Below are 57,671 nucleotides of genomic sequence, written 5' to 3' on the forward strand. Positions count from 1 at the left end.
TGACGTCTCTTTCAGATAATGAAAAGAAGAGTGTCGACTGAGTCAACACTCTACGCGACTGCCCGTCGCACAAAAAGCTGACCTAATGTCAGCTAATCTCTAAATTATTCAATACTGCAAAAGATGGCAGGGCAGTTTTCGCAGCCGATTTGTTGTTTAAGAAATGGGAGATCGTGGACGGTAATTTTCTTTTTTTCAATCGAAATAATGCCTTCCTCTTTTAATTCTTTCAGTAAATGGTTAATGCTTTCCCTTGTCGTTCCGCAAAAATTGGCCAATTCCTGATTCGTCAAGGGAAGATTAATAAGGATGCCATCGTTCCTGTTAACCCCGTAGCTATTGGTCATCCGAATCAGCGTGGAATATAAAGCGCCTTTTTTCCCATAAAGAATCAGGTCGCGAAACTTCATTTGTGTTTTTCGCAGGTGATCGCTCAGCCATTTTATGAATTCAAAGGCTAACGCACTGTCTTGAAACAGCTTCTTTTCGATCATTTCTTTTTTTACAACGGCGATTTCTCCATCCTCCAGCATTAACGCACTAAGCAGATATTTGGGGGATTGGGTAAATAAGGTCAGTTCACCGCAGATTTCATTCTCGCTGCAAATTCTTAAAGAAAGTTCACGGCCTTCAGGGCTCAGTTTGCTAATCTGGACTTTGCCAGAAAGTATTAAGAACATCTCTCCTGCATTCTGACCCTCTTGAAATAGATATTGTCCTTTTTCCAGCTGGATCGTACGGTCTGCTATATGTAACAATTCCTTGATTTCAATTGACTTGGTCGGTTTTAGTGTGCCAGGCATTGGAATCCTCCTTGACATTCAGTCGTATTTCTAAGTTTACCACATGAATAAAGTGTTTTTCCGCCTTAACTGCGGCAAATTTGAACAGTTTGTGAACAATCGTACTGGTGTGAACTACTTCACAGTGGGGAAGGCAAAGAATTTTTTAAGATGTTACTAAAGTTAAAGGAGAAAAGGAAATTTCCTTGTAGAGACTTTGAAAAAAGAGGAGTGTGCTTCAAATGAAACATAAAGGCTTACAATTGCCATTACAAACATTCAGTTTAATTGCCGGATTTATGGTCTGGGTCATTTTGTCATCGTTAATGCCATTCATTAAAGAAGAAATCAGCCTGACAAGCAATCAATTAACCCTGGTAACCGCCATACCGGTCGTCTTGGGTTCGGTGCTGAGAATTCCGATTGGTTACTGGACCAATCGTTTTGGCGCCCGGAAACTGTTTTCGATTAGTTTCTTGCTTTTGATCTTCCCGATTTTTTATATTAGTAAAGCGAATTCCTTGGCAGATCTAGTCCTTGGCGGCCTTTTCTTAGGGATCAGCGGGGCCGTATTTTCAGTAGGGGTCACCTCGCTGCCAAAGTATTATCCAAAGGAACGCCACGGCCTAATTAATGGAATCTATGGGGCCGGCAATATTGGTACGGCGATTACGACGTTCGCAGCACCTGTGATAGCCACAAAATTGGGATGGGAAACAACGGTACAGTTTTATCTCATTCTTGTTTTAGCAGTATCATTATTAAACTTTTTATTGGGTGATAAAAAGGAACCCAAAGTGGTCACCCCTTTATCAGAACAAATTAAAGGGGTCTATAAAAATGAGAAGCTTTGGTTTTTAAGCGTGTTTTATTTCTTGACCTTTGGATCGTTCGTGGCGTTTACCGTCTATTTGCCAAACTTCCTTGTGGCCCAGTTTGATTTGTCTAAAATTGATGCAGGAATGAGAACCGCTGGATTTATTGCTCTAGCGACTGTTTTCCGCCCTGTTGGCGGCTGGCTTGGCGACAGGTTTAATACCTTTAAAATTTTGATGGTCGTGTTTGCCGGACTAACTCTATCAGGTATATTGCTTGCGTTTAACCCATCCCTAATGCTGTATTCTGCAGGGTGTTTGGCAGTGGCATTCTTTGCCGGCATTGGCAATGGAGCTGTCTTCAAATTGCTGCCGTTGTATTTTTCCAAACAAGCTGGCATTGCCAATGGAATTGTTTCTGCCATGGGCGGATTGGGCGGATTTTTTCCGCCGCTGATCCTGACCTTCCTATTTAATTTAACTGGCCATTATGCGATCGGATTTATGGCTCTGTCACAGGTGGCAAGTGCCTGCTTGATCCTTGCCATATGGATGTATTTTCAGGAAAAATTAGCAAGGACAAACCAGGGCATTAAAAATGCTGATCAAACGATGTTGGTTATGGAATAAATCAATAAAACATTTTAACGGTGCACTTATGGAGGTGCACCGTTTTTTGTTTCTTGTCCTTAGTAGTCGTTAAATCGATTCTGCCAATAAGTGGCAAGGTTTTTATGGACGGTTGCGGTTACAAAACCCTTATGGTATTCTATTTCTCTATTAAACTAGTAAGATTTTTTGACACAAGGGGAATTGAACGTGATAAAAAAACTAATCATAACGGGCGCTGTGATTGTTTTGCTGCTGGCTATCGGCCTTGGAATCGGCAGCAGCTATTTCTATAATATCGCTATCAAACGCAGCGCGGACGCACCTGACTTGCATGGGGGCGGCAGCAGTGAGGCAGCTGCCAGTATAGAAGAAACACCAGAACAGCAAGCGAAAATGGCGGAACTTATGCAATGGACCGAGAAGCAGGAGTTTGAAATCGTCCAAATCCAATCCTTTGACGGGTTAACATTAAAGGCGCGGTTTTTGAAAAATCCCAACTCGAACGGAAAAGCGGTTATTTTGGCTCATGGCTATCGGGGCAGCGGCGAACAAATGCAAGGAATTACCAAATATTATTATGATTTGGGCTATGATATTTTAAAACCAGACGCCAGAGGCCATGGCATGAGTGAGGGCGATTATATCGGCTATGGCTGGCATGAACGGAAGGATTACGTGGATTGGGTAAATTTTTTAATAAAGGAACAGCAAGAGGATAAAATCTTCCTTCACGGATTTTCAATGGGAGCGGCAACCGTCCTAATGACTTCAGGGGAAAAGCTTCCTAAAGAAGTCAAAGGAATTATCGAAGACAGCGGTTATACAACCGTCATGGATGAATTGTCCCACCAATTAAAATATTTATACCACTTGCCGGCATTTCCGATCATGGATGTGACGAGTGCCATCACGAAAATGAGAGCTGGATACTCGTTTAAAGAGGCCTCGGCGCTTGAAAGCGTCAAGAAAAATAAACTGCCTCTGCTCATCATTCATGGAGACAAGGATGAGCTGGTTCCGACTGAAATGGCCGAAGAAATTTACGAAGCAGCTGCAGCCGGTAATAAAGAGCTATGGATTGTGCCTGGTGCTGGGCATACCGAAGCTTACACCATTGCTGAAGCGGAATATCAGCAGCGGCTAGAAGCATTTTTAGAAAGCGCTCTTGGATTACAGTGATAAAAATAAAGAAAGGTGTACAGTTATTGTGCATCTTTTTTTCATGGATATGATTTAATAATGATAGAACAATTTATAAATAATAAGGTTAGGCAGGAATAACGGAATCCTGCAAGAGAAGGAGAGAGCAGTTTGGAGAAGGATTCTAATTTTGAAAATGGCTATAAAAAATACGAGTCAAAAGCCGGAGAATACATCCATGATAAAGAAAAGGCGGATGGCTTGCTGAAAGAGGCCATCAAAAAAGCGAATGATAAAAAGGGAGCATTGAGCGGCGTCTGGGAGAAGCTCCAGCTATTGCTCGAATTTTTTAAGGCTTGGAATAAAGGGGAATACAAGGAAGTTCCCACCCGCTCGCTTGTCATGATTATAGCGGGTATTTTATACTTTGTTTCTCCTATTGATCTGGTACCGGATTTTATTGTGGGATTAGGGCTGGTCGATGATGCGGCCGTGATTGGATTTGTCCTGAAGCAAATTTCGAATGATCTGGAAAAATTTAAAGCATGGAAAGAGAGAAAGGAATAGATTTATCGTTAAAGGCGCAGAAAGCGTCTTTTTTTTGTCAATCTGCCTCCGAAAAACTGTCTGCGATTTCAGGAGATTTTAGGACTTAAGTAACATAGAACAAAAATATTAGGCAAAAATGTATATGAAACGGTCATTAATCGAATGAGGTGACAGCATGAATCCCTACATAGAGGTCAAAGGTGTCTCAAAAATTTTTGGCAATAATCCGAAAGCGGCAATTGAGTTACTAAAGCAAGGAAAACCCAAGAGGGAAATATTAAAAGCGACGGGACAGACCGTTGGGGTCAAGAATGTTTCCTTTGAAATATATCCAGGTGAGATCTTTGTCATTATGGGCTTATCTGGAAGCGGAAAATCAACCTTAATCCGGATGTTTAACCGGCTGATAAAGCCAACCATCGGAGAAATCCTAATTGAAAACGAGGATATCGTCAAAATGAGCGAAGCACGCTTGAGGGAAGTTAGGCAGAAAAAAATCAGCATGGTGTTTCAGAACTTTGCCCTGTTTCCACATCGAACCATCCTTGAAAATACAGAATATGGGCTTGAAATTCAGAAGGTCCCAGCTGAAGAGCGTCAGGACCGAGCCAAAAAAGCATTGGAGGTTGTCGGATTAAAAGGGTATGAAAACCAGCTGCCGAAACAACTGAGCGGCGGCATGCAGCAACGGGTCGGATTGGCCCGGGCGCTTGCCAGCAATACCGCGGTCATCTTAATGGACGAGGCCTTCAGTGCGCTGGATCCATTAATCCGGAAGGATATGCAGGATGAATTATTGGAAATTCAGGAGAAATATAAGAAAACCATCATTTTTATTACCCATGATTTAGATGAGGCCCTGCGCATCGGCGACCGAATTGCCTTGATGAAAGACGGAAGCTTGATTCAGCTTGGAACTCCCGAAGAGATTTTGATGAACCCTGCCAATGAATTCGTTGAAAAGTTTGTGGAAGATGTTGATTTATCCAAAGTATTGACGGCTTCCCACGTGATGAAACCGGCAGAAAGGGTTGCGGTCGACCGGGGACCTCGGGTAGCTTTGGAAATTATGCGGAAGCAAGGATATTCCAGCATATTTGTTGTGGATCGGCATCGGAAATTATTGGGTGCCATTACGGCTGAACAAGCTAGGCAAGCCATTGCCATGAACCAATCGATTGCGGAAGTCATGACAACGGATATTCCAACGGTTTCTGGAGATACCATTCTGGCCGATTTAATGGACGTGATCGCTACATCGAGTTTACCAATCTCCGTTATTGATGAAGGACACAGGTTAAGAGGAGTTGTCATCCGCGGTGCGGTTATCGGAGCGTTGGCGGGAAATAAAGATTCCTTGAACGATTTGGAGAGTGAATGATATGAACTTGCCAAAAATCCCATTAGGAGATTGGGTAGATGAACTGGTCAAATGGGTCACTGTTGCCTTTGCTGGATTCTTCAGCTTTGTCACCACTGTAATTGAAGGCTTATTAGACCTTGTCGTCGATGTATTGAGTGCAGGACCGCCCATCATTTTAATAATCGTCTTAACACTCCTCGTTATTTATACGAGCAGATGGCCGCTGGGAATATTTGCACTCTTGAGTTTGCTCCTGATCGACAATCTTGGTTATTGGGAATCCAGTATCCAAACGATTGCCATTGTTTTATTATCAGGTTTACTTACGATCATTGTTGGGATCCCGGTTGGAATTTGGTGTGCCCAAAGGAAAACGGTGCACCGAATTGTCACGCCATTGTTAGATTTTATGCAGACTATGCCGGCATTTGTCTATTTGATCCCATCGATTTTATTTTTTGGCATTGGGGTGGTGCCTGGAATTATTGCTTCCTTCATTTTTGCGATTGCCCCAACGATTCGGATGACAAATTTGGGGATTCAGGAGGTTCCGAAGGATTTAATTGAGGCTGCTGACGCCTTTGGGTCGAGCAACAGCCAGAAATTATTTAAGGTTCAGCTGCCGATTGCCACGCCAACAATCATGGCAGGGGTAAACCAAAGCATAATGCTAGCCTTGTCGATGGTTGTAACTGCCTCACTTGTGGGAGCGCCAGGGCTGGGAGCAGACGTTTACCGGGCTGTGAGCCAAATTGATGTGGGCCGAGGGTTTGAAGCGGGATTATCGATTGTGTTCATTGCCGTCATTCTGGACCGGATTACTCAAAACCTGCGTAAACCGGCATATGAAACAGTCATTAAGAAAAAAATCGTCTTTTTGATCTTGGCGGTTCTTGTCATTGTGACAGCTGTGGTGACAGGAATGACGAAAGAGACTACTAAGGATAAAGGAGGAAACCGCATTGGGGCCGAAACCGATTTTCAGATTATCGGGATTGAACCTGGTGCAGGCATCATGGCTCAGACACATCAGGCTATGAAAGATTATCAATTAGATGATTGGCAGCTGCAGGAAGGTTCATCAGCTGCGATGGCAGCCGAAATGAAGAAGGCTTATAATCAGAAAAAACCAATCATTGTCACCGGATGGGCGCCGCATTGGATGTTCTCCACCTACGATTTAAAATTTCTTGAAGACCCTAATCAATCCTTTGGAGAAGTAGAAGATATTCATACCATTGTTAGAAAAGGGCTGGAACAAGATGCACCTGGTGCATATACGATTCTTGACCAGTTCACCTGGAAGCCGGAGGATATCGAAAAAATGATGGTAGATATCAAAGGCGGAACGGATCCGTCACAAGCAGCGGACCAATGGATTAAAGCCAACACTGATAAAGTGGCGCAGTGGATCAAGGGGGCGCCATCAGGCAGCGGGCAAACCATCAATCTGGTCTATGTGGCATGGGATACAGAAATAGCCAGTACCAATGTGATTGCCAAGGTTTTGGAGCAAAATGGCTTTAAGGTGAAATTGAGCCAAGTAGAGGTCGGTCCTATGTTTGCAGGTGTGGCCAACGGAAGCGTCGATGGAATGGTCGCTGGCTGGCTGCCAAGTACACATAAGGAATATTACGACCAATACAAGGAAGATTTTGTGGATTTAGGGCCAAACCTTCATGGAACAAGAAATGGCCTGGTTGTGCCAAGCTATATGGATATTCATTCAATTGAAGACTTGAAGTAATGTGTGAGGACTGTCCTGATGGGATGGTCCTTTTTGAAGTAACTTCTTTAAATCAATTTTGTGCATGATTATTCATTATAATTTGTGAAGTGTTCCTTAGTTTGTAGAAATTAATGAAAACGCTTACCTCATAAACAGAATAAATATTCAAAAAATAATCAAAAAAGGATTGTCAAACCTTTCAATTTTATCTATAATCAATCTATCAGATGTAACAAAATATAACATGGAATTGGAAGGTAACGTGACATGAGCGAAACAGTAACTTCAAATTTATCAGCAGCTACTTTGGAACAAATTAAAGCAACCATCAATGAAAAAAGTGTCGAATTACTGCACTTGCAGTTTGTCGACATTGAAGGAATCTTGAAGCACGTAACCGTTACTAGTGAACAGCTTGAAGATGTAGTGGAAGGCAGAATCATGTTTGACGGTTCTTCCATAAAAGGTTTTTCACCAATCAACAATTCGGATCTATACTTACAGCCGGACCTGGCTACTTTCGCCGTACTTCCTTGGACGGAGGAACAAGGCTATTCTGAAGCTAGATTCTTATGTTCTGTTACTAAACCGGACGGAACCCTTTTTGAGGGAGATACAAGAAACGTCCTAAAGAAAACGGTAGAGCGCGCAGCAGACAAAGGTTATACCATTTCAGTAGGGCCTGAGCTGGAATTCTTCCTTTTCAAAACGGACGATAATGGCTATGCTACACAAGAGATCAGTGATAAGGGCGGCTATTTCGAGCCATCTCCACATGACCTTGGCGAGCGGGTGCGTTTGGAAATCTACCGTGCCTTAAAAGCGATGGGCTTTACTATTGAAGCTTCTCACCATGAAGTAGCAGAAGGACAGCATGAAATTAATTTTAAATATGCAGATGTTTTAACCGCTGCAGACCTTGCAACCACTTATAAATGGGTTGTAAAAACGGTTGCCAAGAAGTTTGGCTTGCATGCAACCTTCATGCCAAAACCAGTATTCGGCATCAATGGTTCAGGAATGCATGTCAACATGTCTTTCTTTAAAGGTAGCGAGAATGCCTTCTTTGATCCAGAAGATACACTGCAGCTTTCAGAAAAGGCTTATCAATTTATTGCCGGCGTTCTAGAGAACGTCAAGAGCTTTGCGGCTGTAACCAATCCGCTGGTAAACTCCTATAAGCGTTTGGTGCCTGGTTATGAAGCGCCTTGCTATATCGCATGGTCTGCATCCAACCGTTCAGCGTTGATCCGTATTCCTGCCAAAAAAGGCTTGGCAACACGTGTTGAATTACGTTGTCCAGATCCATCTTCTAACCCTTACTTAACGTTTGCGGTGATTGCATCTGCAGGGCTGGATGGAATTGAAAAAGAATTGGAAGCACCAGCACCAATCAATGAAGATATTTTCCATATGTCTGAAGAAGAAAGAGCCTTCCGAGGCATTGACAGCCTGCCAGGCAGCTTAGCTGAGGCTGTAAAGGAATTAGAAGCAGGTGAAATTGCTGCTAAAACCCTTGGTGAGCATGTTTACGGTGAGTATGTTTCTATGAAAAAAGCTGAATGGGACAGTTATAGAACTGCAGTTCATGCATGGGAAACTGAAAACTATCAATCTAAATTTTAATCGACAAGTGGGGATGGGCTGTTTATCAACAGCGCCTGTCCCCGCTTTTTTTGTGCTGCTTTTCTTTGCAAGGGGGTTGTCCAAAAAGCAAGAAGTCAGACCTCTTGTTTTTTGGACAGCCCTTTTGTCTTTTTAACTGCATTTTACAGGTTTATTTCAAAATGAAAAATACGAACAATATAAAAAACTGCAGGCATTGAAGGAAGCTGGGATGGATATGAAGAGCAGTATAGAACTGTAGACGCATAATGGCTAGTTTCAAAACAGGACTTAAATTAACGCCCGGATTCACTTGAATCCGAGTTATTTAAATTCTATCTCGACACTTGTAACAATCACTGAAATTCACAATCAGACTTCTTGACAAACGGAAACATCTCCACTTACTATAGGTGAGATAGTTCTCCATTTCATCATATAGAACAGAAAAGGAAAACTTAAAAATAGGCTAATCAATTTTATGCCATGATCATTATTTATTGAGGGGTAAAGAAAATGTCAAAGAGAACTACCAATCGAAAGATGGTAACTGTAGCTATGCTTGTTGCCATTCTTCTCGTCGCTATTGATGTCACTGTCGTCAGTACGGCCACGCCGAAAATTGTCGCTGACCTTAGCGGACTAAATTTAATCAGCTGGGTATTTGCTATCTATACTCTTACCACTTCCGTAACAACGCCGATTTATGGAAAGTTAGCCGATTTATTCGGCCGAAAGAAAGTTTTTATCACTGGGGTTATCTTGTTTGTAATCGGCTCGATGCTATCTGGTGCGGCCCAAACGATGCACCAATTAATCTGGTTCCGGGCGGTTCAAGGGATCGGCGCTGGTGCGGTGATGCCGCTCACCTTTACCATTATTGGAGATCTCTTTCCTGGTGAGCAGCGGGCAAAAATGCAAGGGGTATTCAGTTCAGTATGGGGAATCGCGGGACTCCTTGGCCCATTAGTTGGCGGCTTTTTTGTCGACCAAGTTAGCTGGCGCTGGATTTTCTTTATTAACTTGCCAATTGGAATTGTCTCGCTTGTCTTAATTACTGTGTTTTTCCATGAAACATTACAAGAGAAACAAAGCCGCAAAATTGACTATCTTGGAGCGGTTACTTTTACGATTGGTATCTCGTCCCTATTGTACGCGCTCTTAAATGCGGGGGAAGGGCAGAAATATGCCTGGAACTCTGCGCCAATCTATCTATTGATTGCTGTTGCGGTCATTTTTATTGCGCTCTTTGGTTACATTGAATCAAAGGTGGAGGAGCCGATGCTTCCGCCATCGTTATTCAGGATTCCAGTCATCTTGGTTTCCAATTTGGTTAGTTTCCTATCGAGTTCTGTTGTTATAGCGGTAAACGTTTATTTGCCAATGTGGATTCAATCTATTCTTGGACACAGTGCGACAAGCTCCGGCTTTACTTTAATGCCAATGTCAATCGCCTGGCCGCTGGGGGCAACATTTGCAGGACGTTATATGTATAAAATCGGGTCTAAACTGACGGCTGTAGCAGGTGCGATTTTTATTGCCCTCGGGTCAACTTGGTTATTGGCCCTGGAACTTGATTCGCCTTATTGGTATTTTGTTGGAATCATGATCGTGATTGGACTTGGAATGGGTTATGCAACAACGCCGACGACCGTATTAGTTCAATCAGCTGTTGGCTGGCAAATGCGCGGGGCTGCTACCGCTTCCAACACCTTTACCCGGTCAATTGGCCAAACAGTTGGGATTGCGGTGTTTGGGACCATCTTTAACAACGCACTCATCACATATGGAAAAGGCGATGTGGCCGGCGTAAGCAATGCCGCTCTTGCCCATGGGATGCATCTGGTGTTTGTTTTGGTATTTTTCATTGGAATTGCCACTCTAATCGCCATTCTATTCCTGCCTTCTCATAAAAAGGTATTGGAGCAGCAAAAGCAGGTCCAACAGTAAATGGACCGATTTAGCTGCTGATTGGGGCGGCTTCAGATAATAGACAAATAGGGTTTTAGAACTTGCCCCTAAGTTCTGAAACCCTATTTTGCATTCGTTTTATGTGTCAGGAATAGACTTGGGATGAAGATTGCTGCAAGGAAAATGGCGGATGCTAAGAATCCGGCATGATAACCTTCTAAACTATTGGAGATTGTTGGCTGCAATCCTTGTATGACAATTGCAGCAACCGTCGCGATGACAGCTGAACCAAAGCTTGAGCCAAGGTTTTCAATGATCGTAATACCGACACCTGCCTCGGGAAGTTGTTTGCTGTCTAGTCCTGTATAAGCGTCAGCCGTCAACGGAAGCATAATGCCGCCAAAACTGGTGCCTCGGATGAACAATACGATGGAAATCCAAGTCATACTTGTTTGATCGGTGATAAAGATTAGCGGAATTGATCCGATCAGTGAAAGAATCAGGCTGACCATGACCACGTATTTCGCACCAATCGTATCAATCATTTTTCCGATCATGGGCCGGGTAATAAGCATGCCAACTCCTTGCGGGATTAACGCAAGTGCTGCTTGAATGGCCGTGAAATGGCGGAAGGCTTGGAAAAACAATGGAAGAAGTAGCATAGGTCCCATGATGGCCATATTCGCTAAGAATAAACCGATACTGGAGGCTAAGAAGCTCATATGTGCAAACAAATTCATCGGAAGCACGGTTTGATTTTTTCTGAATCGATTATATCCGAGGTACATTACTGCTAAAACAAGGCCAATACCCACCCAAAGGCTGGTTTCACTATTGTTAAAGGATGAATGGTCCGCTGCTTTCGTAATACCGTAAATCAATGCAGCACTCATTAAGGACAAAGCGATCATCCCAAAAACATCGAGCTTACTGTCTTTGTTGAATGGTTCAAAGTCAGGAATGGTTTTCATCATTAGTGGTGCAGCTATCAAAATGATGAAAATGTTGATGAAGAATATCCAATGCCATGATGCACCTTGAACGATGAAGCCCCCGATAACAGGTCCTAAGATAGGGCCGAAGATCATAGGTGTGCTGACGATGGCCATCACTTTTCCAAGATTTTCTGGTCCTGCGGTTTTAACCAGGAGTGTTGACATGAGCGGTGTAATAATCCCAGCGCTAAATCCTTGAAGCAACCGAAAGAAGATAAAGCTGGAAATGTCCCAGCTAATTCCAGCAAAAACAGAAATGACACCAAAGGCGATGACGGCGCCGACGAAGATTTTCTTACCGTTAAATTGGTTCATAAGCCAGCCGGATACTGGGACTGCCATCGCAAGGGCTAAAACATAACCTGTAATAGACCATTGAATGATATTCAATGACGTGCTGAAGTCCTTCATTAGTTGGTCGATGGCGATGTTCACCATAGTTGAGTCAAGCATTGGAGCAATGGCTCCAAGTGCAATAGCCCAAGCCGCCGTGAGAATTTCTTTTGGTAATCCTGGTTCTTTAACTAAATCCTCTGACATAGGATTCTCCTCTCAGAAGTTATTATTGTTTCCTTGTCAACAAAATATATCACCATTTTGTTTCCTTGTCAACTAAATGTCAGAAAAAAAAAGCACCCCGCTCTCAATCGAATTAGGCTGCCTGAAGCTACATTTATTTAACTTTTTCTGAATTAATGAATCGTAATTCCTTGTTTCTTTATTTCTTCATCCAAATGCCTGCTATACTTTTCCACGAAGCTCAGCATCCAGTCAAATTGCTCCCCGGTTACTTGTTCAAATATGGCTTTGTCCCGTTCTTGAAACTCTTTATGCAGTTCCTCATGGATTTTATAAATGACTTTCCCTTGGTCCGTCAGCCTGAAATAGATTTCTTTCTGGTTATCAGGCTTTTGGTAGCTATCAATCAGGCCTTTTTTTATCAGCTTCTTCGTTAATTTGCTAATGGCCCCTCTCGTCATATAAAGGGACTCCGCAAGTTTTGTTACGTTGGCATCTCGATTTTTTTCAATAGATTCGATACAATGCACTTCAGAAGGCGTATAGCCCTTAAGTCTGTCTTCCATCTTACTCTTATTAAGCCAAACCATCTTGTCAAATAAGTCTCTGAAATTCATGATGAGCTGTTCCTCTTTGTTCATGGCCTTTCCTCCCTCTCGTTGGTCCATTATCCATATTATATATTAAATTTCTGTTTCCATTTCAACAATATTTTGGGTTGTGGTAAAAGGTCTGAAAAATGGCTGCTACAATCAAATTTTTTTACTAATAGTAAAAAAAGCCTTATAGTAAAAAATATTGCTATACCGAATTCATATACGTTTCAAAAGAGGAAAGAACATGAAAGTATTTGAAGGAGTTATTCTCATTCATCGCATAAAGGGCACAGAGGTCGTGCTGCTTGATGACGAACCTGTGTCAAAAATTTTTAGCGTCCTCAATGATAAAGAAGTCATGCTAAAAATAAATGCAGGCCCAGAGCTTTCTTATACATTTGAAGGAATTGCGGAGGTATTTTATTTTGAAGGGATCCAAAAGTCCCATTCCGGAATAAAGTACGTTAACGATTTTTATATCGATGAAGCCGATATGATCGAAATTTTAAAAAAGCATGAAGGCAAGAAAATTGAACTTATGGTGTTGGAGAGGGATTACAGTGGAAATCATTGAGGTTACGAAACAACCCCCTTATGATACTGCTCCGTTAACTTTAGTGATTGGAAAATTTGATGGAGTGCATTTGGGGCATCAAGCTATTTTACAAACGGCTAATGAGGTGAAGGGGGAAGGCGAATCACTAGCAGTGTTTAGCTTTTCAGATCACCCCTTATGGATTCTAAGAAAAGATGCAGAATACCAGCCAAAGCTTACGCCAGGTCAGGAAAAAATGCATATCCTGAAACAGTTTGATGTCAGCAGGTATTATCGGGTCCAATTTACGGAAGAGTATGCAAAAATTACGGCGGGTGAATTCGTTTTAGAGCACCTCTCAAGGTTGAATGTGAAAAGAATTGTCGTCGGAGAAGGCTTCCGTTTTGGCAAGGGAGGAGACGGCTCGGTAGAAGGGCTCATCGAACTTTGCTCGCAAATCGATGTATCGGTCACCGTCGTTCCACTAATGAAAGAACATGGAAGAAAAATCAGCAGCACCCATATTCGTTCTCTCATTAAAGGGGGGAATATGGAGGCCGTGCAGGCACTGCTGGGAAGACCTTATTCCATTACTGGCGAGGTTGTCCATGGCGAGGCCTTAGGGAGAACCCTTGGGTTTCCGACAATCAATTTAGGGGGAATAGAGTCTTATGTGGAACCAAAAACCGGGGTCTATTTAGGGGCTGTGGAAATCCATCACGAGGAAGGCGCAAATGAAATATGGAACGTCTTGATCAGTGCCGGTTACCGTCCTACTGTCAATGGGCAAGGCTATTTGGTTGAAGCTTATTTAATTGATTATGCAGGCGATCTATACGGGAAAACGGTCACCGTTTCCTTCTTGCGGTATATGAGAGGGGAAATCAAATTTACGGGGCTCGACGCACTCATTGAGCAGATGGAAATGGATAAGAAAGAAGCAAAAGCGCTGCTGGGGATGGACTAAATCCCGTCATTTTAAGGGTGTGAAAAAACTTAATTATTTGTTGTAGGAGGGATTCAAATGCTTCACATTGAAATGTGGACTGATTTCGCTTGACCGTTTTGCTATATTGGCAAAAGGCGTCTGGAGGATGCCATTAAACAGGTTGATTACCCAATTGAAGTGACTTACCGATGCTTTGAATTGGATCCGGCAAGCGGAACTGATATTAAAGAAAACATTTATGAATCGTTAGCGAAAAAATTCGGCATGAGCATTGCTCAGGCCAAGGCAAATACCCAGCACATGGTGCAAATGGCGAAGGAAGCTGGCTTGAATTATCAGATGGATACCCTTATCCTGACGAACACCTTCGATGCACATCGTTTAACCATGTTCGCCAAAAAACACGGTTTGATGAAGGAGATGGCGGAGCGCATCTTGCGAGCCCATTTTATTGAATCCAAACATATTGGCCATCATGAAACGTTAGCGGAATTAGCTGCAGAAGTGGGACTAAACAAGGAAGCCGTTGAAAAAATGCTGGCAAGTGATGAGATGGCAGACGAGGTCCGTGCAGATGAGCGGACAGCACAGCAATACCGGATTACTGGTGTCCCATTCTTTCTGATCAATAAAAAGTACGCTCTAACAGGGGCACAGCCTACTGAAGTGTTTGTGCAGGCGTTGAGAAAAGTCATCTCAGAGGAAATCGTCGTATTAAACAACGATGACGGAATGTCCTGTGATGAAAATGGATGCGAAATTCCTAAAAAGTAAGGCGATCGAGAAAGGAATAAACCATATAAAGATAGTATTGATGAAATTTAAAATCGTCCTTTGAAGGACGATTTTTTTTGCAATTATGGACAAGGAATCTTCGCACTTAAGTTTTTTCCTTAGGTGCTTTCTTGTTTTCTAATGAATGTAAAAAAATCTAACCAAATAACGAACATTAATTTGAATTGACATAATAATGTTCGTGTATTATACTCTTACATGTTGGATCGTGAATAATTGATTTTATTCAAGTTAAAAATGAAAACAAACATGAAAATATTAATTTCTTAAATTGCAAGAAAAAATCGTCTTTTTAAAATGATAATTGGTAAAGGGGAATAATGGAATGGATAATGTTTTTGATTATGAAGATATTCAACTAGTCCCAGCAAAGTCTATCGTAAATAGCCGGTCTGAATGTGATACAACGGTTACGTTTGGCGGTCGTACCTTTAGGCTGCCAGTGGTGCCTGCTAATATGCAAACGATTATAGATGAAAAGCTTGCGGTTTACTTGGCAGAGAATAATTATTTCTATATCATGCATCGTTTTCAGCCAGAGAAACGTCTGGATTTTGTCAAAGAGATGATGTCCCGGGGCTTATATAGTTCAATAAGCGTTGGAGTTAAAGAAGAAGAGTATCGGTTTATATTGCAATTGGCCGAGGAACAGCTATCGCCTGAATATATCACCATTGATATTGCCCATGGCCATTCCAATGCAGTGATTAATATGATTCAGCATATAAAGAAACATCTCCCTTCAAGCTTTGTCATTGCTGGAAATGTTGGAACTCCTGAGGCAGTGAGGGAACTGGAGAATGCCGGTGCAGATGCCACAAAGGTAGGTATTGGGCCAGGAAAGGTTTGTATCACGAAAATTAAAACCGGTTTCGGTACGGGCGGATGGCAATTGGCTGCGCTCAGATGGTGTGCAAAAGCTGCCAGCAAACCGATTATTGCGGATGGCGGAATTCGGACACACGGTGATATTGCAAAATCGGTCAGATTTGGAGCAAGCATGGTGATGATTGGGTCGTTGTTTGCGGGCCATGAAGAATCCCCTGGGGAAACCATTGAAAAGGACGGAAAGCTATTTAAAGAATATTTTGGTTCTGCTTCTGAATTCCAAAAAGGGGAAAGAAAGAACGTAGAAGGCAAAAAAATGTATGTGGAATATAAAGGTTCCATCAAGGATACCCTCATTGAAATGGAACAGGATCTTCAGTCCTCTATTTCGTATGCCGGTGGAAACAAGCTGTCGTCAATCCGAAATGTCGACTATGTCATCGTAAAAAATTCCATTTTTAATGGCGATAGAATATACTAAAGTCAAAATATTTAAAAAGGGCCTTCTGGGGTCCTTTTTAAATTTATTAACAATAAGTAAAACATAATATCATTATGTAAACTAGTTTGCATAAAGGAGTGAATGATATGAACTATCGGAGAGCAGCTATGGATGATATCGATCGTTTAATTGATTTGAGGAAACTGCAATTACTTGATGAGGGAATTGAGCCTGCTATTAACATTGACACGGAACTTCATCAGTTTTTTCTCCAAAAACTAGAGGATGGTTCATTAATCCAGTGGGTGGCAGAAGAAAAAGAAGAAATCATTGCATGTGGTGCCGTTATTTTCTATGATTTTCCCCCATCGTACACTAACAAGACTGGAAAAAGGGCTTATATTACCAATATGTATACCCACGAAAATTTCCGGGGTCAAGGAATTGCGACTCATTTGTTAAAAAAATTAGTCGAGGAATCGAAAGAAGCAGGTGTTACAAAAATGTGGCTGGGAGCCTCCAATCTTGGCAGGCCGGTCTATCAAAAGTTTGGTTTTAAAGAAACGGATGAGTACTTAGAATTAAATCTTTAGAATTTATGGAATGAGGTTGTGCAAAAGCGGCATTGGGTTGATGCCGCTTTTGTTACCCTACCGTTTTCGAAGAATCTTAAAACCGTTATTGATCTTTTCAAATCCAATGTTCGGATAATATTCCATGGCGATGGGGGATGCCAGCAAGACAAGCGTCACTTCGTCCCCGATTTCCTGCTGCAAAAGCCGGACCAATTCCTTTCCAATTCCCTTTTTTTGATGGTCTTGATCGACAGCTAAATCTGATAAATAGCAGCAATAGCTATAATCGGTAATCGCTCTGGCGACTCCAATCAGTTTTTCCTGTTCCCATGCTGTAAGCAGGATATCAGCATGGTCAATCATTCGCTGAAGCCTTTGCAAGTCGTCTGTTGGCCGCCGGATGCCTGAGGCGTCAAAAACAGCTGATAGCTGTTCAGCGCTGATGCCCGCATTGAATTGATACGTGATATTGAAGGTTTTTTCCATATGTTCTTCCTCCTTTAAACTAAGTTGTTATTGATTTTAATAGAAAGTTCTTCCATTCGTAAGTGCCAGATTCAAATGTTTTTATGGTACCAATAGATGTTTTTTTATTTTTATAATAAAATAGAGGATATTTTCAAAAAATACTAAATTTATATAGTGAATGAAAAGGGAGGAATGAAAATGACGAAGAAAATAACATTCATTCATTCAGCTAATTTAGCAGAGGTCGATTATGCCTATGCAAGCCGTGTACCATCAGGGATGGAGCTGCTATTTTTCGCCGGATCCTGTCCGCTGGATCAAGACGGCAGGGTGCCAAGTGAAGGGGATTATCGGCTTCAGGCAAAGCTTTGTGTGGAAAATCTTAAATTGGCGTTAAAAGAATCCGGCGCCGCCTTGGAAGATGTGGTATATACGAGAGTTCTGGTCGCAACCCATAATCAAATAGATTTGGTCACCGCATGGGATGCCATTCGGGAAGAGTTTGGTGTCCACGATGTCCCGAGCACCTTATCTGGAGTGACGGTTTTAGGATACAAACATCAATTGGTCGAGCTCGAAGCTGTAGCGGCAGTGGAAGGGCAGGCAAAGGAAAACTAGGTTCCTCCTTAATAGAGAATAAATATTTTTAAAAATTTCTTTCACAAATTTTACCTTCCGGCATATCGTTACTCTTGGGAGAAAAAAATTGGGAAGGAAGAATGCAGCGATGAATAACCATCAAATCACGATTATTAGGAAAGATGAGTCAAAGACTGAAGAAAGCGGCTATAAGATAATCCAAGTGAATGTCTCTGATCCATCTGAGAATCTATTTGCTGTCGTAACGCCTATTAAAAAACAATAAGAAACTAGTTTAAAACCATCTATTTGTCATGATACATAGACAGATGGTTTGTTCAAAAAGGATTACTAGTTTTTTTCAAGAAGATGGCCCGTAAAGGATGTGCTTTCACGGGTTTTTATTGTCCCCAATTTAAATGCACTTATTTGTAGCTCCAAATCCATTTTGATAAAATAAAATCTTGGCAGTAAGGGCTTTCAACTAGCGGGAGTGAGGAAGTAAATGAGAGATATCAGCAAAATTGTCCAAAGAAAGAATTTAACGGAACTGGATGTCCAGCTAGTCCGATATATCATTGATAATATTGACGACGTATTGCATAAGGGAGTACGTACGATCGCGAAAGAAAATTTCACTTCACCGGCAACGGTCATCCGTTTGTCAAAAAAATTAGGCTATAGCGGGTTTGTCGATATGTATTATCAGCTATTGCCTCTGGTCAAAAAGGCGGATTCTTCGCATAACGATGGAATCGAAGATTTTTTTGAGATTAATCAAAAGGATTTTTTGTCCCATAATTCGATGGAAGACATAGAAGCCTTTATAAATAAGGTCCTGAACCTTAAACAACGTTATATATTTATTTATGCCACCGGTTTTTCAGCCATTGCAGCGGAATACTTATATAAAAAATTACTGGTGCTGGGCAGAAAAACGATTTTTGCCAGCGGGACAGATTCCATTGGTGTGTTTGAGAATAATCTTGAAGACATCGGAGCCTTGATCGTCATTTCGAAGTCAGGTGAAACGCAGGTCGTAATCGAGAAATTACTTGCAGCGAAAGAGCATGGGATATTGACTGTATCTTTTACGAAGGAAACAGATAATCGGGTTGCGGAGATTGCCGATTTGAATTTTAGAATTATCGACCATAATAAACTCGATGATCGAAACATGCTGCCGAACCGCTTTTTCCCGAGTCTTCTGCTGATGTTTGAATTTATCTTCAAGCAGTATGTTGAAACATTGAGTTCAATAATAGGCAATAACGAGTGAAACGTGTTTCAATGTGTGAAACACGTTTTTTATCCTTTAGAATGTATCGACTTAAAAGCGGTTACATTGTAAGCTAAACCTGTCGACAAAAACGAATGCATGAGGAGGGAGAGGCAAAATGAAAACGAAGATCATGGATAGCATGCAGCGCTTTTCAAAAGCAATGTTCATTCCAGTCCTTATTTTGCCGATTGCGGGTATTTTAATTGCCTTAGGAAATTTATTAACTAATGTCAAATTATTGGAAGCGGCTCCATTTTTAAATAATCCGATCACCACTGGTTTCGGTACCATCTTAACCGGATCATTGGTTTCCATTCTCGGTAACTTGGGACTCATTTTCTGTGTCGGGATCACGGTCGGTTTGGCGAATAAAGAAAAAGCAGTGGCTGGATTTACAGCATTATTAGGTTATCTAGTGTTTGTCAACGCCATGAACAAATTTATGTCTCTAAACGGGCTTCTGTTTGATGGGGAATCACTTCAGGGGACCGGACAAACCTTGGTGCTGGGTGTACAAATTCTTGATATGGGTGTGTTCCTTGGGTTAATCCTTGGTATTATCACAGCAATGGTTCATAACAAATTTATTGATACAGAATTTAACGGCGCCTTCCAAATATATGGCGGCTCGCGATTTGTCTTTATCGTCCTGATTCCGGTCGTTGTGCTCTTATCGATCGCTCTGACATTTATTTGGCCCATTTTCCAAACTGGTATTAACAAGTTAGGAACTTTGATTAATCACAGCGGCAGCTTCGGTATTTTCCTATATGGAGCATTGGAACGGTTGTTAATTCCAACTGGTCTTCACCATTTAGTCTATACCCCATTCCTTTATACAGAACTGGGCGGTGTGGCTGAAGTGGGCGGTAAAGTTTTTGAAGGGGCAAGAAATATTTATTATGCGGAGATCGCTGATCCATCCGTCAAAGAACTTTCTTCTAGTGTGATTTGGGATGCACGCGGCATTTCCAAAATGTTTGGCCTGCTAGGCGCTTGTTTAGCGATGTACCATACAGCTAAGCCTGAAAACAAAGGCAAGGTAAAAGCCATTTTGATTCCAGCTGCAGTGACTTCCTTTATTGCAGGTGTGACAGAGCCAATTGAATTCTCGTTCATGTTTGTAGCGCCGCTGTTGTTTGTGGTTCATGCAGCGCTGAGCGGTTTAAGCATGGTGACCTTGCATCTTTTGGATGTTCGGGCGATCGGTCCAAATGGCATGATTGACTTCCTGTTGTTCAACCTGCCGCTTGGAATCGAAAAGACGCATTGGCCGATGTACATTTTAACAGGTCTTATCTTCTTCGCTATTTATTATCTAGTCTTCCGCTTTTTGATTGTGAAATTTAATTTTAAAACAGTCGGCAGAGAAGAGGTTGGACAGGAAACAAAATTATATTCGAAGAAAGATTACAAAGAAAAGCAAAGCAAAGGAAAAGCCGGGGCTGCACAGCCGCAGGGAGAAACAGGCATTGCCGGCGTTATTGTCGATGCATTAGGCGGAGCAAACAATATCAATACGGTCACCAATTGTTACACAAGACTTCGGTTAACATTGGATAATCCGAACATGGTGGACGAAGATGTGTTAAAGAAGCAAACCGGTGCAAGCGGTGTCATTATTAAAGATAAAAATGTTCATGTGGTTTACGGCTTACAGGTTACCAATATTCGAAAAGCTGTGGACAGTTACTTGGGATTGGGCACAAACGAATAGCAATGCCGTTAATTTGCATAACAACAAAGAAATGACAGATTACTAGAAGGGAATGGAGAACATGAAAAAATTTTCAGTAGTGATTGCAGGCGGAGGAAGCACGTATACACCAGGGATTGTCATGATGTTATTGGATAACTTAGACCGTTTTCCGCTTCGAAAATTAAAACTATATGATAATAATGGCCCAAGGCAAGCCGTTTTGGGCGAAGCATTGGAAATTGTCATGAAAGAGAAGGCACCAAATATTGAGTTTTCTTTTACTACTGAGCCGAAAGAAGCGTTCACGGATGTAGACTTCTGTTTTGCCCATATCCGCAGTGGAGGATATCCAATGCGTGAACAAGATGAAAAGATACCGTTAAAGCACGGAGTCGTTGGGCAAGAGACATGCGGACCTGGCGGAATCGCATATGGCATGAGAAGCATCTCTGATATGGTTGAACTCATTGACATCATGGAAAAGTATTCACCAGACTGCTGGATGTTGAACTATTCCAATCCTGCAGCCATTGTGGCGGAAGCATGCCGCGTTCTTCGCCCCAATTCAAAGGTATTGAATATTTGTGACATGCCGGTTGGAACGCTGCGCAGAATATCGCATATCATCGGCAAAGAACCAAAGGATTTAGAGGTGCGATATTTCGGGTTAAATCATTTTGGCTGGTGGACAAGCGTAAAAGACAAAGAAGGACATGAATATTTGCCGGAAATTCGTGATTATGTAGCGGAGCATGGCTACTTGACACAAAAAGAGGTTGATACCCAGCATACGGATGCCAGCTGGCAGGAAACACATAAAAAGGCAAAAGATTTGTTAGCAGTAGATCCAAGATTCCTGCCAAATACGTATTTGAAATATTATTTCTACCCTGATTATGCGGTGGAACATTCTAATCCAGAATACACTCGTGCCAATGAAGTCATGAATGGAAGAGAGAAGACCGTTTTCTCAACAGCGAGAACGATTACGGAAAGAGGGACAGCGGAAGGCTGTGAATTTGAAATGGGCGCTCATGCCACCTTTATTGTCGACCTTGCCCGCGCGATTGCTTTTAATACACATGAAAGAATGCTGTTGATTGTGGAAAACAACGGAGCGATTGCCAACTTTGACGATGATGCCATGGTAGAGGTGCCGTGCATCGTCGGAAGTGATGGTCCAGAGCCATTGAGCCAAGGAAAGATTCCTGAATTCCAAAGAGCGTTAATGTACCAGCAGGTAACGGTTGAAAAATTAGTTGTACAGGCGTATATTGAAGGCAGTTACCAAAAATTATGGCAGGCATTAACGCTTTCCAAAACAGTGCCAAGTGCAAAAGTGGCGAAAGAAGTTTTGGATGATCTTATTGCAGCTAATAAAGGCTACTGGCCTGAGTTAAACTAATCTATGGAAAGGAAAAGGCGAAAAAGCGGACTATTTTTCGCCTTTTCCATTGGAGATTACTTGTATTGGAGGAAGTTTCATGTTTAAGAAGCTGTTTGGAAAAAAAGAGATCATCGAGAGCATTGTTTCTCCGATCACCGGGACAGTGGTCCAAATCGAGGATGTGCCAGATCAGGTGTTTAGCCAGAAGATGATTGGCGATGGGCTTGCAATTGATCCTTCTGAGGGAGTGGTTGCTGCTCCTATAGACGGAGAGGTTGTTCAAATTTTTCCTACCTATCATGCTGTTGGAATTCGCAGTAAAAATGGGTTAGAAGTGTTAATACATATCGGCATGGATACTGTTGCGATGGGAGGCGAAGGCTTCGAAGGGCATGTAACTCAAGGTGACCAAGTTAAAGCAGGTGACAAGCTGATCACTTTTAACTTGGATTTGATTAAGGAAAAAGCGGCGAGCACGATTTCACCGGTTGTTATCACCAATTTTGAGGCAGTGGAGTCGTTGGCCAAAAGTGGCAGCAGTTCTGTGGTTCGTGGACAGACGGTTTTGCTGGAGGCAAAGTTAAAGTAGGCAGGTTTAATAGTAGGATTTGACAACATAACAAAAACCAAGCATGTTAGTCTATGCTTGGTTTTTGTTATGTGAAAAATGTGGGTGTCGGGGGATGTGAGGGGGAGCAACTGTCGGATATGCAGGTGTAACTGTGGGATAGGAAGCCGTTACTGTCGGATGAGCAGCTACAACTGTCGGAAAGGGGAGCAACTGTCGGATAAGCAGGTGTAACTGTCGAATAGGAAGCGCTAACTGTCGGATGAGCAGCTACAACTGTCGGAAAGAGGAGCAACTGTCGGATAAGCTGCTACAACTGTCGGATAGCAGCCCCGAACTGTCGGATAGCGAATTCCAACGGTTGGTGATCCCAAAAACGTCCTGTAAACTGAGACTTTTGATGTATTCCAATATGTTGTTAAAGAAGTTATGATAATGCGATGTAAGATTTGAAAAAACACTATTAAGTGGTGTGCGAATTTCTTCATTTTTTCATTTAATTATGGTTTAATTTAGTATCGCGTAAAGAGGGAAGGTAGTCTCAACATGTTTTTTGATTCATTTGTTATGGCATTTTCAATCGCGGGCTTAGACTCCGAAACGTTAAAAAACCTAGGGATTTCTATCGGGATATTGCTTTTGTTTATTCTCTTCAGAAACCTGTTTACCAAGTATGTATTTCAGCTGATTTTAAAATTATCCAGAAAAACGCCAACCGAAATTTTTACACAAATCTTCTTAGGGTTTGAACGGCCATTAGGCTGGGCGTTTATCATTGTCGGTTTATATATTGCAATGGATTATTTTCCGTTTATGGAGCAGCAAAATGCGTTATTTTTAAAATTTTTGCGCTCGATGATCATTGTGTTAATTACATGGGGATTCTTTAACCTGTCCTCTCCTGCTTCAGGCATCATCATCAGCTTGAATCAAAAGCTAAACAACAAGATCGATTTAATACTAATTCCGTTTATTTCCAGAATCATCCGTGTCATCATGATTGCCATCAGCATCAGCATTATTGGGCAGGAATTCAATTATGACGTCAACGGCTTGGTGGCTGGCCTCGGGTTAGGGGGGCTGGCATTTGCATTAGCTGCAAAGGAAGCAGTGGGCAACCTTATTGGCGGTGTCGTCATCGTTACGGAAAAGCCTTTTTCCATCGGGGACTGGATCCTGACACCAAGTGTGGAAGGAACCGTAGAAGATATTAACTTCAGAAGCACAAAAGTCCGGACGTTTAGCCAAGCTTTGGTGACGGTGCCCAATTCTACACTCGCTAATGAGCCGATTACCAACTGGAGCCGGATGGGGAAAAGGCGAATTACGTTTCATTTAGGTTTAAACTATCAAACAACGAAAGAACAAATCCAAAGGGTCGTCAGCCGGATTGAACAGATGTTAGTGACGCATGAAGAGATTCATCCGGATACGATTATGGTTGCCTTCGATCACTATAATGAAAGCAGCCTGGATATTTTGATTTATTTTTTCACAAATTCCACGGTTTGGGCGGAGCATGTAAAAATCAAGCATGATGTCAATTTGAAAATTATGGGAATCTTAGAGGAAGAGGGTGTGGAAGTGGCATTTCCAAGCAGAACCATCTATGTCTCTCCACAAACAAATGAATTATTGGAAACAATGGGTTCTCTGGATTAAGATAAGGGCTACTTAAGACAATTATATGCGTGAAAAAAGGATAGGGGAGCCGAAAACATGGTTCCATCTATCCTTTTTTTTGTTGGTTTTATATTCAACTTGATCAAGCTTGGATGAAACCTTGCTGCAAAGCGTTTTGCAACAAAGTGCTAGGTTTACCAACGCTGTAAATCTGCAAAACATGCATTGCTCTAGTACAGGCAGTGTAGAAAACTCTTCGCAGGCTCTCATCACCGTAAACATCCTTCGCTGCGTTATAAATGATGACGGCATCGAATTCGATACCCTTGGACAAATAGGATGGTATGACAACTACTCCTTGTTCATATTCAATCGAGCTGCTTTTCAAAAGCTTCATTCCATCGATGCTGGACAGGGCTTCATATGCGATTGCACTTTCCTCTGCTGATTTGCATATGATCGCAATGCTGTGATAGCCAAGCCTTTGTAAGTCTGCCACTTTGGAGGCGATACAGCGGTGCAGTTCCGCATGATCAGACAATTGTTTCAGCACAGGCCGCTCGCCCCCGCGTTCAAAAGGGATAATCCTCTCGCCGTTAGACACAAGACTCCGTGTGAATTCAATGATCGGTTTTGTCGATCGGTAGATTCGTGCCAAATTGATCACTTCCGTTTCATCCGGGCCATATAAACTATAAAGTGTCCGGAAATCAACCATTTGGCTGGCGTGGGCAAATATCGCCTGATTAAAATCGCCAAGCACGGTCATTCTTGCCGAAGGAAACAAACGCTTCAAAAACTCGAATTGAAACGGTGAATAATCCTGGGCTTCATCCACTACCAGATGTTTTATCGAACTGTTCGTCTGAAAGCCTTGGATCAGCTCCTTCAAAAGTAAGAACGGAGTCGCATCTTCGTAAAATAGTTTGCCCTCATCTAGCATTTCCAGCGTCACTTTGCAAATATCCGCCCACTCTGAAGGCGGTTCCCCATCTAGCCGCTTGATCCGGTCAGGATCAGTAAAAAGCTGCTGGTACATCCCCTTCAGGTCAACGAAACGAAATGCCCTGATTCTTTTTAGCAGCGGTTTCCATTTCTTGCGGACAATCAATTGGGCAAGCGCCTTTGGCTCGAGTTCATAATCGGCAATCGACTCTTTTGTATAACCTCGCTTTTCCGCTAAGCAGGTATGCGCTTTGTGATACTCCTCGTTAGTAAGCAGCTCGATTTCCTCCTGGACCCACGATTTAGTCCATTCGAGCTTCTCGGCCTCCTTTATTTGCCTTATCAGCCAGTCCTTCAATTTTTCAAGTCTGTTAGGGAAGCGGAGGGAGATATCACTGCTATAAAACCTTTCTGCGATTTGCTGAGCGGATACAATCGGTTTTCCTCTAAAGCTAATGCCCTTGAATAACATTCCAGACGTCTCCAAAGACTTTCTGTACGCATTGATTACCTCGAAAAATTGGGCAGATGCTTTGAAACGAATACTTGCAACTCTTGCCGAACAGGAGGGGGCATTTCCTGCTGTTAAAACATATTCTAGCTGCTCAAAGGGGGTTTCAACTTGAAACTCTTTGCCGAGCCGATGATCCAAGTATTCCTGAAATGTGACTTGCTGCATATTCTCTTCGCCAAGTTCCGGCAGCACGTTGGACACGTAACTATTAAACATCGAATTAGGAGAAAATAGGATAATTTGATCGGCATTCAGACGATCCCGATATTTGTAGAGCAAATAGGCAATCCGCTGCAGGGCAGCTGAGGTCTTGCCGCTGCCAGCTGCACCGTGAACAATGAGCATCCTCCCGCGGTCATGGCGGATTATCCGGTTTTGCTCCTGCTGAATGGTAGCTACAATACTATGCATATGTTTGTCAGTGCCTTTTCCCAGAACCTGCTGTAAAATTTCGTCTCCAATGGTGAGGCTCGTATCGAACATGGATTGGAGAACGCCGCCTCGGATCAGATATTGCCACTTTTTCTCTAAATGGCCTTCGATTATTCCGCCAGGTGTCGCATATTGTGCCGGCCCTGGCTGGTAATCATAATAGATGCTTGAGACTGGTGCCCTCCAGTCATAGACGAGGAAATGATCGCCACTATCATCGGTAAGCGAGGAGATACCAATATAGGCTTGATCCGCGGATGAATTTCCCGCTTCGATAAAATCAATGCGCCCGAAGTAGGGGACTTCTTGCATACGGTGTAGTGTGGATAATCTTTTGGATGCATGTTTATGGGTGGATTGGCTGACGGACAGAGCCTGAGCCTCTTGTCTCAGGCCGATGATGGTCTCAAGATAATCGTCGAAGGTATCGGTATTTACCTTAATTTCATCCCAAAAGTGTTTGCGGATATGGACCACTTCATTTCGGAGCCGGGAAGTTTCTTCCTCCAAACCGCTGATTTGCTCTGCCAGGATCTCCATCACATTGTCTACTCGTTTTTGCTCCAGTTGAAATTCTGCATTCATGGGAAACACTCCTAAAAAATTTTTTTAGGGTTGACGAACGAATAGACTATACTGTATAATTAGAATGAGGAATAATATACATAAATTTTTATACAATGTCTATCTATTTAAATTTACCACAAGATCTCATCTTTTACAATGTATTGGACATGATTTTCATGTCATTCCCCCTAAAAGTGCCTTCTGTTTGTTAAAGTTTTTTCTTGAAAACCCCATCAATAATATAATAATATCTTCATAGTCAATAACTTTGCTGATTTTTCTACAATTAAATTACCCATTAGATCGTAAATAGGGGGTTAATAAATGATATTGGTGAGCGCTTGTTTAGCAGGGCTGCAGGTAAGGTATGACGGCCTGCATTGTTTGCATAATCAACTTCGAAGGCTTGTAGAAGAAAATCAAGCTATAACCATATGTCCAGAATTGCTTGGAGGATTTTCAACGCAAAGGGAACCGGCAGAAATAATAGGCGGGACTGGTGAAGATGTGCTGGTTGGGAAAGCTAAAGTAGTTGATAAATCTGGAAAAGATGTAACCCAAATGTACATAAAAGGAGCCTATGCAACGCTTAAAAAGGCAAAAGAAGTGAATGCAAGTATCGTAGTTTTAAAGGAAAATAGCCCGTCTTGCGGGAGTTCTAACATTTATAACGGCGAATTTAATGGTCAAAAGATAGAGGGGATGGGTGTTACGGCTGCTTTGCTAAAAAGAAATGAAATAAAAGTCATTTCTGAACAACAATTTGCTGAATCCCACCTATAGATCATTCGAGAAGAAAATTGAAATATGCGCATATAAGAGGAGGAAGTGAACAAATCAGTGTCACTTCCTTTTATTGTTGAAAAAGGTAATGGAAGGTATTATGTTCAAACAAAATAAAGGTTCCGAGCGTGATGAAAACAACAGGAACAATCAGTTGGCCGTTGCGTTCTAAAACCTGTGCGATAAACGGCTGCTTCACTAATCGAAGGCCTAAATAACAAAATAACCCGATTAATACTAAAAAGATCCCGATAATTAAAGCGATGTTCCATAGATTATTTTTTAAAAAAAGTGGAATATAAACACCTATATTATCTGCGCCGCTTACAAAGGTGATGGCCGATGTTTTCATGAACCAGGCCAATCCAGTCAGTTTTTCTCTGCTCATTCGGTAAATGGATACTAGCGATTTAATTCCTATAAAAATGGGAATTAATCCGAGTAAACCTATCCATCCTTTAGGAATGATCAATGCCCCAAAAGCCCCAATCACACTTAACAAAAGAAGGAGAATAAATCCGGTATATTGTCCCGCCACGATAAAACGTTTATGTGCCGTTGACTCCGCTTGTGAGAACCAAGCTCCGATATATCTATCTAATTAAGGGGAATAAAGGACAAAACCTCCAGGACCAGTAAGGGCCACGCCGAGGGTAACAGCAATTAAAATAAAGTTATATTCATATCCGCCTTCCGTCAGCCAAAAACCATGTTTGCCATGTACCGTGAAAATGGCGTCAATCATGATCACGATAATCAGAATGGCCCCTAACCAAGTAAGCACACCAGAAGCGAAAAGCAGGCCGCCGACCAGTTCAAATAATCCAGCTATAATCGCGAATGTTTTACCGCCAGTCTCTATGCCAATCGACCCCAAGTATTCGCCAAACTTAACAGGACCTGTTCCGCCGAACCAGCCAAATAATTTTTGCGCTCCATGACCTACGAATGTCAGGCCAACAGCCAGCCGGATAATTAAAAGTCCTACATCAACCATTTCTATCCCTCCTCTAAAGCGCACTTAAAAAACGCACACGGAAAAACAGCCAGAAGAGGTTCTCTTAAGAGACCCCATTCCAGCTGAATTTATTGCTGTTTTACAGCAGCCCTTTTGATGAAGAAGGCCAATAGCAGGGCTAAAGCTGCAATGCCAGTTGCAACAATAAAGGCATCATTGATCCCATCAATGGTAGCCTGCTGCACGGTTTTGCCGTAAATTAAATAAGTGGTAAGCTGGCTGCCGACTGTTCCCGGCAGGTGTGTTAAGGCGGACAGGCCTTGGCTGAGCTGAGAAAAGCTGCTTGCAATAAATGGATTGGAACTCGTGATTACACTTGTATACCCACCGTAATGTACCCCTTGCCTTGTTGTCATGACGGTAACAAGGAGCGCTGTCCCGATGCTGCCCGCAACCTGCCTGGCTGTGTTGGACGCCGCCGTGCCATGGGAGCCAAGGTGACGGGGCAGCTGGTTAAGGCCTTCCGTCATAACGGTCATCATAATAAATGACATTCCAAACATCCTCATCACATATAGAAGCAGGATATGGCTATAGCTGGTGGTCATGGTTAGTCTGGTGAACTCCCATGTTGTGATTGTGGTAATGATGAGGCCGAACACTGCCAGCCATCGCGCACCAATTTTATCAAATAGGGCTCCAGAAATAGGCGACATAATTCCCATGACAATGGCACCTGGAAGCATTAATAGCCCTGACTCCAATGCCGTATACCCGCGAATATTTTGCAAATAGATTGGGAGTAATATCATTGCGCCAAACATGGCCATGTTGACAATCATGCTGATGATGGTGGTTAAAGTAAAAATATCATATTTAAATACACGCAAATCAAGCATGGGCTTATCAGTGGTTAACTCACGTATGACAAATAGCACTAAAGCAATTATTCCTATGGATAAGGATAGGATGACTATTGAACTTGACCAGCCGTCATTGCCAGCTTCACTAAAGCCATATAACAAAAAGCCGAAGCCAATGGTTGAAAATAAAAATCCTGGGAAATCAAATTTGGGGTTGGTCACTTTTGTGACATCCCTCATCCATAAAAAACTAAGGATTAAATCGAGCACCCCAATTGGAATGACAATGTCAAACAATAATCTCCAGGAATAGTGCCCAATCAGCCACCCGGATAGGGTTGGACCGATGGCAGGAGCAAAGATCATGACAATCCCCATAATTCCCATTGCCTTGCCTCGCTTTTCAGGCGGGAACAGGGCAAAAAACACCGTCATCAAAAGGGGCATGATAATTCCGGCACCGCAAGCCTGAATGACCCTGCCAAGCATCAGCATACTAAAGTTAGCTGATAAGGAACAAACAACCGAACCGGCAGTGAATAGAAAAATAGCTGTCAAGAATAGTTTTCTTGTTCCGAATTTTTCAATCAAAAACGCCGTGATCGGGATGGCGATGCCATTCACCAACATATAACCGGTGGAAAGCCACTGAACTGTATTCGCGGAGACACCCAAATCATTCATAATATGCGGGATGGCCACGTTCAACAAGGTTTGATTCAGGATGGCAACGAACGCGCCAAGCATGAGAGCGACTAAAACTTTGCCCGCACCTGAATCATCACCAGCGGTTTCTGGTGCATTCTGCTGTTGGGTTATGCTTTCATCCGTCTGAACATTCCCTTCCACAAATTCCAAGGCTGGTTCAGGAATGGGAGATCCCTTGAGCATGTCATTTACTTCATTCGATAAATCGTGCTGGGCCTGTTCGTCTTGGGTATTCTCGTTTAAAAGGGGCTGCTCAGACTTTTCATCCGTTATTTGAGAAATCGTGGTCTGTTCATTTATATCTTGCTGTGTTTTCTTCTTGGCTTTTGCCATCCTTAGATTGATAATGAGCAGCAACAGAATGCTTACAATTACATAAACCGTGATATACATGGTCATTTTATCACCTACTTACGAATTCGCACGGTTACGTTCATGCCAGGAACTATGGCGATCCCATTATTGTCATCAATCGATATGGTTATAGGGATGACTTGAGTGACTTTGGTGTAGTTTCCTGATGTATTCGAACTGCTGGGCAAGAGAGAAAAGGTACCTGCGGTTGCCAAGCCAATTTGTTCCACTTTTCCTTTTAATGTGTTGTTAGGGAAGGCATCCACATAAATATCGACATCCTGCCCTGGATTGACTTCATTGATATCGGTTTCATCAATATTAGCTGTTACCCATAAAGAATCTAAGTCATATACTTGAGCAAGCGGTGTTCCTGCAGCTACGAAAGAATTTGGAACGGCATTGGTTTGGACGATGGTTCCATCGGCAGGTGCGGTAATATCCATCGTGGCTGGCCTGCCTTCTGCGTCAGTCGTTGCAATTGTTCCAACTGCAGCATCCTTTGAAAATTTGTCACCAACATGGCCATTCCAGTCCGTTAATTTTCCATTTGCAGGTGCAGAGATGGTGACTTGCTGACCGGCAATTTGGGCGTTTTCCGTTGTCAAATAATTCATGTTTTGATTATAGTAGGCGTAAATTCCGAAACCTCCACCAACTAAAATTAGCAAAATAATGATATTTACTAATAATAAACGCTTTGTGCTCATGCTTTTAAGCCCCCAATTTTCTTCATTGTTAACACACGCAATGGTTTAAGTATTTCCATATTTGTCATTCAAATGCATTTATATTGATAGAGAGCTTTTTGTTAACTCGTATTATCATAATTTTTTCTTATGGCATTCAATTGAAATTTAGTCATTTCATTTATCATCCCTTTTATATATAGTGAAAGTACCAAATGGCAAAAAGAAGATGAGGTGTTAAAATATGGATAATAAAATCGATGTCCAAGAACAGTTTGGACGAAGCGCCCAATCCTATGTAGAAAGCAGCCTGCATAAAAAAGGAAAAGATTTGCAATTGTTACTGAGTCTTGCTCAGTTACATGGAACTGAACAAGTGTTAGACGTTGCTACCGGGGGAGGGCATACGGCAAATGCGTTTGCTCCCCATGTTGCAAACGTAACAGCAGTTGACCTGACGGAGGAAATGCTGTTGGCGGCAGAACGGTTTATTAGAGGGAATGGGTATGAAAATGTGGAATTTATCAGGGGAGATGCAGAGAAACTTCCATTTGCAAATCAGTCCTTTGATCTTGTCGCATGCAGGATTGCCCCACATCACTTTCCAAATGTGGAGTCTTTTGTTTCTGAAGTATTCCGTGTCTTAAAACCAAACGGGATGTTTCTTCTCGACGATAATGTCGCCCCGGAAGAGGACGAATTGGATCTTTTTTATAATCAAATTGAAAAACTAAGGGATTACAGTCATTTTCGTGCTTGGAAAAAAACAGAATGGATCCGAATGCTGGAGTTAGCAGGCTTTACCATCCATCAGTTTCATCATTTTGAAAAAACGTTTCAATTTGCCTCATGGTGCCAAAGGATGAGCCTTTCAAATGAGGTTCAACAGCATTTGGCAACGATCATCAAACAGGCTCCTCCAAAAGTGAAAGAAAAATTCCGCATCAGGATTGATGGGGAAGAAGTAGTGTCTTTTGCTGGCGAAGCCATGGTGCTGAGTGCAGCAAAATAAGAGAATTGTAGTCTGATAATAGGAAGATCATCGGGAAGGATGGTCTTTTTTTTGTTTGAAAATAGTTGTCTTATTTTGGAAATTTATTCACTTCGTAGGCAGCGCGTATGCCTGATTCAATCGCCCCTTGCATCCAGCCGTGTGTCAGTGTTGTGTGTTCACCTGCAAAGAACACTCTTCCTTCTGGCAAAGTAATATAAGGAAACAGCTCACTTTCCTGTCCCGGTTCAAAAGCTACGACAGCTCCAGTGGCGAAGGGATCATCGACCCAGCTATAGGAAGTCCCTGTAACAAACTCATAGTAAACTTGATCACCAAAGATTTCTGCCAAGTTTTTCAAGGCAAATTGAATGCGATACTCGTTCGATAATCCATTCCACGTCATGGCTTCGTCTGCCCAAGTATAACTTGCCAAAACAACGGCAGGCTGATTGGTGCCAATCCCCTGGCTGGGGTAAAATGTGAAGCGGATTGGCAAATCTGTAATCGATTTGCCCCCATACTGCCCAAACCGTTCCCAAAACCTGTTTTTAAATTCCAGCCCGACTTTGGTAGCTGCCATATAGTTGATTTCACGAATGGCTCTCCGCTTATAATATGAGAAGGAAGCGAAGGGTTCGATCGTTACAAATCGCAGCACGGAAAAGGGGATCGTTATAATCGCCACATCACTGGTAATCGTCGAATTTTGCGAGGATAGCAGATCAGCAGATTGAATGGTGACAAGATGTTGAGATTGAGAAATTTTCAGCATTCTTTGGTTGAAATGAATATTTTCCTGCAGTTGTGGCAGAAATGCCTGCGGGAGCAAATCCATACCGCCGGTAATTTCGTAATATCGATTGGTTGCGAAGCTCGAAACCTCGCGCAGCACTTCAAGAAAGGACATCCCCATATAGGCCTCGTAGTCAAGGAGGACTCCGATCATATCAACCGCACCCTCCGAAAAGGTTGTGCCATATTGGTAATGGTAAGAGTTTAAAAAGGAACCAAGTGAATAGTCCTTAAATTCTCTTTCGACATAAGCCCAATTTAGGGAAGGGTCTTTGTTAATGAAATCAATAATGGGCTTTAACGCTCCATTGAACAGTTCTTCTGCGCTTTTGCCTCTTTCAAGCGGATGAACCGGAAAGCGCAGGATGGATGGATCATGTTCAAACCTATCAAGGCGGGTTTTGATGCCATTGACGTAAAGAATATCTGCAGGTGTCCGGTTAATAAAGCGATTTAGAGGCAATCCGAATTTTTTTACATATTCTAGGGTCAACACATGGGTGTCAGGTATTCTCATGGGGCCTGCATTTAAATAGAGCCCGTCGCTAAAAGGGGCACGTATCGTATAGATCCGGCCGCCAACCCTATTTTTTGCTTCCAGGACGGCAACGCTGTGGCCTGCTTCCTTCAACAATGAGGCCGCAACAAGTCCTGATATTCCGGCACCTGCAATGGTAATCCTCTTGGGTACTTGCGTTTTATTCAACCCGTTTTGAATAATGCTGATCATTTGTTGAGTCGTTAAGGCAGGCATTTTATCGCCCCTATTGGAAAAGGTTAATAAATTGTATGCATGTCTATGGCTGCCTAAGCAAGAACGCCGGGCTTATATGAAAATGGTAAATTAGAACTGCGAAAAGAAATTTATAAAGGAACCGGATGAAAGCCTGTTTTTAGTAAAAAAGGAAAAAACGGTCATTCAATGCCAGGATGAAGGCCTGTTTTTTAGACGGAAAGAAGAAAATGGTCATTCAAACATGAGATGAAGGCCTGTTTTTAGAAAAAAGGAAAAAAACGGTCAATCAAGGCAGAGATGAACTCACGTTATTTAGAAGGAAAGGCCCAAGGCGCAAAAAAACCGGTGGAACCGTTAAGAAGTGTCGTCATGAAAGGCCCAAGGCGCCAAAAAGCCAGTGGGACCGGTAAAAAATGTCGTCATGAAGAAAACGGTCATTCATACCAAAGTAAAATGTTTGATGGCGCAACCTTTAGGTGAAGGGCACGACAACACCATTTATGAGCTCTCTGGCAAGCTATTGAGTCAAGAAGAATTGGCGGCTGCAGTTGGCACTGTATTGGGCAAAGAGGTACAGTTGCAGCAAGCAGATGATGATTCCTATGCTGACATCATGAAAGGCGCTGGCCTACCGGATTTCCTCATCTCCATGTTAGTTGAAATTCAAAAAGGGATTCGCGAAGGCACGTTAGAAGTGGAGAGCAATGATTTTGAAAAACTTCTTGGACGTCCTGTTACACCAATCACAGAAGCACTGACTTCTATTGTTAACGGAATCTCTCAAACTAACGAATGATAGCAAAACAACAGCAAAGGGAAATGATGAAATTTTTCTGCATGAATATAGGGTCTCTTTAGGAATCCCAATGGAAATGCTAGAGTGGCAGTAATTTATCATCTAATAAGTTCATGGCCAAATCTTATAAGGATTTGGCCATTATTTTTGTCACTAGCCATGTTATCAAAATGTGATTATGATGAAAATTTTCACATAAAATTCACGTTTCTAACTTGATTATAGTAATAAATTGGTCTATTGTATTCTTGTTGGATAAAGTTTCCTAGAAGAAGAGGCGAAATTATATGGGGCCAACTGAAAGGCAAAAACAAATATTATCCTGGTTAGCTGAAGAAGAAAAACTGAGCATAGCGGAAATCAGCAAGCGATTCAATGTTTCTGAAATGACCATCTACCGCGATATAAAACCGCTGCTGGAAGAAAAAAAGATTAATAAAACTTCAGGCGGGATTTCCTTAGTGAATATATCACAGGTTCCACCGCATTCATGTACATACTGTTTGAAAGACATCAATCATCGGCATCCTGTCCAAATCATTACCAAACAGGGCAAAGTAGAACAATTATGCTGCCCGCACTGCGGGTTATTAAGGTATAGCGATATCGAGAAACAGGTTTCCCAAATCATATGCCATGATTTTCTTCGCAATACGACGATCAGTGCAAAAATGGCGTATTTCCTATTAGATAGCGATTTTCAGTTGAATTGCTGCCAGCCGCAAGCCATAACTTTTGATTCATTAATTGATGCAGAACGTTTCCAAAAAGGATTTGGCGGCACCATCTGGCGATTCGATGAAGCAGTCAAAGAAGTTTCGAAAAGAATGAATGGGGATAGAAGCTGTGGCTGCCATGATTAGAGGGGGGGCTGGAGTAAAATGGTTACATGTTCGATGCCTGTTCATGCTTATTATCTATCTTTTTCTATTGATTCACCCATCCAGTGCATCTGCCCATGCTTACATTATTAAATCTGCACCGGCTGAAAATGAAATACTGACCGAATCGCCGAAGAAGGTAACGATTCAGTTTGATGAGACCATCCAGCCATCGTTCAATTCCATCGAAGTGTTTGATTCATCAGGAAAACAGGTGGACCAGAAGAATGGAAGGATAGATCCCAGCAACCCAGCTATTATTGAAAGTGACTTAAAGGAACATCTTCCGGATGGCACTTACCGTATCCAATGGAGGGTGGTATCCAGTGATGGTCATCCAGTTGAGGGAGTCATTCCCTTCCAAATTGGAAATGGCAGTGCCGTGGACCATTCTAGTTTAGAGCAGGAGGCAACAGGATATACCCCGGGATTAGACCTGGTCATCATCCGTTGGCTTCAATACGTTAGTAATGCCTGTTTGGTGGGGATCCTGTTCTTTTCCCTGTTTGTGATGAATAAACCATTGGTTCAAGATGCAGTGGTTCGAAAAATTTTTAGAAAAAGGATGAAGCTTTCAGTCATTCTGCTATGTCTCAGTATCGTGCTTAGTCTGCCATTGCAGGCAACTATTGAATCAGGGCTGCCTTGGAGTAAGGTTCTTCAAATTCAAGTGTTAATGGACCTGTTATTGTACACTCGGTTTGGGGAAACATGGATTTTCATGATGATAGGTTTATTTTTTCTCATCCTATTTACCTATCTTTTGATAAAAAAATGGTATAAACCAGTATGGATTTGTATTTCGTTTATTCTGGGAATCGGTTTATTACTAGTGAAGGCGTTTAATAGTCATGCGGCCTCGACAACGAATTTATGGATCAGCATTCCCTTAGATTTTATCCATTTGCTTTCTGCTTCTATATGGATAGGAAGCTTACTCGTTCTCGTTTCCCTGATTCCACTATCAAGAAACATGGAAACGAAGCCGCTCTATTTAGAGTTAATCCGCAGGTTTTCTAAATGGGGAATCAGCTGTGTGCTCTTGTTAACCTTATCGGGCTTGATAGGGAGCTTTTCCTTTATTCCTAATCTTCATACGCTTCTATCCACAAATTATGGAAGAATGCTATCTGGGAAGGTTCTTCTGTTGGCAGCCATGATCGTGTTTGCTGCCATTAATTTTGTGAAAGGAAAACGGAACAGGGAAAGAGGATTAACAACCTCCTTATGGGGAGAGCTGCTGACAGGATTAGTCATTTTTATTTTATCTGTTTTATTAACCAATTTGCCTACTGCTATGGCATCTCCTGGACCTTATAAGGATACGAAAATCCTTCAGCCTGAAGGCAAAGTCACCCTGGAAGTGACGCCGAATGTGATGGGGAAAAATACATATGTTGTCTTGCTGCAAGACCCAAATGGCCAGCCTAAGAAGGAGATTGAGCAAGTGACTCTTACGTTTACATCACTAGAAATGGATATGGGAACCGATACTCAAATTATAAAACAAGCTAACGAAGGCAAATATGAATCAACAGGAATGAATTTTAATATGGCAGGACGCTGGAACGTGCATGTCCATGTCCTGATGAAAGATTTAGAGACCCTTGATACAGACTTCAAGGTGTTTGTCGGCAATTAATAGATGATAAAGAAGGAGAAATAAAAAATGAAAAATGTAGGCAGTAAAATTTCAAAAGTGTTGATACTAGCAGTTTTCGGTGTATTTTTGTTTGCAAATGCGGCAAGTGCTCATGTGACAGTCGTGCCGAAAACGTCAACAACTGGAGCATGGGAAACCTATACCGTCAAAGTTCCAGTAGAGAAGGAGGTTCCGACTGCCAAAGTGACCTTAAAAACGCCTGCTGGGGTAGAGATCGAGTCCTACCAGCCAGTGCCAGGCTGGACCTATTCAGCTGATAAGGATGCCAGCGGAAAGGTAAAGTCGATTACGTTTGAGGCAGAAGGGGAAGGCTTGATGCCAGGACAATTCCAACAGTTTTCGTTTGTGGCGAAAAACCCTGACAGTGCGGGTGAAATCGCTTGGGATGCCTTTCAATACTATCAAGATGGCAGTGTGGTGGAATGGACCGGGGATGAAGGGGCAGAAACCCCCCATTCGATCACCGAAATTCTAGCGGGCACATCAACGGATGAACATGCGGATGATCAGGGTGTCACGGATAATACGGACAATGATGCAGCAAAAACAGCTGATGAGGAGCAATCCAATTCGCTTCCACTCATCTTATCCATTGTATCGGTGATCCTTTCCTTAGCGGCCCTTGTCGGAGCCTTCCGTAAAAAGTAATTGAAAAAGTACCCTATTGAAAGACGCCTGACAGTCTGCCAATAGGGTACTTTTTATGGTTTAGACCTAGAATCTTGGAGGTTAAAAAGATTATGAGTTCCTGCTATATCATATAGAAGTTGCGGATATCTCCTGCGATCAAAAAGGGTCGCTTGCATCGGGATATCCGCCTTACCTTGTTGTTAACGGTTTTCAATATAGTTTACGACATCGCCGACGGTTTGCAGCGTCGCGGCAACTTTGTCATTGATTTCAACCGCGAATTCATCTTCTATTTCCATCGTCAGGTTCACCATATCAAGAGAATCAGCCTCGAAATCTTCTTTGAATGATGAATCGGGTCTGATATTCTCCATTTTGACCCCCAATTGGTCTGCGATAATAGGCTTTAATTTTTCAAATGTTGTCATTATGCCATCCTCCTAATCATTCATAACCCCCATTATAGCAATTGATTTCCCAACGTAAAATAGAAAATTATTACTAATTATTTTGCAAAAATAAGGGTGTGGCGATCCCAGCCGATTCTTTAATCAAATTGTACCCGGTCAATGCCTTCAATGATAAACTCCAGTTCAGTTGAAAAGTTGAGCACAAGCGGATCAGGCAGCCGGTCCATGATTTCTTTCATTTCTATCAGATTTTCTGCCTCTTCGAGAGTGGCTGGCGGTTGTTCTAAATGCTGATACCATCGCTTTAATTCATCAATAAACTCATAAAAGTGCCTCTCAAAGCGTTCAGCGCACTCTTCGCTCTCATCTTCTGAAGCTACTTTCATCATCTCCCAATCTTTAAGAGCCGTTTCTAATTTTTCTTTCATATCATTGAACACAAAATCACTCCTCGTAAAGATCGATACACCTTTATTCAATATATGGATTATCTATGCTAAGTATAAACCATTTAGAAGAAAGGGACCTAGTGTATAGCCTATCTATCAGTGTCAGGATTGATTAATAGAAAACTACACATAATAGAGGATAGAGAGGTGTTATCGTGTGAAAAATTCAAAATTATTTTATCTGGGCTTGCTTATTTTACCTTGGCTGACCGTACCATTATTAGGACAAAAGGCATTCAAGAAATATTTGCCGGCAGCCATTTTTATCTGTACATTTACAAAAGCCATTGATTTATTCGGCGAGAAGAAAAAGTGGTGGAAGTTTTATAAAGGGATACCCCCTTTTGACAGCATGAACTTTTTTAATCTAGGTCCTTACCTAGTTACGAGTCTTTGGATATTAAAAATGACTTATCATAAATGGAAATTATATTTTATGTCAAATACCATTCTTCACATCTGCTTTATTTATTTAGGAGGCCTAAAATTCGTTGAACACTTTAAAATTTTTAAATTAGAAAAATTAACGAAGTTTCAATATTTAGGAATTGATTTTTTAAGGGCGATCCTCCTTTTTTTGTTTCAATCCATAATGAACTTGTCTATTCATACTAAAAAACAATGTAAATAAGGCAGGAACATTCTTTTTTCTCCATCCAAATCGTAAGAATGAATGAGAGGAAAATATCTTATGGATGGAGGAAATCATGAAACATGAGATGTTTATGAGAATGGCTGTCGACCTTGCTCTGGAGAATGTACTGACAAATAAGGGGGGGCCATTTGGTGCGGTTATCGTAAGGAACGGCCGTATTATAAGCATTGGCCGAAACCAAGTGACGGCAAAAAACGATCCGTCAGCACATGCGGAAATAGAGGCCATCCGTGCTGCCTGCAAGTATTTGAACACCTATCAGCTGACAGGCTGTGAGCTTTACACGAGCAGTGAGCCATGCCCGATGTGTTTAGGGGCCGTTTACTGGGCAAAATTAAACGGCATTTACTATGCTGCAACAAGTAAAGATGCAGCAAAAATTGGATTCGAGGATGAATATATCTATAAACAATTTAACTTGCCAATCGAACACCGGAGCATCCCGATGTTTCGGATCGTTCCCGAAAACACGTATGCCCCTTTTAATGCCTGGATAAAGCAGCCATATAAACAAGGATATTGAGGGGATGAAACCAATTGAACAGCCTCATCAAAATCGGCAGAATGGCCGGTTTTTTTGTGGATTTGGAGGAATTCATAGTACAAAAGGTATAGAAGGATAATGAATTAGGTAAAAATAACTAATAAAAATGGAGTATAAAGGAAGATCGCATGAGGAATATAGCCGCTTTATTTTATATATTAATGCCTGGGCTTGGACAAGTGTATAATAAGCAATTTACGAGAGGCATTATTTTTCTTATCATCGAACATTTTGATAATGCTTACGGTAAAATTAATAAAGCCATTCAACTCGATTTGAATGGCTTTCATCAACAGGCCCTTGCAACGGTTCTTTATGATGGAATGTTGTTTTATCCAGGTTTCTATGTATATTCAGTTTGGGATGCTTGGTATTATGCAAAAAATGGTGCCAATAAAAAGAAGACAGCCATACCCTTTCTAATTGGCGGGTACCTAGGAGAACTAGGGGCGATTTTTGCTTCCAAGCTGCCGTGGTTTCCCACTTTAATCGTCGCGTCACTCATGATTATTCCAATGGTTTTTGGCATGGTTATTTTTAGAAAACAGTAACCATGAAGCAAGGGCTTAGGAACAGGAAATCTTGCAAGTTGACTATAAGAATAGACATTACTATACTAGGTTCAAATGTTTAAGCATTTGAATCTTTTTAATTGCTTGCCACGGAGGAACCATATGAGCACAAAGTCGTTACCAGCCTTCCAAAATGAATTCCAAGAGTTGAGGCCGAATAATGGAGAATTAAAACCAGAAAATGTAACCACTATACTGAAAGAACATCAAAAATTCTTCCGGACGAACCAAACCAAAGAAATAAGTTTTCGATTGAAGCAATTAGATACATTAAAAGAAGGAATCCTTCAATATGAAGCAAAAATCACTGAAGCGCTTCGACGTGATTTAGGCAAGCATCCTTTTGAAACCTACACTTCAGAAATTGGATTTGTCCTAAATAGTATTACTCATACAAAGAAGCTGTTGAAAAAATGGGCAAAGCCAAAAAAGGTGAAAACACCACTCACCCTGTTTCCATCAAAAAGCGTCATTACGTATGAACCATACGGGACAGTGTTAATTATAGGTCCCTTCAATTATCCGTTCCAGCTTCTAATTGAACCGCTTATTGGTGCTATTGCAGCTGGAAATTGTGCCGTTCTCAAGCCATCAGAAGTGGTTCCCGCTGTCTCAGCCGTCATTACAGAAATGATTGAAACGATTTTTGACAAATCGTATATTCGTTGTGTTCAAGGGGGGGTTGAGACCAACACCTCATTGCTCCAGGCGCCATTTGATTATATTTTCTTTACGGGCAGCGTTCAGGTGGGGAAAATTGTCATGAAGGCAGCCGCCAAAAATCTCGTGCCTGTGACGCTTGAACTAGGTGGAAAAAGCCCTGTTATAGTGGACAAAAGTGCGGATCTAAAAATCGCGGCTAACCGAATTATTTGGGGGAAAACGTTAAATGCAGGACAAACCTGTGTGGCCCCTGATTATCTTATGGTCCATGAAGAGGTAAAAAATGAACTGATTGAAGAAATGAAGCAAACCCTTCACGCCTTTTATGGAGCCGGTATTGATAAGAGCAACGACTTCGGCCGAATTGTAAATGACAGGCATTTTTCTCGGCTGTATACAATCCTTGAAAAAGAGAAGGATCATATCCTTTATGGGGGAGCATCGGATTCGAAGACACGTTTTATCGAGCCAGCCTTGATTGAGGCCACCTGGAGTTCTGCTTCAATGGAGGAAGAACTATTCGGGCCGCTGCTGCCGATTTTAACGTACAGGGATTTGGATGAAGCGATTCAATCGATTAACAAGCTCTCTAAACCACTGGCCCTGTATCTGTTTACATCCGATAGACAGGTAGAGGAAAAAGTGCTGACAGAAATATCCTCTGGAGGGGTAAGCATCAACAATACTATCACACATTTGGCAAACCCTGAATTGCCTTTTGGCGGTGTTGGCAGCTCTGGAATGGGGGCTTATCATGGGCAGTATAGCTTTACTACTTTTTCGCATGAAAAAAGCATTCTCAAAACGAGCACGAAAATAAATGTGCCATTGCTGTTCCCGCCTTACAGTGAGAAAAATGTAAAATTGGTACGCCGCTTTTTGAAATAGAACGGACATAAGGAGAGGGGCTGTCCATAAAGGGATACGACCCCATGCCTAGACTTTCTGTACCCCTTTCCTTGCTTTTTGGCAGCCCCTTCTTAAATAGGCAGGGAGAGCTATAGTTCTATGGACGACAATGGCAGGAACAGCTTCACCCCGCGTTTGTTAAATGGAAGAATTTTTAAGTCTGCGATTAAATGGCTGATGTAACCGGTCAAACAGGTAAAGTAGGTGCCCTGGATTTCAAGTGAAGCCTCTAAGTTTGCAGCAATGATCCCAAAGAAAACAATGCCCAAAATCGAATGGGTGTAGCTGCGATGAGAAGAAAAGGATGCTATGCCAATATAAATTCCCAGCAGAATGATCCATAGTTCACTGATCGAGATTCCTCCCAATAGGACAGCCGCTCCTGTGATGGTGAGCATGTGTTTTTGTTTAATGAAGGAGGCTATCACTAGAATCAATAATCCGATTCCTGCTCCCAGCCATCTGTCCTCCGCTGTTTTTTCAAGGAAACTGTATACCAGCATCATGATTCCAATGACCATGGCGGATAGTTGAATCATCTTATGGGGCAGAGTGATTTTGCCGCGAAGCTTCCCGTCAATATCTAAATCAGGCATTAAACCTGAGATGCCTCCCAAGCCGACGAATAAGAGCGTCTCAGCCGGAGTGGTTTGAAATGCATTGGCAACAATAAATCCTGTTGCTGATCCAATAACTGCGTGTGCTGTGCCATTCAATGTTATTCACCTCTAAAAACTATTATTATAGTAAAAAACGAATATTTCTATTTTACACGAAAGCATTTGTTCTGTCTTGTTTAGCTAGGGTCCTTGTTTTCGTTTGGAACGGTTATGCTGCCTGAATTCCGATTTTGGAAGGTATTTATGTTATGGTCGCCAAAACTAAAATTGCCCCCGATGATTGTTTGATTGGCCGTGTGGCTGTTTTGAAGGGTTGGCCCAAAATTAATGTTGGCATTATTTGTAAGGGAAAGCACTGTTAAATGATTGATATTGATTGAATGTGCCATTTTTATCACCATCCTTACTCCATTTTATTTTGAAAAATAGCTTGTGATTGTCCTCCCGAGCAATAATTTTTTAATTGGAATTATAAGTCCCCAAATAAGTCACTATTTATGCGGCTTTTTTTTTGATGATTGAGTTCATAGTTTGTTCTGATACTTCTTGTCAAGTGATTGTGAAGGTGCTAGAATTTAAATTAGTACTAGTAATTAATACCTGGTTATAATTTAGGATTTTTTTTTACTCAAATAATAATATATCGCCGAACCAGGGGTTCTTGAGCAAATGCTCTAGGTGACCGTGAATGGTAAAAAAGAGAAAAGAGGGTCAAGTAGAAACGTCTATTTGAATGAGCATCGTAATCATTATAAAAGAAGTAAAATAACAATTTTGCAGTTTTGGAGGTATTTGGATGAATGTAGCAGCTGAATATCAATCAAAGGTAAGAACCGCTGAACAGGCAGCAAGAATGGTCCATTCAGGGGACTGGGTGGATTACGGCTTTGGCGTGACCATGCCGATTGAGCTTGACAAGGCGTTAGCCGCCAGAAAAGAGGAATTGGCCGATATTAAAATTCGAGGAATGCTGTTAATGAGGGTCCCGGAAGTCGTCAAAGCCGACCCGAACCGCGAAACCTTTTATTATAATAGCTGGCACTTCAGCGGCATTGACAGACAGCTATACAAACAAGGGTTATGTGATTTTATTCCAATGGTTTACCGCAATAAGCCCTTATTTTACCGTAATTATTTGAACGTCAATGTAGCCATGATCCAAGTTCCTCCGATGGACCAGCATGGATATTTTAACTTTTCCCTTACAAATTCCGCCACAAAGGCCATTCTAGATACCGCTGATACCGTTATTCTGGAGATTAATAAAAATTTGCCAAGGGCATTAGGCGGCTTCGAAGAGTGCATACATATTTCGGAGGTGGATTATATTGTGGAGGGCCAAAATCCGGTGATTCCAACCCTTCCAAGAGCAAAAAGCAAAGAAGTCGACCAAAAAATAGCTCAATTCGTGGTAGAAGAAATGGCAAATGGCTCTACCATCCAGCTCGGCATCGGTGCCTTGCCTTCTGCTGTAGGCGAATTAATTGCCCAATCGGATTTAAAGGATTTAGGCTGCCATACCGAAATGCTGGTCGATGCCTATCTGGATATGTACAATGCTGGAAAACTAAATAACAGCAAAAAGACGGTAAACCCTGGCAAATCAGCATGGTCCTTTGCACTGGGATCGCAGGAACTTTATGATTGGTTAAACGACAATCCTTTTCTCGCCTCATTTCCTGTCAATTATGTCAATGATCCCCGCGTGATCAGCCAGCAGAAAAACATGGTCGCGATCAATAATGCGGTGGAAGTCGATCTGTTTGGCCAGATTTCGTCAGAGTCATCAGGTATCAACCACATCAGCGGGACAGGCGGCCAATTGGATTACGTCGATGGGGCTTCCGCCGCAGAAGGCGGGAAGGCTTTTATTTGCTTAACCTCTACCTATCAAGATCAACATGGTGAGATGCACTCACGGATTGTTCCTACTCTTCATGAAGGTGAAATTGTCACGGTCCCAAGATCCCAATCCCATTACATTGTGACGGAATACGGGAAAGTCAATCTAGCCGGACGTTCGACATGGGAGCGTACAGAACTATTAATCTCTATAGCTCATCCGGATTTTAGAGAAAGCTTGATTGGAGAAGCTGAAAAAATGAAAATTTGGAGAAGGTCTAACAAAAGAGTGTAATAAGAGAAAAAAGATTGCCTAAAACCAAAGGCAATCATTTTTATGTCCGCCATTAATCATTCAGCAAATGATGGATTAACCTGTCTTTGTCGTCGAAAAATTGTTTCATGATTTTATAATGACCTGTTTCCTCAAGTGTAGATTCCTTTAATCCGTCATTTGTCAGCTCGACAATTTTGGAGGATGGATACGACATTAATAAGGGAGAGTGGGTAGCAATAATAAATTGAGAATGTTGGTTAATTAATTCATGGATTCTGGATAACATGGATAATTGCCTGAGAGGAGAGAGCGCTGCCTCTGGTTCGTCCAAAATATAAATGCCATTCCCTTCAAATCGGTTCATAAAGGTCGAAAAAAAGGCTTCACCATGTGATTGATTATGAAGCGAAACTCCTCCATAAGAATCAATAACCCGTCGACTACTGCCTGGCTCCGAATCTAATTGTTCAATGTTCGAGGCCACGTTATAAAAGCTTTCCGCACGCAGGAAAAATCCATCCCTTGGCTTGTTGACTCCCTTTATTACTCGAAGATAATCGCTGAGGTCGGAAAAAGAATCGTAAGTTGAAAAACGAAAATTCAATGACCCGCCTTCAGGATTAAAGCCAAGCGATATCGCAATTGCTTCCAGTAAAGTCGACTTTCCCATCCCGTTTTCACCAACAATGTAAGTAACATGGGGGTGAAAGGAAAGCTCGTCCAACAGCCTTATGCTTGGAATGCTAAATGGATATTGTTTAAAAGAAGGTATTGAATCATGCCGTAAGTGAATGCGTCTAATATAGGCGTCTGTGAAAAAATCCATTTGGAACCCCTCTATAGGATCAATTTTACTATTAATCTTACCAAAGAAACTGGAATCGGAAAATGGAATTTTCTAAAAACATCTGATGAAGGTCAAGGAAGGAGATCAAAATCAGCTTAACAACGGAACGTACGTTCTGTATAATAGAGGTGAGGTGATATTATGTCTTATCGTATTATGCTGACCAGAAAGGTTACTGATTTAAAAGGCAATTTACGGATCCAAGTCCAGGTAATGGATTCGAAGGCTGCTCGAATCATTCATTTTACTCTTGATGAGCTGGAAAAAGATGAATTGCCGGATGAATTAAAAGTGTACATTAGGGGTATCCTGCCTGAGATCGCAGAGGGAAGATGGCATTATAGCAGGAATCGCTTAAAATAAATGGAATAAGCTGAGGGATGCAGATGAAGTCTCGTCTTTCCCCGGCTCCAAGATATGGGACGTTATTTTGGCCATAAAAAATATTTTACTCCGATAATTACGTAACTATTGATAATTTTCTAAAAATATTTATAATCAGTGGGGAAGACCCATCCCGTTTTTATAAATATTGTTCTACATATGATTGAAAACGTTTGCTTAAACGAACTGGAAAACCAAATCAATGGGAGGACAGGAACATGGTTTTAGTAACAGAATCTTTAGTGCGTGATTTAACAGAGATTTTATCAGAGCAGCAGGTAACAGCCAATCTAACAATTTTAGAGCAGCACGGCAAGGATGAGTCTTATCATAGACCCCATCTTCCAGATGTTGTCGTATTTCCCGCCAATACAGAAGAAGTATCCCGGATTTTGAAATATGCCAATGAGCATGAAGTGCCCATTATTCCGTTTGGTTTAGGCTCAAGTGTAGAAGGGCAAGTCATTCCGTATCAAGGTGGAATCAGCATCGATTTTCAATTAATGAATAAAATCTTAGAGGTCCGGCCAAGCGATTTTTTGGTACGCGTGCAGCCTGGCGTCAGCCGTACACAATTGAACAAAGAACTAAAAAAATATGGCCTGTTTTTTTCGGTCGATCCGGGGGCAGATGCCACCTTGGGCGGGATGACGGCAACCAATGCCAGCGGGACGACATCCGTCAAGTATGGTGTGATGCGTGACCAGGTCCGTGATTTGGAAGTGGTTTTAGCAGACGGCCGAATCATTCATACTGGGAATCTATCAGCCAAGTCCTCTTCTGGTTACCATCTTACAGGACTATTTGTTGGTTCAGAAGGAACACTTGGTGTTTTTACTGAAATGACATTGCGTGTCTACGGGATACCCGAAAGCATTGTTTCAGGGCGGGCCGTTTTTCCAACGATGGAAGCAGCCGTTACCACTGTGAATGACTTTTTGTCAGCTGGCATTCCAGTCGCTCGTGTCGAATTCGTCGATGCCCATTCGATCTCTCAGTTTAATCTCTATAATCAAACCGAATATCCCGAGCAGCCTACCTTATTTATTGAATTTCACGGAAATGAAGAAGGGCTGCAAAACGATGTCAGATTTGCCAAAAGACTGGCTCAGGATAATCACTGCAGTGACTTTGTGATTGAAAATGATTCGAAAAAGCGGGCGCAATTATGGGAAGCGCGGCATCAATTGGCCTATGCCTTTATTCATCTATCAGGCGGCAAAAAAATGATGGTGACGGATGTGGTAGTTCCTTTATCCGAATTGGTGGGAGCGGTTCAGCATGCCAGAAAGGTCATTGATGAGACAGGTCTCAATGGAGGTATTTTAGGCCATGTTGGGGATGGAAATTACCATGTGATTTTAATGATCAATCCCGGTGACCCGAATGAATTGGCAAAAGCCGAAAAAATTAATGCCCAGCTGGTGGACTATGCCTTAAAACGCGGCGGAACCTGCACAGGTGAGCATGGTGTAGGGGTAGGCAAGGCCAAATATCAGCTAAAGGAACACGGCCCTGCACTTGACATCATGAAGGCTTTCAAGCAAACCATCGACCCAAAAGGCATACTCAATCCTGGGAAGATATTTTTATAGACGCTTTCGTACTTGAATTTTTCAAGGAATGACAGGCAGATGACGGCAGGATGAGCCAAAATGATAGTAAAAGGAGAGGGTTCAATGAAGACGATTAAAACGAATGATGGGGTTAGTCTAGCATATTCTGATGAGGGTACAGGAAAGCCGGTGGTCTTTGTTCCAGGGTATAGTATTTCACGGCATTCCTGGTCGATGCAAAAGCAAGCGTTTCTTGACCAGGGATACCGGGTGATCACATTGGATCGGAGAAATCATGGCGCCTCCGATCGTCCGTCGTTTGGACAGCGGATGTCCAGGCATGGGAAAGACCTTCACGACTTCATCACCGGGCTTGAATTGGAGGATGTGCTGTTAATCGGGAATTCCATGGGCGCCTCCACTATTTTTGCCTACGTTTCATTGTTTGGCGATGACCAGCTAAGCGGAATCGTCGATATAGACCAAACACCAAAAATGATCAATGATGCAAACTGGGAGTATGGCATGTATAGCATCAATCGGGAGAGCGCAGCAACATTTTTTGATGCTCCGCTGCCTGGACCGTTATACAAACTAGTGGATCCAGGTTTCCTGATGGAACTAGCGAAAGAAACCGCCGACCTGCCAGCCTTCGATTTGGAAACGACCAAGCCGCTGCTTCTGGACCATGCTCATGCAGATTGGCTGGATATCCTGCCGCTCATAGATGTGCCGGTTTTGTTTATCGCTGGTAGAAATAGTCCATTTTGGCCCTGTGAGCATGCGGCCGCCTCCGCTGCTTTATGCAAGAACGGTCAGGCTGTCGTTATCGAGGATTGCGGACATGTCGTCAATTGGGAACAGCCTGCTATATGTAATGAAAAGCTGCTTGAATTCGCTAAATCAATATACTAGAGTAAGAGAACCCAGAACGGAAGAGGTTGTCCAACAAGCAAAGGAGTCTGACATCACACTGCAATATATAGAGGATTTTTGAAAAAAACGTTCTATATATTGGTCTGGGCGTGGAGTCAGCCCCCTTTATGGACAGCCTCTTTTTGCCTATACATGAAGGGGGATTTTTTTATGAATGGTGACTCTTTAAAAGAGACTGGTCGACGATTAGTGATTTTTTGATCAATAAATACTCTTCCATCTCTTTCAAGAGCCGGAATAACTGGGCTCTCGCTTCAAATTCCTCTCTGGAATCTGGGAGAGGCTCCTCATGAAATTTTTCTTGCAATTCCTCCAAGCGATCTAAATATACTTGCGCCGTGTTACCTGGGTGGATTGCTTCCGTCAATTCTTCCAGAAAGTCCGCCACCATATACCGTTGTTCGACAAGCAAATCAATGGATGTCACAATCGGCAATAGGCGTTCAATAATTTCAAATTGTTTTTCCCGCGTCTTGAAATAATGATAATAATAATCCTGTGTCCGCAAAAAATGGTTTTGGACATCCCGAAAGGCGAGACTTTTCGCTTCTTCCAGCAATCGGTCCGTTTCAATAATTTCCTTGCCCAGCCACCGGCTTTCGTTAGTTCGAAGATAGGACACCATTTCTTGGAAAATCGTCCGGAAATTGTCTTCAATTTCCACCTGATATTTTTTCAATTTCGTGTCAAGGCTCGGCATGTATAAATTGACAAGAAGGGCAACTCCGATCCCGATCACAATAAGAGCAATCTCGTTGGATACTACGACAAGCGATATATGTTTGCCCGTATAAAGATGGAGAATGATGACCGTACTCGTTACGATTCCTTCACTTACCTTTAACCACACGGTAATCGGAATAAACACCAAAAGCAGCAATCCGATCACGACGGGGTGGTAGGCAATCATTTCAAAAAAGATGAACGAAAAGGCAATAGCGAGCATGCAGGCAAAAAACCTGGCATAAGCAGCCTGCAAGGATTTCTTTTTGGAGTTTTGTACGCAAAGAATCGTGATGATTCCTGCAGAAGCAAAGGAATTTAGGCCGAAGAATTGGGCGATACTGATCGCTGCAGCGGCGCCGATGGCAGTCTTCACGGTGCGATAACCAATTTTTAATGGAAACATATCATACCTCTAATCTCTCAATATATTTACTTAGTATATAAAAAAATCGCGAAACTTGCTATCGATAAAATCATAAACGAGTCATTCATAGAATTGTTATATGTAGTTTCTGTGAATTTGATTGTTGGTATGAAAAGTATGATTTATCCCTACAAATAGGGAGGTGAAAGAAGAATGAGAATTCATCGGACATTTCTTGGAAATACAAAAATGGATAACAATGGACAAGTAGAGATTCCATTCAAAGCAAGAGTAAAATTAGGACTTCAACAAGGGGGGAAGAATGGATGGTTATTGGAGGGAAAATGCAGGCGCGGTCTGTTTGATGCTATTCTTCAATCATGCCGCTATACATTTTATGGAATCTGGTGTATGATATAAGTGTAAGCGCATACATTTTTCTTATACAAGGGAGATGGTACCTTTGATGTATATTTATGGCAAGGATTATATTAAGTATTTAAATGATGATAGTATCGGCCATTTAACGTATGACCAATGGAAAACGAAGAATAGTCAACACCGTTCTTCAAATGGAAGCGTCGAGGCACCCAGATATACGGAAGGATCCCATTCTCAAGGGAGTTTCAATAAAAATAGCTATCAGTGATTACTTAGAAAGATACAAAATAACAGCCATGTCATTAAAAATAGGAATACCTGTGGAGGTACTCCTATTTTTTTATTCCTTACTTGGCTTGGGAAAAAAGTTTGGCTATTTCACTTCTCTTAATCCCTTTCCTTCAAGAATATCCTGAATCCCTTCTTCACAAACCCCATAGGAACGCCAGGAACATGTTTTACAGACGATTTGGATATCAGAGGGAATGACATGATTTCGGACACGGGTTTCAATATCCTCCCATTCTAAGATTTGTCCAATTTCAAGCCCCATTTTTTCGAGAATGGCTGCATCTCTCCTATAAATATTTTCGTCTTGGCAGTGGTATTGGCCTGAGTTGGGGAACTTTTCGCACAGCTGGTCAGATCCTTTTACGAGCTGAATCAGGGTCTTGGGGCTGCTCCTCAAGGTTTGATGCAATTTAGTCATGTTCTCCACGTACTCTTTGGAATAGCCCATGCCACGATAGCCTAGAAGGCAAAAAAGGTGATGGCCGCGCAGTTTATACATGATCCGCCTCCAATTTAATCGATTAAGTGTTAACTGAAAATACGATTGGTTTACATATATTTATAGTAACATATGTAACTAGGTATTTTCAGCATTATTTAGAGGCCAAAATGGAATGAATGAGAATGGCGGGGGAAAAATCTGCATAAACAAGGAGATCGAGGGAAGCCGATCGTTCATCTCCTTGTGGTTGATCGATCCTAAAGAAGTCCTTCCCGACGATTTTGTGAAGATTCATCTGAAGTTCGGCTTAATTCTTCCTCGACCATCTGGTCCAACCGCTCAATCATTTTGATTGCTTTTTCTTTCTCAATTTTTCGATAATGGTGCATACCCCCTTGTTCCTCGTCCGCCTCATCGGCTAATTTGACAATCTGTTGCAGCGGTGTTCGTTTGATAAAACCCTCCGGCATATAAGAATCCGTATGGAACAAAATAGCAAGCGCAATTTCCTTGGCGATAATAGGATTTTCCCCTAATCGGATCAACAATTTATGGGCCCTTTCGGCACCCTTTATTGCATGAATATCATTCTTTTTATACAAATCATAATCCCATTTTCCATTGCTGTACCATGTATAATGGCCCATATCGTGAAGCAGGGCAGCTTTTGTGGCCAAATCAACCGAAACATGATGTTCCTTTGCCAATTTAAAAGCGTGGTAGGCACAAGCGATGGCATGGGCAATCCCAGAACGGCTCAGATATTTTTTTGCAATATGATGGTTAAAAATTTGAATCAAGGTAACGTACCTCATTTTTCATCACCCTCATAAAAAATTGTTATTTTGTATTATAAAACATTCGATGCTGCATTTGTTAACAATTGCTCAAAAATGATGGAAGAAACCATAACAGAATCAGCGGAAATGTAAGAAAGGCCATTCTTGAAGAAGGAACCTATGGAATTCTGCGGCTGCGCGTGTCAGAAATGGTTATTAGTGAATAGAATAGGAACAATCAAAGGGGGTGAAGGCATGTTTTCTGTTACCGAAATGAGGGATTTCACCACGTTTTCGTTTCCCCATATCGTGACGCTGCTCCTGTTCCTTATGATCTGTTTGGCTATGATATTTTTTAGAAAGAACCTCCAGCCCTATCAGTCATTCATCAAATGGCTCCTCTTTAGTCTTTTAATCATTTGTGAGATATCCCAACATACGTGGCTCATACTAACCAATCAATGGGAAGTCGGCGATTTGCCGTTGCAGGTCTGTTCCCTTAGTACCTTTTTAGCTTTGTACTTATTTTTGAAAAATAATCAGAAAGCGTTTAACTTGCTATATTTCACCGGCACTTTGCCTGCGATTCTAAGCATGGTCACACCTGATCTTGTTTACCAATTTCCCCATTTTCGTTTCTTAAAATATTTCCTTCAGCATTCAGTCATTCCACTCTCGGTCTTGTATTTTATTCTTTTTGAAAATTATCGAGTACCTAAGAGCGCAATCGTAAAAAGTTTTTTAACATTGAATATGATCGCGCTCCCCATCTTTTTCTTGAACCAGCTTCTGGATACGAACTTTTTCTTCTTAGCCAGCCCTTCGGAAACGGAGACGTTATTATCATTCTTTGGAAGCGGCATTTGGTACTATATTAATCTTGAAATCGCTGCCATCTTGGTATTGCTCATCACCTATTGGCCGATGGCGGGCTTGCTGAAGCGGGAACGAAGAGCCAGTGATGGAAGCAAGAACTGAGCAGCATAGGAGCTGCTCAGTTTTTCGGCTATAATAGGAGTGAAGGCAGTTTGAGAAAGGCAGGATGTAAACAGATGATACAGATTGAAAATGATTGGCTGCAGGTGGAAATCAATCGTCACGGTGCAGAAGTCCTTAAAGTGAAGCACAAGAAAAATGGGTTAGACTACATGTGGCCGGGGGACCCGGCTTATTGGGGACGTGTTTCTCCGGTATTATTTCCAATTGTAGGTCGCTTGAAAGATGACCGCTATCAGCTTGATGGCAAAACCTATGAGTTGTCACAGCATGGCTTTTTGCGTGACGTCGATTTTGAGCTGGAGGAGCAGACAACAACGGAGGCTTCCTTTAGCTTCGAATCGGCTGGACGCTGCCTTCATGTATACCCTTTCGATTTTAAAGCGATGATTCGTTATCGGCTTTATGAAGACTCACTAGAAGTCCATTGGGAGATCGTGAATGAAAACCAAGAGGAGATGTATTTCTCGATTGGCGCGCATCCGGCCTTTAGGATCCCGCTTTTAGAAAATGAAACCATTGGTGATTACAGTCTGCATCTTGTACCAGCAGACGATAAGCAAGTGATGGAGTATGGGCTGACCGATGCGCTTATTCGAGAGAAGGGAAGCTTCGATGATTTATCACCGATTGTGCTCACTGATTCATTATTTGCTAATGACGCTCTCATTTATAGCCATATCGATCAAATTACACTGGCATCGAATCAATCACAACACGGTGTGGAAGTAAGCTTAATAGGTTTTCCGTTTGTCGGGATTTGGTCAAAATACACAGATGGCAAGATTGCTCCATTTATTTGCATTGAGCCATGGTACGGGATTGCCGATACATATGTTACAACTGGGAATTTGAAAGAGAAATTGGGGATCAATCAATTGATGCCGAAACAATCATTCCAGGCAAAGTATGAAATAAAGTTTACATGAAACGTGGAATCGTCTTCTGAATACAAGGATTGGACAGCTGCGAACGTAATTTTTTCTCGAAAAAACTATTAAGGGCTGCTTTCCAGATTACATCTGGAAGGCAGCCGATAATATTTAGCCTAGCAGCTTATGATAAAAGGACTTAGCCTCAGAAAGATCCTTTGTTCCATGAACCAACACTCTGCCATCTTTAAAAATAACCATTCGATGACTTCCTGCATCATATGATAGAAGGTAAGGATTCCGATGAACAGTTCCCCCTTGGTTCAAGAGTACTTTTTCTAAGGCTGCCAAATCACGTACAACCGGAGAGGGAGGACGGATTTGAACCGTATCTCTGCCGCACAGGACCGCAGTTTTTGTTTGGTTTTCAAAGGCCAAAAACGGATAGGAGCGCATTTTTCCGCAGGAAGGGCAATCTCCTTTTTTTAATGGATCTACCTTTATGGCGCTAAATTGATTTTTCCATAAATCAAACGATACGAGTCTATTTCGCAAGGCTTCCAAGTCTCCGGCCAAAATTTTTAAACCCTCCGTCATTTGATATGCCGCCACCATAGTCACTGCTGGGCTGATGATTCCGGCGGTATCACAAGTCAGCCCGCCTAGCGGAACAGACCCTAACAAACAAGCAAGGCAAGGTGTCTTATCAGGAATAATCGTATAGGAGATTCCATAGCTTCCGACACAAGCACCGTAAATCCATGGTACGTGGTACTTCTGTGAAACGTCGTTGATCATCATTCTTGTTTCAAAGTTATCGGTTGCATCCATGATAAGGTCGACATTCTGCGCCCATTCCTCCAGTTCTGGCACGGAAGCATCTGCGATGACGGCCGCGATTTTCACAGTAGAGTTGATGGCCGTTAAGCGATTTTTGGCTGCAATTGCTTTTGGCAGCCGTTTTTCAGCATCTTGTTCGGTATATAATTGCTGCCGCTGCAAATTGGACCATTCCACATAGTCACGATCCACAATCGTTAATTGGCCAATACCAGCACGCACGAGCGCTTCGGCATTGGCGGATCCGAGGGCCCCTGCTCCGATGATAAGGACATGTTTTCTCGAAATTTTCTCCTGCCCGCCGTTTCCGATTGGAGGGAAGAGCATTTGGCGTGAATAGCGGTCCTTCACCCGATGCTCATTCCTTCCACTGGGCTGCTGGCAGTAGCATAGCGCTTTTTCGCAATCCGGCCTGCTTCAAACCCCAGCCGTCCGGCTTCAATGGCGAGCCTCATGGCTTTTGCCATTTTAACAGGATCGTTTGCGCCAGATACCGCCGTATTTAACAAAACGCCATCGGCACCTAATTCCATTGCCGCTGCCGCATCAGCAGGCGAACCAATGCCTGCATCCACGATAACCGGAACAGCGGCCTGTTCGATAATAAAACGTAAGTTGACTGGATTGATAATGCCTTGACCAGACCCAATCGGTGAAGCGCCTGGCATAACGGCGTGACATCCCGCTTCTTGAAGCTTTCTGGCCAAGACGACATCATCCGAGGTATAGGGGAGGACGATGAACCCTTCCTTGACTAACTCTTCTGTCGCTTTCAGCGTTTCCATCGGATCCGGCAGCAAGGTTTTATCACAGCCAATGACCTCCACTTTAATCATGTCGCATAATCCCGAAGCTTTTGCCAGTTTGGCAATGCGAACTGCTTCTGCTGCTGTTTTGGCGCCAGCTGTATTAGGCAGCAGTGTATACCTCGAAGTGTCCAGCTGCTCTAAAAAGTTTGGCTGGCTTGGTTCGAAGATATTCATCCGCCGAATTGCAAAGGTGAGAATTTCCGTTTTCGATACTTCCACCGCTTGTCTTTGGATTGTGAAGCTTGGATATTTTCCAGTTCCAAGCAATAAACGTGATTCAAATAACAATGGACCAATTTTTAACATATCAGCCGCCTCCTACAAAATGGACAATTTCAATTCGATCCTTATCGGATAATCTAGTAATTTGGTGTTCCGTCCCTGTTAAAATCTCTCCGTTGATTTCGACTACCACAACTTTTTCATGAAGTTCATAGTGTTTTAGTAAGTCTGAGACAGATACAATCTGTGCTGGCAATGAAACGGATTCGCCATTTATAACAACAATCATCATGTACCCCCTAATGAACCATTTTGTTATTTCGATCAATCCTGAAAGAGGAGAGAAGATGTTCATCTGGATGGCCTTCCAGTAAGCCGGCCACTAGTTTCCCCGTAACTGGACTTAATAATATCCCGTTGCGGTAATGCCCCGCGGCCATAAACAATCCCTTCTTAAATGGATGTTCGCCTATGTAGGGGAGGCCATCGCCTGTTTGCGGCCGAACACCCGCCCATACCCGTTCCCATCTGGCGTCTTTTATTTGCGGAACCAATTGGATCGCTCTCTCTGCTAATGCAGCAATTCCTTCAAGCGTCACGTTTTTATCAAAGGTATTTTCCACTTGGGTCGCCCCAATATAGATTTCACCGTTGCGCTTTGGCACAAAGTAGCATCGCTTATCGGAAAAAATGGTTCTCTCTATGATCGGAGTCTCAGGCTTTACGGAAAAGCATTCGCCCTTTACCGGATAAACCGTTATGCCGATCCCTGTCTCTTGCAGCAGCTGAGCGGCCCATGCACCAGTGGCTAGGACAACCTGATGGCAATGGATATCACCAAAAGTGGTTTTCACCCCGATGACCCGTTCCTGCTCATAGAGGAACGAGAGGACTTCCGTGTTTTCAAGTATTTCCGCGCCAAAATGAATGGCTGCCTTTGCAAACGCCTTTGATAAAGCTGCCGGCATGACATGGCCATCGTTAGGGAGATACATGCCGCCAGGGAGGTCAGGGGAGAGGGATGGCTCCAACTCGTGTAATTCATGAGCGTTGAGCCACTTGATATCGGGATCCCAGTTCTGCTGGAAGGTTACTTGTTTCTTTATTTCCTCTGCGATGGCATCGGTTTCGGCAATTTTGATGATGCCTTTTTGGACAAACTCTATATCGATTCCCGTTGTTTCATACAGTTCACTTGCAAGTTCACGGAACATCGCTTGGCTTTTTAACGCTAATTGGAATAGGGGACCGTCCTGTTCAATCTCCGCTTGTGCCGCAAGCATTCCGGCTGCCGCACTCGAGGCCTCGCAAGCTAACTGGTTCTTCTCAATCAAAACCACTTGTCTTCCGCGCTTTGAAAGCTGATAGGCGATTGAACTTCCGTTGATTCCGCCGCCGATAATGGCAACATCAAATGTGCTCGTCAATTTTTCCATCTCCATTTTTTAATGCATGATAGTAGTCTTTCACTGCTTCTAAAGGATCGCGTGCCTCAAATATGCCAGACATGACGGCAATCCCTTTTGCACCCGCTTGAATTACGCTTCGAGTATTTTCAGGCGTGATGCCGCCAATCGCAATCACGGGTATGTCGAGTTGGGCAACTCTGGTTAATGGCATCAGCCCTTTCGGTGTCTGTCCAGGCTTTGAGCCAGAGGGAAAGATGTGCCCAAACAAGACATAATCTGCACCATCCCGAATGGCTTTTACGCCTTCATCATAAGAGTGAATGGACTGGCCCACTTTTAGGCTTGCAAACCTGTTTTTGACAATCAATGTTTCCAAGCTATGGAAGGACAGCTGTACCCCGGCTGCCCCGGCTGCTAAAGCAACATCCACCCGGTCATTCACAATGATCTTGGAAAGGGGAATGGTTTGCGCCAGCTGTTCGATCATTTGGAAAAGTTCGCGGGCCGTTTTCTGTTTTTCCCGAATGTGGATGGCCGTTGCATACGGGTGGATATCCATTACGATTTCATGCAGCTGGGCAAGTGGCATTTTGCCATTCGAGATCATATGGAATTCGGTCTTACTGGTTTGAATTTGCCTCACTCCTTTGGAAGCTTTCCACCTAAAAAAACCTAGCGAAAAACAAAAAAGCCACTTTCTTTGGCAAGAAAGTGGCTGATGATTTGAAAAGAAATCAAATATCCCGTTTTCCACTTCCCTACGCTGGTATTACCCAGATCAGGTTCATAAGAGTCCCGAAGTTACACTTCAATCTCAGCCTTTTAAAAAGGCACCTCTAGCGGATTGCTTCCTATTCATTTGTAAAATTTATCTGCACGTATAATACTATCACTTGGAAATGAAAAGTCAAATAATTTAGTTTATTGGAAATCTATCAAACGATATACAGGAAGAAGGGCGCTTTGGCACGACTTGCATCATAATTTTGGTGACATATTGTTCCTTGTCATTCTTAACCACCGAATCATAGATATACTCTTCAAAAACATAATCCCCTAAGGTCAAATCAAGAAGTTCCATCTCTATAAAGAGCCGTTTATAGGTCTGATGGATTGTTTTTTCATCCCCAATATGGTACCCAATGAGAAAATCACCTTTCACAGCCTGAAAATAAGGAAATCCTGCTCTTGGATGCGGCTGCTCAATATATAAATAGCTATAATG

General features: G+C 42.3%; 60 protein-coding genes, 1 pseudogene and 1 riboswitch (1 of these 62 running past the window's edge). Of the genes and pseudogenes, 37 read left to right on the forward strand and 24 right to left on the reverse strand.

Translation table 11 applies throughout. The features are described from left to right. Positions 1-104: 104 nt before the first annotated feature. Positions 105-803 (reverse strand): Crp/Fnr family transcriptional regulator, encoded by a 699-nt coding sequence (locus NFS43_RS10360; protein ID WP_251551592.1) that lies wholly within the window; start codon positions 801-803, stop codon positions 105-107. 221 nt (positions 804-1,024) lie between these two features. Here NFS43_RS10360 and NFS43_RS10365 point away from each other — a divergent pair, with 221 nt between their 5' ends. The 7 genes from NFS43_RS10365 (at position 1,025) to NFS43_RS10395 (ending at position 10,545) form a co-directional block, all read left to right on the forward strand. Next, on the forward strand, positions 1,025-2,227 hold the full coding sequence (locus tag NFS43_RS10365) for a nitrate/nitrite transporter (protein ID WP_251551593.1): 1,203 nt from the start codon (positions 1,025-1,027) through the stop codon (positions 2,225-2,227). A 189-nt stretch (positions 2,228-2,416) separates the two neighbouring features. After that, complete coding sequence (locus NFS43_RS10370; protein ID WP_338150598.1) at positions 2,417-3,388, forward strand: alpha/beta fold hydrolase; 972 nt, start codon at positions 2,417-2,419, stop codon at positions 3,386-3,388. Positions 3,389-3,520: 132 nt separating this feature from the next. Next, positions 3,521-3,916, forward strand: a complete 396-nt coding sequence (locus tag NFS43_RS10375) for a YkvA family protein (protein WP_251551594.1) — start codon at positions 3,521-3,523, stop codon at positions 3,914-3,916. Positions 3,917-4,073: 157 nt separating this feature from the next. Then, a complete protein-coding gene (locus NFS43_RS10380) occupies positions 4,074-5,279 on the forward strand; it encodes a quaternary amine ABC transporter ATP-binding protein (protein ID WP_251551595.1) in 1,206 nt (401 codons plus the stop codon). Between the two features lies 1 nt (position 5,280). Beyond that, a complete protein-coding gene (locus NFS43_RS10385) occupies positions 5,281-7,008 on the forward strand; it encodes a glycine betaine ABC transporter substrate-binding protein (protein ID WP_251551596.1) in 1,728 nt (575 codons plus the stop codon). 249 nt (positions 7,009-7,257) lie between these two features. Next, positions 7,258-8,616: a type I glutamate--ammonia ligase gene (gene glnA / locus NFS43_RS10390; protein ID WP_251551597.1), complete on the forward strand. Its 1,359-nt coding sequence runs from the start codon at positions 7,258-7,260 to the stop codon at positions 8,614-8,616. A 495-nt stretch (positions 8,617-9,111) separates the two neighbouring features. Beyond that, complete coding sequence (locus NFS43_RS10395) at positions 9,112-10,545, forward strand: MDR family MFS transporter (protein WP_251551598.1); 1,434 nt, start codon at positions 9,112-9,114, stop codon at positions 10,543-10,545. 83 nt (positions 10,546-10,628) lie between these two features. Here the strand turns inward: NFS43_RS10395 and NFS43_RS10400 are convergent, their stop codons facing one another. Next, positions 10,629-12,041 (reverse strand): DHA2 family efflux MFS transporter permease subunit, encoded by a 1,413-nt coding sequence (locus NFS43_RS10400; protein WP_251551599.1) that lies wholly within the window; start codon positions 12,039-12,041, stop codon positions 10,629-10,631. Between the two features lie 152 nt (positions 12,042-12,193). Further along, positions 12,194-12,661 (reverse strand): MarR family transcriptional regulator, encoded by a 468-nt coding sequence (locus tag NFS43_RS10405; RefSeq protein ID WP_251551600.1) that lies wholly within the window; start codon positions 12,659-12,661, stop codon positions 12,194-12,196. 199 nt (positions 12,662-12,860) lie between these two features. On the opposite strand from NFS43_RS10405, the gene NFS43_RS10410 reads away from it, so the two are divergent. The 5 genes from NFS43_RS10410 to NFS43_RS10430 all read left to right on the forward strand — a co-directional run bounded on the left by NFS43_RS10410 (position 12,861) and on the right by NFS43_RS10430 (position 16,758). Further along, positions 12,861-13,190, forward strand: coding sequence for a hypothetical protein (locus tag NFS43_RS10410; protein ID WP_251551601.1), 330 nt, complete (start codon positions 12,861-12,863; stop codon positions 13,188-13,190). Beyond that, positions 13,177-14,118, forward strand: coding sequence for a bifunctional riboflavin kinase/FAD synthetase (locus tag NFS43_RS10415; protein WP_251551602.1), 942 nt, complete (start codon positions 13,177-13,179; stop codon positions 14,116-14,118). Before NFS43_RS10410 ends, NFS43_RS10415 begins: the two co-directional genes overlap by 14 nt. Positions 14,119-14,223: 105 nt before the next feature. Beyond that, positions 14,224-14,874 (forward strand): DsbA family oxidoreductase, encoded by a 651-nt coding sequence (locus NFS43_RS10420; protein ID WP_277613933.1) that lies wholly within the window; start codon positions 14,224-14,226, stop codon positions 14,872-14,874. A gap of 346 nt (positions 14,875-15,220) precedes the next feature. Beyond that, positions 15,221-16,204, forward strand: coding sequence for a GMP reductase (gene guaC / locus NFS43_RS10425; RefSeq protein ID WP_251551603.1), 984 nt, complete (start codon positions 15,221-15,223; stop codon positions 16,202-16,204). A 107-nt stretch (positions 16,205-16,311) separates the two neighbouring features. Then, entirely contained in the window at positions 16,312-16,758 is a 447-nt protein-coding gene (locus NFS43_RS10430) for a GNAT family N-acetyltransferase (protein ID WP_251551604.1), read from the forward strand. A 57-nt stretch (positions 16,759-16,815) separates the two neighbouring features. On the opposite strand, the gene NFS43_RS10435 is transcribed toward NFS43_RS10430, so the two are convergent. Then, positions 16,816-17,226, reverse strand: a complete 411-nt coding sequence (locus NFS43_RS10435) for a GNAT family N-acetyltransferase (protein ID WP_251551605.1) — start codon at positions 17,224-17,226, stop codon at positions 16,816-16,818. Positions 17,227-17,406: 180 nt separating this feature from the next. Between NFS43_RS10435 and NFS43_RS10440 the strand changes: the two genes are divergently transcribed. From NFS43_RS10440 to NFS43_RS10470, 7 genes are all read left to right on the forward strand, one after another. Beyond that, the gene (locus NFS43_RS10440) at positions 17,407-17,826 is read left to right on the forward strand and encodes a RidA family protein (RefSeq protein WP_251551606.1); all 420 of its coding nucleotides are present in this window, start codon (positions 17,407-17,409) and stop codon (positions 17,824-17,826) included. Positions 17,827-17,914: 88 nt separating this feature from the next. Then, on the forward strand, positions 17,915-18,073 hold the full coding sequence (locus tag NFS43_RS10445; protein WP_251551607.1) for a hypothetical protein: 159 nt from the start codon (positions 17,915-17,917) through the stop codon (positions 18,071-18,073). A 219-nt stretch (positions 18,074-18,292) separates the two neighbouring features. Further along, positions 18,293-19,066, forward strand: a complete 774-nt coding sequence (locus NFS43_RS10450) for a MurR/RpiR family transcriptional regulator (protein ID WP_251551608.1) — start codon at positions 18,293-18,295, stop codon at positions 19,064-19,066. Between the two features lie 118 nt (positions 19,067-19,184). Further along, positions 19,185-20,786 (forward strand): PTS transporter subunit EIIC, encoded by a 1,602-nt coding sequence (locus NFS43_RS10455; protein ID WP_251551609.1) that lies wholly within the window; start codon positions 19,185-19,187, stop codon positions 20,784-20,786. Between the two features lie 61 nt (positions 20,787-20,847). Then, positions 20,848-22,173: a 6-phospho-alpha-glucosidase gene (locus NFS43_RS10460; RefSeq protein WP_251551610.1), complete on the forward strand. Its 1,326-nt coding sequence runs from the start codon at positions 20,848-20,850 to the stop codon at positions 22,171-22,173. Between the two features lie 79 nt (positions 22,174-22,252). Further along, a complete protein-coding gene (locus NFS43_RS10465) occupies positions 22,253-22,744 on the forward strand; it encodes a PTS sugar transporter subunit IIA (protein WP_251551611.1) in 492 nt (163 codons plus the stop codon). Between the two features lie 546 nt (positions 22,745-23,290). Continuing rightward, positions 23,291-24,385 carry a mechanosensitive ion channel family protein gene (locus NFS43_RS10470; protein WP_251551612.1) on the forward strand — a complete coding sequence of 365 codons (1,095 nt, stop codon included), beginning with the start codon at positions 23,291-23,293 and terminating at the stop codon, positions 24,383-24,385. Between the two features lie 103 nt (positions 24,386-24,488). Here the strand turns inward: NFS43_RS10470 and helD are convergent, their stop codons facing one another. Continuing rightward, complete coding sequence (gene helD / locus NFS43_RS10475) at positions 24,489-26,822, reverse strand: RNA polymerase recycling motor HelD (protein WP_251551613.1); 2,334 nt, start codon at positions 26,820-26,822, stop codon at positions 24,489-24,491. 306 nt (positions 26,823-27,128) lie between these two features. Here helD and NFS43_RS10480 point away from each other — a divergent pair, with 306 nt between their 5' ends. Continuing rightward, positions 27,129-27,587, forward strand: a complete 459-nt coding sequence (locus NFS43_RS10480; protein ID WP_251551614.1) for a 2-thiouracil desulfurase family protein — start codon at positions 27,129-27,131, stop codon at positions 27,585-27,587. Positions 27,588-27,657: 70 nt separating this feature from the next. Here the strand turns inward: NFS43_RS10480 and NFS43_RS10485 are convergent, their stop codons facing one another. The 4 genes from NFS43_RS10485 to NFS43_RS10500 all read right to left on the reverse strand — a co-directional run bounded on the left by NFS43_RS10485 (position 27,658) and on the right by NFS43_RS10500 (position 31,180). After that, positions 27,658-28,176, reverse strand: a complete 519-nt coding sequence (locus NFS43_RS10485) for a cadmium resistance transporter (protein WP_277613934.1) — start codon at positions 28,174-28,176, stop codon at positions 27,658-27,660. Positions 28,177-28,188: 12 nt separating this feature from the next. Further along, the gene (locus NFS43_RS10490) at positions 28,189-28,584 is read right to left on the reverse strand and encodes a DoxX family protein (protein WP_251551616.1); all 396 of its coding nucleotides are present in this window, start codon (positions 28,582-28,584) and stop codon (positions 28,189-28,191) included. Positions 28,585-28,673: 89 nt separating this feature from the next. Next, positions 28,674-30,515: a DHA2 family efflux MFS transporter permease subunit gene (locus NFS43_RS10495; protein WP_251551617.1), complete on the reverse strand. Its 1,842-nt coding sequence runs from the start codon at positions 30,513-30,515 to the stop codon at positions 28,674-28,676. Between the two features lie 8 nt (positions 30,516-30,523). Further along, on the reverse strand, positions 30,524-31,180 hold the full coding sequence (locus NFS43_RS10500; RefSeq protein ID WP_251551618.1) for an HlyD family secretion protein: 657 nt from the start codon (positions 31,178-31,180) through the stop codon (positions 30,524-30,526). Between the two features lie 223 nt (positions 31,181-31,403). On the opposite strand from NFS43_RS10500, the gene NFS43_RS10505 reads away from it, so the two are divergent. Beyond that, entirely contained in the window at positions 31,404-32,171 is a 768-nt protein-coding gene (locus NFS43_RS10505) for a class I SAM-dependent methyltransferase (protein WP_251551619.1), read from the forward strand. Positions 32,172-32,241: 70 nt separating this feature from the next. Here NFS43_RS10505 and NFS43_RS10510 read toward each other — a convergent pair whose 3' ends face one another. After that, positions 32,242-33,699 carry a flavin monoamine oxidase family protein gene (locus NFS43_RS10510; protein WP_251551620.1) on the reverse strand — a complete coding sequence of 486 codons (1,458 nt, stop codon included), beginning with the start codon at positions 33,697-33,699 and terminating at the stop codon, positions 32,242-32,244. A gap of 457 nt (positions 33,700-34,156) precedes the next feature. On the opposite strand from NFS43_RS10510, the pseudogene NFS43_RS10515 reads away from it, so the two are divergent. The 4 genes and pseudogenes from NFS43_RS10515 to NFS43_RS10530 form a co-directional block, all read left to right on the forward strand. Further along, positions 34,157-34,477: pseudogene (locus tag NFS43_RS10515) on the forward strand (SDR family NAD(P)-dependent oxidoreductase); the annotation flags it as partial. Positions 34,478-34,764: 287 nt separating this feature from the next. Further along, a complete protein-coding gene (locus NFS43_RS10520) occupies positions 34,765-35,340 on the forward strand; it encodes a DeoR family transcriptional regulator (protein ID WP_251551621.1) in 576 nt (191 codons plus the stop codon). Positions 35,341-35,383: 43 nt separating this feature from the next. Further along, the gene (locus NFS43_RS10525) at positions 35,384-37,000 is read left to right on the forward strand and encodes a copper resistance CopC/CopD family protein (protein ID WP_251551622.1); all 1,617 of its coding nucleotides are present in this window, start codon (positions 35,384-35,386) and stop codon (positions 36,998-37,000) included. Positions 37,001-37,027: 27 nt separating this feature from the next. Continuing rightward, positions 37,028-37,669, forward strand: coding sequence for a YcnI family copper-binding membrane protein (locus tag NFS43_RS10530; protein ID WP_251551623.1), 642 nt, complete (start codon positions 37,028-37,030; stop codon positions 37,667-37,669). 182 nt (positions 37,670-37,851) lie between these two features. On the opposite strand, the gene acpP is transcribed toward NFS43_RS10530, so the two are convergent. After that, a complete protein-coding gene (acpP, locus tag NFS43_RS10535) occupies positions 37,852-38,079 on the reverse strand; it encodes an acyl carrier protein (RefSeq protein WP_251551624.1) in 228 nt (75 codons plus the stop codon). Positions 38,080-38,198: 119 nt separating this feature from the next. Then, positions 38,199-38,501 carry a hypothetical protein gene (locus NFS43_RS10540; protein WP_251551625.1) on the reverse strand — a complete coding sequence of 101 codons (303 nt, stop codon included), beginning with the start codon at positions 38,499-38,501 and terminating at the stop codon, positions 38,199-38,201. Positions 38,502-39,217: 716 nt separating this feature from the next. On the opposite strand from NFS43_RS10540, the gene NFS43_RS10545 reads away from it, so the two are divergent. From NFS43_RS10545 to NFS43_RS10555, 3 genes are all read left to right on the forward strand, one after another. Next, the gene (locus NFS43_RS10545; protein ID WP_251551626.1) at positions 39,218-39,688 is read left to right on the forward strand and encodes a nucleoside deaminase; all 471 of its coding nucleotides are present in this window, start codon (positions 39,218-39,220) and stop codon (positions 39,686-39,688) included. Between the two features lie 149 nt (positions 39,689-39,837). After that, positions 39,838-40,260, forward strand: coding sequence for a hypothetical protein (locus NFS43_RS10550; protein ID WP_251551627.1), 423 nt, complete (start codon positions 39,838-39,840; stop codon positions 40,258-40,260). Positions 40,261-40,383: 123 nt separating this feature from the next. Continuing rightward, entirely contained in the window at positions 40,384-41,832 is a 1,449-nt protein-coding gene (locus NFS43_RS10555) for an aldehyde dehydrogenase (protein ID WP_251551628.1), read from the forward strand. 110 nt (positions 41,833-41,942) lie between these two features. Here NFS43_RS10555 and NFS43_RS10560 read toward each other — a convergent pair whose 3' ends face one another. Both NFS43_RS10560 and NFS43_RS10565 read right to left on the reverse strand, forming a co-directional pair. Continuing rightward, positions 41,943-42,569, reverse strand: a complete 627-nt coding sequence (locus NFS43_RS10560; protein WP_251551629.1) for a metal-dependent hydrolase — start codon at positions 42,567-42,569, stop codon at positions 41,943-41,945. 80 nt (positions 42,570-42,649) lie between these two features. Continuing rightward, positions 42,650-42,862, reverse strand: coding sequence for a spore germination protein (locus NFS43_RS10565; protein WP_251551630.1), 213 nt, complete (start codon positions 42,860-42,862; stop codon positions 42,650-42,652). Between the two features lie 407 nt (positions 42,863-43,269). Here NFS43_RS10565 and NFS43_RS10570 point away from each other — a divergent pair, with 407 nt between their 5' ends. Next, a complete protein-coding gene (locus tag NFS43_RS10570; protein ID WP_251551631.1) occupies positions 43,270-44,610 on the forward strand; it encodes an acetyl-CoA hydrolase/transferase family protein in 1,341 nt (446 codons plus the stop codon). 52 nt (positions 44,611-44,662) lie between these two features. Here NFS43_RS10570 and NFS43_RS10575 read toward each other — a convergent pair whose 3' ends face one another. Beyond that, positions 44,663-45,418, reverse strand: coding sequence for an AAA family ATPase (locus NFS43_RS10575; protein ID WP_251551632.1), 756 nt, complete (start codon positions 45,416-45,418; stop codon positions 44,663-44,665). Positions 45,419-45,580: 162 nt separating this feature from the next. Here NFS43_RS10575 and NFS43_RS10580 point away from each other — a divergent pair, with 162 nt between their 5' ends. The 3 genes from NFS43_RS10580 to NFS43_RS10590 all read left to right on the forward strand — a co-directional run bounded on the left by NFS43_RS10580 (position 45,581) and on the right by NFS43_RS10590 (position 48,294). Then, positions 45,581-45,802 carry a hypothetical protein gene (locus NFS43_RS10580; protein WP_251551633.1) on the forward strand — a complete coding sequence of 74 codons (222 nt, stop codon included), beginning with the start codon at positions 45,581-45,583 and terminating at the stop codon, positions 45,800-45,802. A gap of 239 nt (positions 45,803-46,041) precedes the next feature. Next, complete coding sequence (locus tag NFS43_RS10585; protein WP_251551634.1) at positions 46,042-47,418, forward strand: FAD-binding oxidoreductase; 1,377 nt, start codon at positions 46,042-46,044, stop codon at positions 47,416-47,418. Between the two features lie 84 nt (positions 47,419-47,502). Continuing rightward, entirely contained in the window at positions 47,503-48,294 is a 792-nt protein-coding gene (locus NFS43_RS10590; RefSeq protein ID WP_251551635.1) for an alpha/beta fold hydrolase, read from the forward strand. A 169-nt stretch (positions 48,295-48,463) separates the two neighbouring features. Here NFS43_RS10590 and NFS43_RS10595 read toward each other — a convergent pair whose 3' ends face one another. Then, positions 48,464-49,444 (reverse strand): aromatic acid exporter family protein, encoded by a 981-nt coding sequence (locus tag NFS43_RS10595; protein WP_251551636.1) that lies wholly within the window; start codon positions 49,442-49,444, stop codon positions 48,464-48,466. Positions 49,445-49,618: 174 nt separating this feature from the next. Between NFS43_RS10595 and NFS43_RS10600 the strand changes: the two genes are divergently transcribed. Beyond that, entirely contained in the window at positions 49,619-49,825 is a 207-nt protein-coding gene (locus NFS43_RS10600) for a hypothetical protein (protein ID WP_251551637.1), read from the forward strand. Positions 49,826-49,868: 43 nt separating this feature from the next. After that, entirely contained in the window at positions 49,869-50,054 is a 186-nt protein-coding gene (locus NFS43_RS10605; protein ID WP_251551638.1) for a hypothetical protein, read from the forward strand. Positions 50,055-50,159: 105 nt separating this feature from the next. Here NFS43_RS10605 and NFS43_RS10610 read toward each other — a convergent pair whose 3' ends face one another. Continuing rightward, positions 50,160-50,576: a DUF1284 domain-containing protein gene (locus NFS43_RS10610; protein ID WP_251551639.1), complete on the reverse strand. Its 417-nt coding sequence runs from the start codon at positions 50,574-50,576 to the stop codon at positions 50,160-50,162. 200 nt (positions 50,577-50,776) lie between these two features. Then, a complete protein-coding gene (locus NFS43_RS10615; protein WP_251551640.1) occupies positions 50,777-51,334 on the reverse strand; it encodes an HD domain-containing protein in 558 nt (185 codons plus the stop codon). Positions 51,335-51,402: 68 nt separating this feature from the next. Here NFS43_RS10615 and NFS43_RS24380 point away from each other — a divergent pair, with 68 nt between their 5' ends. From NFS43_RS24380 to NFS43_RS10625, 3 genes are all read left to right on the forward strand, one after another. Next, the gene (locus NFS43_RS24380) at positions 51,403-51,525 is read left to right on the forward strand and encodes a hypothetical protein (protein ID WP_277613929.1); all 123 of its coding nucleotides are present in this window, start codon (positions 51,403-51,405) and stop codon (positions 51,523-51,525) included. 28 nt (positions 51,526-51,553) lie between these two features. Next, the gene (locus NFS43_RS10620; RefSeq protein ID WP_251551641.1) at positions 51,554-52,276 is read left to right on the forward strand and encodes a YwaF family protein; all 723 of its coding nucleotides are present in this window, start codon (positions 51,554-51,556) and stop codon (positions 52,274-52,276) included. Positions 52,277-52,350: 74 nt separating this feature from the next. Continuing rightward, positions 52,351-53,223 (forward strand): aldose 1-epimerase family protein, encoded by an 873-nt coding sequence (locus NFS43_RS10625; protein ID WP_251551642.1) that lies wholly within the window; start codon positions 52,351-52,353, stop codon positions 53,221-53,223. Positions 53,224-53,337: 114 nt separating this feature from the next. On the opposite strand, the gene NFS43_RS10630 is transcribed toward NFS43_RS10625, so the two are convergent. From NFS43_RS10630 to NFS43_RS10655, 6 genes are all read right to left on the reverse strand, one after another. Then, complete coding sequence (locus NFS43_RS10630) at positions 53,338-54,357, reverse strand: thiazole biosynthesis adenylyltransferase ThiF (RefSeq protein WP_251551643.1); 1,020 nt, start codon at positions 54,355-54,357, stop codon at positions 53,338-53,340. Then, positions 54,354-55,121 carry a thiazole synthase gene (locus NFS43_RS10635; RefSeq protein ID WP_251551644.1) on the reverse strand — a complete coding sequence of 256 codons (768 nt, stop codon included), beginning with the start codon at positions 55,119-55,121 and terminating at the stop codon, positions 54,354-54,356. The genes NFS43_RS10630 and NFS43_RS10635 overlap by 4 nt, the downstream gene beginning before the upstream one ends. 1 nt (position 55,122) lies before the next feature. Further along, positions 55,123-55,326, reverse strand: coding sequence for a sulfur carrier protein ThiS (gene thiS, locus NFS43_RS10640; RefSeq protein ID WP_251551645.1), 204 nt, complete (start codon positions 55,324-55,326; stop codon positions 55,123-55,125). Positions 55,327-55,336: 10 nt separating this feature from the next. Beyond that, on the reverse strand, positions 55,337-56,479 hold the full coding sequence (gene thiO / locus NFS43_RS10645) for a glycine oxidase ThiO (protein WP_251551646.1): 1,143 nt from the start codon (positions 56,477-56,479) through the stop codon (positions 55,337-55,339). After that, entirely contained in the window at positions 56,448-57,053 is a 606-nt protein-coding gene (locus tag NFS43_RS10650; RefSeq protein ID WP_251551647.1) for a thiamine phosphate synthase, read from the reverse strand. The genes thiO and NFS43_RS10650 overlap by 32 nt, the downstream gene beginning before the upstream one ends. A 131-nt stretch (positions 57,054-57,184) precedes the next feature. Beyond that, positions 57,185-57,294: riboswitch (TPP riboswitch) on the reverse strand. A gap of 68 nt (positions 57,295-57,362) precedes the next feature. Further along, positions 57,363-57,671, reverse strand: partial view of a MerR family transcriptional regulator gene (locus NFS43_RS10655; RefSeq protein WP_251551648.1) — the end only. 561 nt of this gene lie beyond the right edge of the window; only the last 309 of its 870 coding nucleotides appear in the window; its start codon lies beyond the right edge, outside the window; its stop codon occupies positions 57,363-57,365.

The organism is Neobacillus muris, from assembly GCF_943193175.1.
Lineage (GTDB): Bacteria > Bacillota > Bacilli > Bacillales > Cytobacillaceae > Neobacillus > Neobacillus muris.

Excerpts from the sequence above, each read along its gene's own strand:
- NFS43_RS10360 (WP_251551592.1), bottom strand. The coding sequence starts at position 803 with ATGCCTGGCACACTAAAACCGACCAAGTCAATTGAAATCAAGGAATTG.
- NFS43_RS10365 (WP_251551593.1), top strand. The coding sequence starts at position 1,025 with ATGAAACATAAAGGCTTACAATTGCCATTACAAACATTCAGTTTAATT.
- NFS43_RS10380 (WP_251551595.1), top strand. The coding sequence starts at position 4,074 with ATGAATCCCTACATAGAGGTCAAAGGTGTCTCAAAAATTTTTGGCAAT.
- NFS43_RS10385 (WP_251551596.1), top strand. The coding sequence starts at position 5,281 with ATGAACTTGCCAAAAATCCCATTAGGAGATTGGGTAGATGAACTGGTC.
- glnA (WP_251551597.1), top strand. The coding sequence starts at position 7,258 with ATGAGCGAAACAGTAACTTCAAATTTATCAGCAGCTACTTTGGAACAA.
- NFS43_RS10395 (WP_251551598.1), top strand. The coding sequence starts at position 9,112 with ATGTCAAAGAGAACTACCAATCGAAAGATGGTAACTGTAGCTATGCTT.
- NFS43_RS10400 (WP_251551599.1), bottom strand. The coding sequence starts at position 12,041 with ATGTCAGAGGATTTAGTTAAAGAACCAGGATTACCAAAAGAAATTCTC.
- NFS43_RS10405 (WP_251551600.1), bottom strand. The coding sequence starts at position 12,661 with ATGAACAAAGAGGAACAGCTCATCATGAATTTCAGAGACTTATTTGAC.
- NFS43_RS10410 (WP_251551601.1), top strand. The coding sequence starts at position 12,861 with ATGAAAGTATTTGAAGGAGTTATTCTCATTCATCGCATAAAGGGCACA.
- guaC (WP_251551603.1), top strand. The coding sequence starts at position 15,221 with ATGGATAATGTTTTTGATTATGAAGATATTCAACTAGTCCCAGCAAAG.
- NFS43_RS10430 (WP_251551604.1), top strand. The coding sequence starts at position 16,312 with ATGAACTATCGGAGAGCAGCTATGGATGATATCGATCGTTTAATTGAT.
- NFS43_RS10435 (WP_251551605.1), bottom strand. The coding sequence starts at position 17,226 with ATGGAAAAAACCTTCAATATCACGTATCAATTCAATGCGGGCATCAGC.
- NFS43_RS10440 (WP_251551606.1), top strand. The coding sequence starts at position 17,407 with ATGACGAAGAAAATAACATTCATTCATTCAGCTAATTTAGCAGAGGTC.
- NFS43_RS10450 (WP_251551608.1), top strand. The coding sequence starts at position 18,293 with ATGAGAGATATCAGCAAAATTGTCCAAAGAAAGAATTTAACGGAACTG.
- NFS43_RS10455 (WP_251551609.1), top strand. The coding sequence starts at position 19,185 with ATGAAAACGAAGATCATGGATAGCATGCAGCGCTTTTCAAAAGCAATG.
- NFS43_RS10460 (WP_251551610.1), top strand. The coding sequence starts at position 20,848 with ATGAAAAAATTTTCAGTAGTGATTGCAGGCGGAGGAAGCACGTATACA.
- NFS43_RS10465 (WP_251551611.1), top strand. The coding sequence starts at position 22,253 with ATGTTTAAGAAGCTGTTTGGAAAAAAAGAGATCATCGAGAGCATTGTT.
- NFS43_RS10470 (WP_251551612.1), top strand. The coding sequence starts at position 23,291 with ATGGCATTTTCAATCGCGGGCTTAGACTCCGAAACGTTAAAAAACCTA.
- helD (WP_251551613.1), bottom strand. The coding sequence starts at position 26,822 with ATGAATGCAGAATTTCAACTGGAGCAAAAACGAGTAGACAATGTGATG.
- NFS43_RS10480 (WP_251551614.1), top strand. The coding sequence starts at position 27,129 with ATGATATTGGTGAGCGCTTGTTTAGCAGGGCTGCAGGTAAGGTATGAC.
- NFS43_RS10490 (WP_251551616.1), bottom strand. The coding sequence starts at position 28,584 with ATGGTTGATGTAGGACTTTTAATTATCCGGCTGGCTGTTGGCCTGACA.
- NFS43_RS10495 (WP_251551617.1), bottom strand. The coding sequence starts at position 30,515 with ATGACCATGTATATCACGGTTTATGTAATTGTAAGCATTCTGTTGCTG.
- NFS43_RS10500 (WP_251551618.1), bottom strand. The coding sequence starts at position 31,180 with ATGAGCACAAAGCGTTTATTATTAGTAAATATCATTATTTTGCTAATT.
- NFS43_RS10505 (WP_251551619.1), top strand. The coding sequence starts at position 31,404 with ATGGATAATAAAATCGATGTCCAAGAACAGTTTGGACGAAGCGCCCAA.
- NFS43_RS10510 (WP_251551620.1), bottom strand. The coding sequence starts at position 33,699 with ATGCCTGCCTTAACGACTCAACAAATGATCAGCATTATTCAAAACGGG.
- NFS43_RS10520 (WP_251551621.1), top strand. The coding sequence starts at position 34,765 with ATGGGGCCAACTGAAAGGCAAAAACAAATATTATCCTGGTTAGCTGAA.
- NFS43_RS10525 (WP_251551622.1), top strand. The coding sequence starts at position 35,384 with ATGCTTATTATCTATCTTTTTCTATTGATTCACCCATCCAGTGCATCT.
- NFS43_RS10530 (WP_251551623.1), top strand. The coding sequence starts at position 37,028 with ATGAAAAATGTAGGCAGTAAAATTTCAAAAGTGTTGATACTAGCAGTT.
- acpP (WP_251551624.1), bottom strand. The coding sequence starts at position 38,079 with ATGACAACATTTGAAAAATTAAAGCCTATTATCGCAGACCAATTGGGG.
- NFS43_RS10545 (WP_251551626.1), top strand. The coding sequence starts at position 39,218 with ATGAAACATGAGATGTTTATGAGAATGGCTGTCGACCTTGCTCTGGAG.
- NFS43_RS10550 (WP_251551627.1), top strand. The coding sequence starts at position 39,838 with ATGAGGAATATAGCCGCTTTATTTTATATATTAATGCCTGGGCTTGGA.
- NFS43_RS10555 (WP_251551628.1), top strand. The coding sequence starts at position 40,384 with ATGAGCACAAAGTCGTTACCAGCCTTCCAAAATGAATTCCAAGAGTTG.
- NFS43_RS10565 (WP_251551630.1), bottom strand. The coding sequence starts at position 42,862 with ATGGCACATTCAATCAATATCAATCATTTAACAGTGCTTTCCCTTACA.
- NFS43_RS10570 (WP_251551631.1), top strand. The coding sequence starts at position 43,270 with ATGAATGTAGCAGCTGAATATCAATCAAAGGTAAGAACCGCTGAACAG.
- NFS43_RS10575 (WP_251551632.1), bottom strand. The coding sequence starts at position 45,418 with ATGGATTTTTTCACAGACGCCTATATTAGACGCATTCACTTACGGCAT.
- NFS43_RS10580 (WP_251551633.1), top strand. The coding sequence starts at position 45,581 with ATGTCTTATCGTATTATGCTGACCAGAAAGGTTACTGATTTAAAAGGC.
- NFS43_RS10585 (WP_251551634.1), top strand. The coding sequence starts at position 46,042 with ATGGTTTTAGTAACAGAATCTTTAGTGCGTGATTTAACAGAGATTTTA.
- NFS43_RS10590 (WP_251551635.1), top strand. The coding sequence starts at position 47,503 with ATGAAGACGATTAAAACGAATGATGGGGTTAGTCTAGCATATTCTGAT.
- NFS43_RS10595 (WP_251551636.1), bottom strand. The coding sequence starts at position 49,444 with ATGTTTCCATTAAAAATTGGTTATCGCACCGTGAAGACTGCCATCGGC.
- NFS43_RS10600 (WP_251551637.1), top strand. The coding sequence starts at position 49,619 with ATGAGAATTCATCGGACATTTCTTGGAAATACAAAAATGGATAACAAT.
- NFS43_RS10610 (WP_251551639.1), bottom strand. The coding sequence starts at position 50,576 with ATGTATAAACTGCGCGGCCATCACCTTTTTTGCCTTCTAGGCTATCGT.
- NFS43_RS10615 (WP_251551640.1), bottom strand. The coding sequence starts at position 51,334 with ATGAGGTACGTTACCTTGATTCAAATTTTTAACCATCATATTGCAAAA.
- NFS43_RS10620 (WP_251551641.1), top strand. The coding sequence starts at position 51,554 with ATGTTTTCTGTTACCGAAATGAGGGATTTCACCACGTTTTCGTTTCCC.
- NFS43_RS10625 (WP_251551642.1), top strand. The coding sequence starts at position 52,351 with ATGATACAGATTGAAAATGATTGGCTGCAGGTGGAAATCAATCGTCAC.
- NFS43_RS10635 (WP_251551644.1), bottom strand. The coding sequence starts at position 55,121 with ATGTTAAAAATTGGTCCATTGTTATTTGAATCACGTTTATTGCTTGGA.
- thiS (WP_251551645.1), bottom strand. The coding sequence starts at position 55,326 with ATGATTGTTGTTATAAATGGCGAATCCGTTTCATTGCCAGCACAGATT.
- thiO (WP_251551646.1), bottom strand. The coding sequence starts at position 56,479 with ATGGAGATGGAAAAATTGACGAGCACATTTGATGTTGCCATTATCGGC.
- NFS43_RS10650 (WP_251551647.1), bottom strand. The coding sequence starts at position 57,053 with ATGATCTCGAATGGCAAAATGCCACTTGCCCAGCTGCATGAAATCGTA.